Below are 57,671 nucleotides of genomic sequence, written 5' to 3'. Positions count from 1 at the left end.
CCAGGCGGCAGACCGTCAACCGGAAGAGACCTCGGCGCCGGATGCCAGCCGTAGGCCCGCCAAGGTAAGAAAGTCGGCCAGCTCGACGCGGCCACCATCGCTCCCGTCGTCCCAACGCGTCCAGAGCCTGGACCCCGCGCCGTACCACGTGTCGGGGTCTTCGCTCGGATGCTGCTCGACGCTCCCCTCACCGTGCCGGTAGCGCAGATACAGGTACTGGCCGCTGGTGGTCCACGCGTCCCACTGCGACGGGAAGCATCCGCTGGTCTGCACCACCCGGGCGAGATTCACGTCCTCGTGCAGGTGGGACTCGACAGGGCCCAGGTCCCGTTCATGGGCCAGGACGAGGTCGTCGTCCAGGGCGAGCAGCCGGATGCTGCCGGCGGGGAACTGGAGTGTCACGCCGGCCGTGAAGTCGACGCGGGCGTCGCGGTACCTGATGTCGCGGACCGAGCGGATCGGCTGGCCGACGAACCGGGTCACCGGGACATCCGGTGAGGCCTCGACGACCGTGACGCTGCCGTACTCATCCATGGAGTACGGCTGGTGAGGCTGGTCGATCCTCAGCGACAGGCCAGTGCCGGGCGTATGGAAGCGGACAGGGCCGAGTCCCTCCAGATCGAGCCACAAATGCAGCAGCGACGGCTCGACCCCAGGGTAGTGGTGCCAGGCCGTGGGCACCCGCAGCAGCCTTCTGCCGATCAGGTCGGCGGCGCACAGCTCCTCATCGTCGGTCACCAACCAATGCTCGCACCGCTTTCCCTGACCGGGCACCCGATTTCCCATGCCGCAGCCCTTGAGGCCCTGGCCGACGGAGTCCGGGTCCTGACGGTCGGCACCTGCTCGACCCGCTCATGCCGTGGTTCATCAAGGCCGGCCTCGGAGCAGGCAGGTGGACACTGTGGTTGATCCCGCCGCCCCCGGCCCAGCCCCCACCCCTCCCCTGCTCCCACAGCCTGCTCAAGGCTTGTCCCGTAGCGCTTGGCCGCAGTTGAGATTCTCGGCATTGCCTGCCCCCGCAACCTGTGCTCGAAGCTGAGATTCGGCAGGTGGCAGCGGCTGCGGTTGGGCAGAGGTCGGTGATGCGGATGCGGATCACCTCAAGGCTCGAACGACCTCGCGTAGCGTCCGTCGCACGCCGAGAGCTCGGTCCCGGTGGCGTCGAAGCAAGAGCCTCAGCCCCACGGCGCAGCCCGCCCGTATGGCCGCGCCCCGGGCGTGCACCCACTGCGACGTACAGGCCGCGCGACCAAACGGGACGGAAGACCGCTCCGGGCAAAGGAGTTGACGCATCGCAGCGACGCTGACTCGCGATGTGTCGCTTCCGCCTCGCCACTGGCCAAGGAACAGACCACGGCGGGCGTCGGCGACGCCCCGCCCGCCATTCATCTTGAAGAAGGTGTCGTCCGGGCGCCACGTGCCGCCCGGGGAGGCGACGTCGGCGGCGCGGCACTGTGGAGTAGGGCGGGGGCAAATTGCGCCTATCGCGTGGACATCGGGTGTGGCGGGGGGCGCGGCGCAGAGTCGTGCCGCCGGGCCCCATAGCCTCGAGGTCTTACGGAAGGCGTCTATCTCCCTTTCTGGCCCCCACGACTAGGAACCCGCCATGGCCGCACAGGACATCGCTCCGCCCCTGCTCACACGCGACCGACTCGACGAAGTCGAAGGGTGGTTCTTCGCCGCAGACGTGTTCCTCTTCGACTGGCTCCTGGCCCACCAGCGCGCCCAGGGCATCTGCGGCGACCTGCTGGAGCTCGGGGTCTACAAGGGCAAGAGCGCGATCCTCATCGGCTTTCACGCGGCGGACGGCGAACGGTTCACCGTCTGCGACCTGTTCGATGCGGGCGAGGCTCCCGACGACTCCACAGCCACCGAGATGCGGGTGTACTACCCGACCCTCACACGCCAGGTGTTCGAGGCCAACTACTTGCGCTTCCACCGTCGGCTGCCCACCGTGATCCAGTCGTCGTCCTCCGGCATCACCACCCATGTGCCCGAGCGCAGCTGCCGCTTCGTGCACATCGACGCCTCGCACTTGTACCACCACGTCCGCGTCGACATCGCCGCCGCCCGCCAGCTGCTGACCGAGGACGGGATCGTCTCCCTCGACGACTTCCGCAGCCCCCACACCCCAGGGGTTGCGGCGGCCACCTGGGAAGCGGTTCTGACGATCGGCCTCAAGCCAGTGGTACTCACTGAGAACAAGCTGTACGGCACCTGGGGCTCCCCGAACGACGTCCGAGACACCCTCGCCGACCGTCTGGCCACCCACCCCACCCTGTGGGGCGTGACGGAGGACGTGGCGGGCCACACCCTCCTGCGGGTCCACTCCCGCTAAGCAGTTCCGCGCGGTTGCGACCCGGTTCGACAAGCTCGCCGACCGCTACCGTGCCGAAGTCGTCCTGGCCTCCCTGATCCTCTGACTCCGCGAGCCCGCCGTGCCTGTAAATAGAACGGTGTAACTCCGATCATGGAGGATCACCTGTATGACCAGCGAGAACGTAGCCACAGCAGAGTCCCGGGCAGAGGTCGTGAAGAAGGCACCGCCAGCAGGACTGGACGAGCGATTCGTCGAGGAGCTCGTGTCCCGGGCCCAGGCTGACGGGCTGCAGCTGACCGGCGAGGGCGGGCTGCTGCAGCAGTTGACGAAGCGGCTGCTGGAGTCCGCGCTCGACGGTGAGATGACCGATCACCTCGGCTATGACAAGCACGACCCGGCGGGCAGGAACGGCGGCAACTCGCGCAACGGCAAGCGGTCCAAGACCGTCCTGACGGACGTCGGGCCGGTCGAGATCGAGGTGCCCCGGGACAGGGGCTGCGAGGCGGTGGAGGTGTGCGACAGCACTCCTTGATCCTCACAGCGCGCCCCTATGTCATGCCGGGGCCCAGTCGACACGGTTCACGAATGTGACGGGGCTCCGCCCCATGCCAGGGAGCGGGCGTGCGGGGCCGGAGCGGAGCCCGTGCCGGGCTGACCGCACACCCCCGGGAAGGACGGGGGTGGGGGCCCGGCACTGGATGCGATCATCACCAGCCGGGCCCCGTCCGCCCGACGACCACGGGCCCCTCCCCCGCGGTGCCCCCAGGTGTCGCACTACGGGGGCATCTGCTCAGCTCATCGGTGCACCTCACACCCGGCGCCAGTCGGCCGACCGCAGTCACCACTGGGGCTCTCCGATCTCAGGCTCCACTCGGCCGTGACGGACAGCGTCGCGGCTAGGGCCCGCGGCTGTCGACTTCACGCCCGAAAGGAAGGTGAGATGCCGCCTTCGGGTACCCAGGTCCAGGCGTCGCCGCCGAGCTCGTCGAACGGATCGCCGTCGCTGTCCGGCCAGCCGAGCGCGCCGCTGGCATGCAGGGCGGGCCGGTAGCCGAAGGCCGTGCCGCCGCTGTCGAGCGCGGCCGCGATCTGCTCGATGTAGTCGACAAGAGTGCCGTACTCGAACTCCACCACCCCTTCATCGCCCCATGCCCCGATCTGCCCATCGTGCGGGTCGAGGAAGAAGCCGGACATGGAGGAGTCGAGGGTGTCGGCGGCGAAGGGGATGAGCCGGTCGTACTCCTCCTCGATGCCCTGGTGCACCGGATGCTGCCTCATCACCTCGTCGAGGGGGAACCAGGCGAAGCCGGTGTGGATGCCGGGGCCGGGAAGGAAGAGAGCGGCAGCCCACCGCTCCTCCCAGGTGCGGGAAGCATCGTCGGCCGGTGCGGGCAGCGGCCCCGCGCTGTGCGGGTGGCGCCCGAACTGCTCCTGGTCGTAGCCCCGGCTGCCGTCGTGCAACAGGTAGAGCGCCCTGAGAGCCGCGGGAAGGGGGAAGCCCATCGTGGCCTCCCATCGCTCGATCCGGTCCGAAGTGGCGGGTGGGTTGAGCATGGCGCGCGAGGCGGGAGCGTAGCGGCCCATCCACCTCTCGATCCGCTGCCACGCCCGCTGCACGCGTATGAAATCGTCGCTGCTGGTCACATCCGGGAGCCTATCGCTCACGCCGACAACCGGACGGTAGGGAATCCCCCGCGCAGTGGCCGAGGGCACTGCGCGGGGGTGAGTCCCGCTCATACAGCCTTGAGGTACCAGCGCTGGTTCCTCTGTGCGTAGCCGAGGCACTCCCACTGCTGGAAGTTTGCCCTGTCCTGGGTCGAAACGCCCTCGACGTCAGACACTTGGCTTTGTCGACGAGAACCGGGTTCTCGTCGACAAAGCCACTGCGGCACAACACGGTGCAGGAGATGGCCGACGAGCTGTTCGGCCTCTCCCAGCCGACAGTCTCGCGGTACGCGGCGCTGCTGCGGCCAGTAGTGCGTGTCCATCCCCCGGAACAGAGCTTGGTCATGATCCGCGATCGTTCGGCGGAGAAGCCCCCCGGGGGCGCAAGTCGGTGGAGCCGATGGCCGGGCGGCTGGGAGTGGCCCGCCAGAATCTGGGCCACTTCGTAGCCCAGTCGCCGTGGGACTACCGGGAGGTCATGCGCCGGGTGGCTGCTCGCGCGGTTCGCGTCGTCCGTCCGGCAGCATGGATCATCGACGACCATCCCTTCGTCCGCTACGGGCACCACACCGCCGGGGTACCGCCTCCCCCGCAGGGCGACGACGGGCCTGCGGAGCAGGCGGCGTACTGGACGGCGCGCCGTTTCCGTCGCCAACTCGATGTTCAGCACGGCTTCGTCAACGCCCGTGGCTGCGGCGTGATCCTGAGATCGTGCGGCTGGTCGCAGGTTGGAGCAGGGCGGGCGGCTCCATGGCGTTCGCCCGCTTCCACAATGAGCCAGGCTCTCCGTATGAGCGGATCACCGGGTGGACTCAACTGCGGGCGCCAGAAGAACAGGCGTTCGTTCCTGAGCTCCTCCCCTACGTGACGGAAGCCGCCGGGGTCATCGACAAGAGACAGTCGAGCGGGTCCACCCCCGAAGCTGCGAAGCTAATCGGCGAAGCCAACTGGGCTGCCCCCTGTTCTGCGGCATCGACACAGACTCGCGCGTGTACGACTCCTACGACCTGCTCACCCTCGGCGATCACACCGGCAACGGCCACGTGGACCTGCTGGCCCACTCCAGGGCAGCGGTGTGAAAGACGGGCACCGAGGTGAAGGAGGGTACACGGCGCTTGGCTGAAGCCCGCGGACCACTACTGGCTGAGGGATGCCGGGAAGTGACCGCACCAGCCGATGGCGAGGACCGCCAACTGGCTCGGCCGGGAACTGCTGACCACGTGATGAGCGGAACCCGGAGCGACGCTCCCGCGGTCGCGTGCCTCATGCGGCAGAAGGAGCGAGGGAGACCTCCAGACGCGCCGGGCCACGCAGGGTGATATTGGGTTTGTAGTCGAGCACGTCCTCCTCCAACTGTGCGTCCGAGAGGCGCGGTGCGAGCGTCTGCAGGGCGATGGTGCCTTCCAGCCGGGCCAGACCGGCACCGAGGCAGAAGTGCGGGCCCGCGCTGAAGGCGAGGTGGTTGTCCGCGCCCCGGTCGATGTCGAAGCGGTCCGGTTCGGGGAAGACGGCGGGGTCGCGGTTGGCAGCGGCCAGCAGGAAGGACAGCTCGCCTCCGGCCGGCAGTTCGACCTCGCCGACCCGCATCGGTTCGCGGGCGAACCGGTTGGTGAGCTGGACGGGCGGGTCGTAGCGCAGGGTCTCCTCGACCGCCGCCGCGGCCTTCCCCGGCGACTTGCGTACGGCGTCGAGCTGTTCGGGGTGACGCAGCAGGGCGAGCACGGCGTTGGCGATGAGGATGGCGGTGGTCTCGTAACCGGCCGTCAGGAGCAGGATGCAGGTGGAGACGAGTTCTTCCTCGCTCAGCTGGTTCCCCTGCTCCCCAGCGAGGACTAGGCGGGAGAGCAGGTCGGTTCCGGGAGTGCGGCGTCGCTGGCGGATCAGGTCCTCGAAGTACCGGGTGAACTCGCCCAGGGTGGCCTGGATGGCCGACTTCATGCCCGGGTCGGGGTGATGGCGTACGGGCGGCGGGTCGAGCGCCACCTGGGTCAGCAGGTCCGACCAGTGCTGGATCTGCTGCCGGTCGGATGCCGGTATCGCCAGCAGCTCGCTGATCACGCGGACCGGCAGCGGGTAGGCGAACTGCGACACGACGTCGAAGCGGCTCTCGGGGCCGAGTTCGGCGGCCAGCTCGGCGGCGATCTGACGGATGCGCGGCTCCAGGCCCGACAGAGCCTGGCGCGAGAATGCCTTCACCACCAGCCGGCGCAGCCGGGTGTGGTCCGGCGGGTCCATGGACAGGAAGGACGGCACGACCGGCCGCCTGCTGATGACGTCTGCGCCATGGGTGATCCGGTCCGCGCTCATTCTGGGGTCGTGCAGCAGCCTGCTGCATTCGGCGTGGCTGCCGACGACGACGCCCAGGCCACCCGCGAAGGGGAAGGGGGACCTCTCCCGCAGGCGGTGCAGCACGGGGTACGGGTCCGCTCGGTTCACCGGGTCGTAGAGCCGCTCCAGGAGGTCTGTGGGGTTCGTCGTCTGCATCGGTTCACCTCTCGTTCGCGTGTCGGGTGCCAGTGGTCGGCGTGGATGACAGGGCAGGAAGGGTCAGAGGGGGTTTCCGTCGTCGCGGATCTCGCCTTCTCCCTGGTGTTCGGGCCCTTCGGGCCCGCGTCGCTCGCGTCGTTCGAGGGAGGCGTAGAAGGCCGCGAGGGCCTGGGTGACCGGTTCCGGTGAGGTGTACGGAAGGAAGTGCTCGCCGCCCGCGACGACTTGGAAGTCGCAGTGGTGGCCGATCAGTTCGGCCATGCGGCGGGCCTGAGCGACCGTGAGGAGGGCGTCGCGGTCTCCGCAGAGCGCGAGGACGGGCACCCTGATTTCGCCGGCGACCGGACGGTGTTCGACGATGTTGGGCAACACACTGTGGGTGAACAGCTCTGCGAACCGCGGGATGCTCCGGGCCTCCTCGCGGATCCAGCGTGCTTTCACCCGGTCTCCGCTGAGGTAGTGGCCCAGCAGGAGCCGCAGCAGGGGCGATGGGGAGAGCCACCGCGAGGGATGCCGGTGGACCAGCCGGATGATCAGGTGCAGGGGCAGGGGGAAGGTGTAGCGGTCGGCCAGGCCGAGCAGGCACAGCGAGCGGCAGCGGTCGGGGCGGCGCCTGGCGAAGTCGTACGCGGCGGAGCCGGTGTCGCTCCATGCGAAGACATGCGCGGCCGCGATGTCCAGGGCGTCGAGGAGGAGTTCGATCTCGGTGGCCCGGTCGCGCACGCTCACCCGCGTGGTGGCGCTCAGCCGCGGCTCATACACGAGGAACTCGTGCCGCTGGGCGAGAGCGCGGATCTGCGGGACGTACACATGGTTCGTCTCGGCGACCATGGGCAGGCACACGACCGGGCTGCCCCGGCCCAGGCGGGCGCACCGCAGGGTGGAGCCGTCGGCCAGGGCCACCGGCTGCATCCGGTGTCGCAGCCAGGCCCGGTCCTCTTGGCCCCGCGTCCGCAGGTTGTCGGGGGTGTCGCCGCGTGTCTGCATCACGGGCTCCTCACAGCTCAAGGGCGGCAGCGCCGGTGGAGAAGCCCAGGCCGAAGCTGCTGAGCAGGAGTTTGGTGCCGGGAGTCAGCCGTCCCTCACCTTTGGCGAGCGAGAGGTTGACCAAAATGCTGGCCGAGCCCATGTTGCCCAAATGGCTGACGGGTGTGGGCAGGATACCGAGAGGCATGCCCATGCGCCTGAGCACCATCTGCAGCAACCGGACGTTGGGTTGATGGGCGATCAGCAGATCGACGTCGTCGCGCTTCCATCCGGCTTCGTCCAGGACGGCGAAGATCAGCTCGGGCACGACGTGCGCGCCGACCCGGGCCAGCCGCTCGCCGTGCATCGTGTAGTAGCCGAGGTCGAGCACGAGTCCGGTCTCCCGCCGTTCGAGGCCGCGCACCGGCACGGAACCCAGCTCCCACAGGTCGGTGTGGCTCTCCCAGCGCAACGCGCGCAAGGTGAACGGGATGCCCTGCGCACGGGTCGCGGACATGACCGCGGCGCCCGCGCCGGAGCCGAACAGGCCCGCCGTGCCGACGTCATCGTGGTTCACCACAGGGAGGAAGTTCGAGGCCGCCGACAGGATGACGCGTCGGCACCGCCCGGCCGCGAGCATCAGCTGTGCGACCTCCAGGGCGGCGATCGGTTCCGCGCAGGCCCCGTCGATGCCCAGGGGGCGCACCTTGTGCAGTCCCATGTGGCCGCAGAGGACCGCGCCGGCCGGCGGGGTGACGTGGAGCAGTTCGTTCTGAATGTGGATGAGGACCGTCTCGGATCCCAGCTCGTCCGCGGCCAGCCCGGCGTCCTCCAGGGCCATGGTCACGGCCGCCGTGGCAAGGGTGAGCGCGTTCTCGCCCGCGGCGGCCGTGCGGCGCTCCACGATGCCGGTGCGGCGCTCCAGCCAGTCCGGCGGCAGGCCGAGCCCGACCGCGGTGTCGGCGTTGCGGACCACCGCCGACCCCACCGCGTGCCCCACCCCGGCCAACTCCATCTCCACCGTCATCGCGCGCCTCCGTTCCCGGTCCACGTCGGCCCCTCCCCTTCCGGCGCGGCTTTGCGTGCCGGGGCCCCGTGTCGTACGGGCATGCCTTCCCGTATCCAGCTCGGAGCCCACCAGTTGGCCGATCCGAGCAACCGCATCAAGGCAGGGACGAGGAGGGCACGCACGAGCGTGGCGTCGACGATCACCGCGGTCACGGCGCCGACAGCGAGTTCTTTGATGTAGACCAGCTGGGAGCCGGCGAAGGCCCCGACCGCGACGGCGAACAGCAGCGCGGCCGAGGTCACCAGGCGCCCGACGCGCTCCAGCCCGTGCGCGATGGCGGCGGTGTCGTCCAGTCCGGCCGCGTGTCCCTCGGCGATACGGCTGAGCAGCAGCACTCCGTAGTCCGTGGAGAGCCCGAAGGTGACCGCCAGCGTGAGGACCAGCGTGCTCGCCTCGACGGCGTGGACGGCTCCCGGGGGCTGTCCGAGGCCGATCCACTGGAAGACCACCACCAGCACGCCGGTCGCCGTCGCGAGGCTGAGCAGGCTCATCACCAGGCTCTTCAGCGGCAGCACCGCCGACCGGGTGAAGACCAGCAGCAGGAGCAGCGTGGTGGTCACGAGCAGAGCCGCCGCCCACGGCAGGCGCCGCTTCAGGCCGGCGAGTTCGTCCACGAAGTCCGCGGTGGTCCCGCCGACCCAGAACGGGGTGGCCGCACGCACCTCCCTGATGCGGGCCACAAGTTGTCTGGATTCCTCACTGAGATCCGGCGCGGTGGAGACGGCGTCGATGCGCCACACGCCGCCGCCCAGGTAGCGAGGATCCCCGACGCCCCGCGCCTCCGGCAGGCGGGCCACCTCGCGAGCGAGGGCGGCCAGTTGATGTTCCTGCTCCGGCCCCGCCCGCACGGCCAGGTACGGCTGGGCCGACCCCATGGCCGGGTCGGCACGGTCGACGGCGTCGAGCGCCTGCCGGGCGGGGGACGCGCCCGGCAACTGGTCGCCGGAGAACCCGGTGACCTCGAGCCCCAGCACGGGCAGCCCCCCGAGCAGCAGCGCCGCCGCGGCCAGGGCCGCGATCCGCACCGGCCGGCGCATCACGGCGTGGGCGAGGCGGAACCACGGGCCGCTGGACTCGGGGCGGGTGTCGCGGGCCGCCGCGCGCCCGAGCCACCGGGGTGCGAGCGCGTCGACCCGGGGGCCGAGCAGGACCAGCAGGGGCGGCAGGATCAGCAGGGTGCACACCACCGCGACCAGTGGGGCCACGATGCCGCCGATGCCCATCGAGTACAGGTACTGCTGCGGGAAGACCAGGAGCGAGGCCAGCGCCGCCGAGACCGTCAGCGCGCTGAAGACGATGGCCCGGCCGACGGTGTGCAGCGTGCGGGCGAGCGCGGGGCCGCTCGCACCGGTCCGGGCGAGTTCCTCGCGGAAGCGGTTCACCATGAGCAGCGCGAAGTCGATCGCCAGCCCCAGGGTGAGCGCGACGACCAGATTCGAGATGAACGCCGACAGGCCGATCCCGGTGTTGATCAAGCGGAGCGCGCCGAACGAGACGGCGATCGCCGCGCCACCGGCCAGCAGCGGAAGGGTTGCCGCGACCACCGAGCGGAACACCCACAGCGACAGGGCGAACAGCAGCGGGAAGGCCACCAGTTCCGCGGTGCGCAGATCACGTTGGATCTGGTCGAGCATCGTGGACTCGACGACGGACAGCCCGCTGACGCGCAGGCCCGGTTCCCGGCCGAGTTCCTGGGCCAGTCGCTCCGCCGAGTCGCGCACCTGGCGTTCCGGGCCGGTGCGGAAGGTGACGGTGAGCAGCGCCGACCACCCGTCCCGTCCGACGAGGTCGGTGCGGCGGGGGGTGAGCGGGCTGGCCGCGGAAGCCACCGCGGCGTGCCCGGCCACCTGCCGGGTCAGACGCTCCAGCCGCGTCCGCGAGGCAGCGGCCGTCACACCATCCGGAAGCGGGACCAGCACGACCAGGTCGGGAGTGGCCCGCGCCCGGGTGGCCTCTTCCACGAGGCCGCGCGCCTTGGCACCGGGCCCATGAGGATCCTCCAACGCGCGAATGCCGGCGGACAGCTTCTGGGAGGTGGGCGTACCGTAGTACGCCATCGCGCCGACCGCGCTCAGGACGACGAGGAGCAGCACGACGGGCCGCCTCGCCACCACGCCCGCCCAGTAAGACCCCACCCCGGATCGGGATGACTGCGCCATGCCACGCCTCCTCCCGGTCCTCAAGGGCTTACCGGATCAGCACCGGCCGGGCAACGCGGCTTCTACTCTCCTTTTACTCCCACCTGCCACGGTGGGAACCAGCCTGATTCTTGTTGTGTTGTGCCCTCCGTCCCGCCGAGAAGCTCGGTTCTGTGGTCTGTCTCTTTCTGGCAGGGCCGGGCGTGCACGCCGTGCGCCGGTCATCTGGCGTGCGGTCCGTCGTACGGCGGCGCCGCGCTGCCCTCGTAGAGGCGCTGGCCCTCCTCCCGGCGCCGCCGTGCGACCACCGGCTCGTCGACCGCGTCCAGCGCGTCGGCCAGAACGCGCAAGGACCGTGCCGTGCCGAGTCGGTGACCGATGCCGCGGTGGACCGTCAGCGCGCGTTCGGCCGCGTCCCGCGCAGCCCCCGGCTCCCCCAATGCGGCTTGCGTGGCGGCGAGTTCGGTCAGCGCCTCGCCTTCAAGGATCCGCAGGCCCCGCTCCCGTGTGATCCTCAGTGCGGTCTCGGCCTCCGTACGGGCCTCGGCGGCACGGCCCAGTCGGCGGTACGCACCCGCCTTGCCGATGCGCGCCGCGGCCTCGTCCCGCAGGACGCCCCACGTGGCGGCCAGATCCAGTGCACGCGCGTGATGCTCCAGCGCTCCGGGGAAGTCGCCGAGGCCGTACAGAACCGTGCCGAGGGTATTGAGCACCTCGGGCTCGAAGACGCGGCGCCTGGTCCGCCGGGCGACGGCGTGGGCCCGCTCCGCGTGCGCGCGTGCCTCGTGGACGTGACCCTGATAGAGGCGGACCGCGGCGAGTTCACACAGCGCGGTCTCCTGGAAGTAGGAGAACCGGGGCCGCGTGTCCGCCTCCTCCAACGCCTTCTCCAAGAGCCGCCGTGCGTCCTCCAGGTCGCCCCGGGTGCGCTGGAGGAGTCCGAGGCCGCGCAGCACCAGGGTACGGGCGAGGTAACTGTCCGTGGACTGGCTGATGGTCCAGGCGGAGCGGAAGCACTCCTCGGCCTCGCTCAAGCGCCCCCGGTCGACGTGCACATACCCCAACGAGGCCAGGGGCAGGGCGGTCGCTGCGTGGTTGCCGTCGGACCGGTAGCTGTCCAGGGCGCGCAGAAAGGCCTTCTGCGCCGGGGCGAGCCGACCCCGCTCGCGCTCGACGGCCCCGAGGACCACCAGGGCGTTGCCGCGGTCCGTGTCCCTGCCGAGTTCCTCGTACAGCGCCACGGCGCGGGTGCAGTGCTGGAAGGACTGCTCGTAGTCGGCGACCTCCCAGAAGACATTGCCGAGGTTTTCGTGCATGGCGGCCTGGCCATCGCGGCTGCCGCCGGTCACGGCGGCACGCAGCCCGGATCGCGCGGCCGACAGCCAGTCGGCGCGCTGGCCGGTGTTCAGCAGGTGGCCGTGGAACGCGTCCACGGTCTGCCAGGCGAAGGCGTATGGGCCGTGGCGGGCAGTGTGGGCGATGACAGACAGGAGATTGTTCCGCTCGGCGCTGAGCCAGGCGTAGGCCTCGTCGGCACTCGCCAGCTGCTGGGGGTGCACCGCGGGGTCGGCTGGTTCCTCGTCGCCGCGCGCGTAACCGGAGTAGTACGCTCCGTACAACCGGCGCGAAGCTCTGTCGCAGGTGGACAGGTACCACTGGAACACACGTCGCAGGGCAGCCTCGCACTCCGCTTCCCCGTCCTCCTCCCCGGCGCGCTCCTGGGCGTACTGGCGCAGCAGGTCGTGGAGGTGGTACCGGCCCGCCGTGTACATCTCGATGAGATGGCGGGAGACCAGTTCGTCCAGGGTCCGCTCGGCCTCGGAGTCGGGGGCACGGCAGAGAGCGGCAGCGGCCAGGGCGGTGACGTCGGAGCCCGGCGCCAGACCGACCAACCGGAAGAGCCGCTGGGCGGGGACCGACAGCGCACGGTAGGAGAGGTCGAAGGCGGCCCGCACCGCCGTCTGCGACTCTCCCCCGATCTTGAGCTTGGCCAGCCGATTGCCCTCGCGCAGATCGCGTGCCATGTCGGCGATGCGCCGGTACCGGCCGCCGATCAGGTTGGCCGCGCTGATCCGCAGCGCCAGCGGGAGCCGACTGCACAACTCGGCCAGCTCCCCGGCGGCCTCGCGCTCGGCCGCCACCCACTCCTCGCCGACGGTGCGGGCGAGCAGAGCGACGGCCTCCTCCTCCGTGAAGACGTCCAGGCCGATCCGCTGCGCGTCGTAGAAGGCCGTCAGCCCGCGCAGGTCGTTGCGGCTGGTGACGACCACGAGACAGGTCGAGGAGCCGGGCAGCAGCGGCCGCACCTGGTCGACCCCGGCGGCGTTGTCGAGCAGTACCAGCATCCGCTTGCCGGCGAGCAGGGAGCGATAGAGCGTCTCCTTCTCCTCCTGACTGTCCGGTATCCGGATGGGCGGCACACCGAGGGAACGCAGCATGTGGGCCAGCGCCTCGTCGGCGGTGACGGGCGATGCCGGGGCGTAGCCGCGCAGATTGAGATAGAGCTGGCCGTCGGGGAAGCGGTCCGCCACCCGGTGCATCCAGTGCACCGCCAGCGTGGTCTTCCCCACCCCGGCCAGGCCGGTCACCGAGAAGATCACCAAAGTGTCCGCGGGACTGGGGTCCTTCAGCGGCAACAGCGCGTCCAATTCCCGCACATGGCGCGAGCGACCGGTGAAACTCCCGGAATCCGGGGGGAGTTGACGGGGCACCGGGACAGCCACGCTCTGCGGCGCGGATCGCTCCAAAGAAGGGTCGGCCCGCAACACCCGCTGGTGAAGCCGCTGCAAGGAGCGGCCCGGCGCGACCCCCAGTTCGCTGTCGAGCAGGTGATAGAACCGGCGGTAGGCGGCCAGCGCGTCCGCCGTCCTGCCGGACCGGTACAGCGCGAGGACGAGCTGCGACCACAGCCGCTCCCGCAGTTGATGCTCATCGATCAGCCGGTTCGCCTCGCCGATCGCCTCCGCCTCCCGGCCCAGGCTCAACAGCGCGTCGATACGGTCCTCACGCGCCACCAGCCGCAGCTCTTCCAGGCGGCTCGCCTCGGTCACCGCGAAACCGCGGTCGCTGACCCCGCCGAGGGCCGGCCCCGACCACAGATCCAGCGCCCGGTCCAGCAGCCGGATCGCCGACTCCGCCTCTTCCTCCGCCAGCGCACACCGCCCGGCCTGCGCCAGCTGTACGAACTCCAAGGCGTCGACCTGCCGGTCGCTCACCCGCAGCGCATAGCCCGCATCCTGCCACCCTCCGGCGCTGACCAGTACCTCATAACCGCGCTGGGCACGCCGGTCGGGCTCCAGCACCCTGCGCAGATGCAGAATGTGGGTACGCAACGTGGCGACCGCTCCCGCTGGAGCGCCCTCCTCCCACAGCAGGTCGATCAGCCGTGCCTTGCTGACCGCCTGGCCCCGGGCGAGCACCAGCGCCGCGAGCAGGAGCCGCTGCTGCGGGCCGAGCCCGCCCTTGCGGCCTTCGGCCTCGACCCTCACGGGCCCCAGGATGCGGATGCGCAACGCACCCTCCGGGTCCGGACTCACCGCGAGCGCCACCGGTCCTCCCCGTCCGCCTCACCCATCCAGCATCCTCGCTCTGGGTGCGGCGCCGTCGGGCCCGGCCGCCCCTGTCTCAATCTACTGGCACGCCTATCTTTCGGACCTTCACGCGCACGGCTTTCGGTCGCGTGCGCCGCGGCCCCGATCGGACCTCCAGCGGGGACTGTCCTGAAGTTGGGTCTGGTCCGAAAGCAGAAGATGAGGCCAGGTCGGCGGGGTGACCGGCGGGATGGGTTTCAGGGGGCCTCGATGGGGTCGAAACGGATGGTGAAGCCGAGGGCGTTGGCCTGACGGGTGATGCGGCGCATGGCCCGCTCGGGGTCGTACTTGGCGTAGTAGTCGCCGCCGAGGTCGGCGTATTCGGCGTCGTGGGTGAGCATGTGCCAGATGGCGGTCAGGATGGAGTGTTCGAGGGCGACCACGGCCTTGTTCTTGCCGAGGCGGGGCATGAGCCGGTGGTAGCGGGCTCCGAGGTAGGTGGTCTGGTGGGTGCGGGAGGCGGCCATGGCCGCGGTGCCCAGTGCGGCGCCGAGCCACCGGTTGCCGTGCCGGCGTCGGCCGGACTTGTGCTTGCCGGCGGACTCGTGGTGGCCGGGGCAGACCCCGGCCCACGAGGCGAGGTGGCCAGCGGTCGCGAAGCGGGCCATGTCGGCGCCGGTCTCCGCGACGAGGGCTTCGGCAACTCCACGGCCGACGCCGGGAACGGTCTGCAGCAGCTCAAGCTGACGGGCGAAAGGGCCCGTCTCCTCCTCGATCCGCGCGGACAGCTCGCCGATCGCCGCGGTGAGGTGGTCAATACGCTCCAGGTGGAGCCGGCACAAGAACGCGTGATGCTCACCGAAGTTCCCGGTCAGCGCCTCGACCAAGGTGGAGATCTTCGGTCGCATACGGGCCTTGGCCATCCCCGCCCGGGCATGGACGTCGCGTTCGCCCTCGATCAGGGCGGTGAGCATGGCCCGTCCGGAGACGCCCATGATGTCGGTGGCCACGCTGGAGAGCTTGATGCCCGCGTCCTCCAGCTCCTTCTCCAGCCGCTGGACTTCGCGGGTCCGCTCCGCGGTGAGGCTCGTGCGGTAGCGGGTGAGGTCACGCAGGTGCCGGACGGGTTCCGGCGGTACGAACGATGCTTTGAGCAGGCCGCATTCGCCGAGCTGGCACAGCCAGGCCGCATCGGCGACGTCGGTCTTGCGGCCGGGCAGGCCCCTGGCGTGGGCGGCGTTGACCAGGATCACGTTCAGGCAGTCCTCCAGCAGGTAGAACGCCGGCCGCCAGTAATCGCCCGTCGCCTCCATCACCACCAGCGTGACCTTCTCCGCGACCAGCCAGTCCCGCAGCCCAAGCAGCGCGTTGGTCATGGTCGGATACGTGCGGATCTCCTGCCGCCGCGAGCGCCGCCGGCCTGGATTCGGGGTGCGGACGCACGCCTTGAGGTCCTTCTTGCCGATGTCGAGCGCGGCGCACCGCTCGTGCAGTACCTCCATGAACCCCACCTCCGGGACCGGCAGTTGTGCACAGGTGCCGTCCGGAGGAGCCACAGGGCTGATAGGAGTCTGGTCCGCGTGCTGCCGCAACAATCAACGGTCCCTGTCAGCGGCCCCCGACGCCATACTGACACGCGAGCTCACATGGCATCACAGATCCACCGGCGTCCCGGACGGACACGAGCCCATTCTCCCGCCACCACGGCGGCCAGCGCAGCGGCCCCAACTACTGACACGAAAATAGGTGCGGCTCTCGTGGAGTGGGTTCGGCTTTCGGGCCAGGAGGTCGTTGTCGTGCCGGTCAGGCCGGGGATAGAGGCGTTGGCGTTCTTTCTGGATGTGAAAGTGCCAGTACGCGTCGAAGTCGCCGTTGCTGATGAGCGCGCGGAGGATAAGGACGGCTTCGGCGCCCGGGACGCTCCACCTGGAGCCGGTGATGTCGAGGCGGTCGGCCACCAGGTGCCTGGCTGCTCCCTCGACGATTCCGCTGGCGATCGGCCAGCCGGCCTTGAGGGCGTGGTCGTAGCGGACGAAGTCGGCGTTGTTGGTCAGGTAGCGGCAGGCGGCCTCCACCGCGGTCCGCTGCTGGTCGGACAGTCGGTTCCGGTCGGCCTCGGCGTGGATGTCGGCCACGGCGCCGAAGGTGTCACCGGCCAGGATCCGGACGGTCTTGAAGCCGACCCAGGTCTCCGTGTCCGGGTCAGTGGCGGGGTGGAAGCAGCGGGCAGCGGCCCACAACTTCTCGACCACGTGGACGACGTCGAGCACGATATGGATCTCGACGCCGCAGCGGGCGGCCTCGGCCTGGATCAGATCGAGTTGGTGGGTGGAGTCCTCGGCGCTGTCGATCAGCCACACGTCCAGCGGGCCGGACGGGGCTTCCGTAGCGTACTGATGCCATGACGACGCGGCCACTCGCTCAAGGCGCCGCCCGACCAGGTAATCAGGACGCACGCCAGCCCCATGCAACGGGCACTCGTTCAACCGCTTCGACTCCACCCAGCGACCGTACCGTCAGGCAACACCCCACCCATGAGGGCTGGGGCCATCAAGGGCATGGCATCCCCTCCGGGCGGGCGGGATGCTTTCGCCCGGCTACCGGTAGTCCGTTAGATCAAGGTGGAGTGTAGAGGTCCCTGGCCTGTGGTGACGGCGTTGATGAGTTCTTGCAGTCCCGGGGTTGGTCCCTCCCTGCCGAAAGGTTTGTATGGCGGCCACGGGCATCACGCCGCCCACGGCCCGCGACAACCCCCGCCGCCTGCTGCACGCCCGACCGCCGTGGGCCTGTCTGTCCAAAGCCGAGACAGCATGGCCCCAAAGCTGGACCGGCTCACACGACGCCGGTGGCCAGGAGGGCGAGCAGGGCGTCGAAGCGCTGGCCGGCCTACTCGTGAGCGCAGGCCGCTGTCAGTGGCGGATGGCAGCATCGGGCATATGACGAAGACGACAGCGTTCGACTGGCGGCCGTTCCTGCTCAGATGGAGCGGGGAGTGGTCGGATTCCCTGCCCGATGATGCGGCCAGGAGTGAGAAGGATGAAACCGCGCGGCGGGTGCGGTGGTTGGGGTTCCCGCCCGCCTCTGAGGAGCGGATCGCCACGATGGAGGAGCGCTTGGGCCGGCGGATACCGCCGTCGTATCGGGAGTTCCTCAAAGTCAGCAACGGTTGGCAGCATGCCGGGGGGTTCATCTTTCTGCTGGCGGGGACCGCGGACGCTCGCTGGCACGACAACGAGTCCGGGCTCGCGGACATGTTCGAGGAGTATCTGGACGACGACGCCGGACCTGAGGAGAGGCGGGAGGCGGACCTGTGGCGGCGCGGGCTCCAGCTCGACGTCGAGTCCGATATCACCCATGTCCTGTTGGATCCCGAGGACGTGGACGAGGAGGGCGAGTGGGCCGTGTACGTGTGGTCGAGTTGGCGGGCCGCGCCGCCCGAGCGGTACGCGAACTTCGGCGAGTTCATGCGGGGCATGTACCGGGAGTTCCACAGCCTGCGGGCACGCCCGGCCGACGGGTGGCCGGAGTTCGTCAACGACACCACGCGCGAGCTGGATGCCCGGGTGGAGCAGGCCCGGCTGGAGGCGCTGCGCGGTGACTGGGAGCGTGCTGGAGACGTGCTGGACGAGGCGAAGGCGTACGGCAGGCCGCGGGCGGTGGGGCTGGGTGACCAGATACGCCGTCTGCTCGGGCGGACCTACATGGTGTACTTCGAGGACGTGGTGAGCGACCCGCGGTACGCCCCCGATCTGCTGCCGGCTCTGGTCGCCGAGCACGCGGCGCACTCGCACCGGGACGACTCCACGCTTCTGTTCCATCTGCGGGGGGCCGGTGACGTGGTGTCGCTGGCCTACGCGACGCTGGAGCAGGTACGCAACGGCACCTACCGGTACACGGCGGCCGGACCGTTCGGGAAAGCGGTCGAGCGGGCACGGGAGCTGGCGCGCTGGGGCGACACCGACGGGGCGTGGCGGACGCTGATGGACGCGCTGCCGCTGTGGCAGCCGCTGGGGCCCGACCACCTGGCCCCGCTGGGGTGGGTGGCCGACCCCCTGCTCGGCCCCCTGCTGACCCCGGAGCGGGGCCGCGAATTGCTGTCCACCCCCCGGGGCAGACAGACGGGCGAGGCACCGAGCCGGCCGGCTCGCCTCGACCCGGACAACCTGGCGTGGCTCGCGGACCCCGAGCCCCACCGCCACCTGTCGTCCTACCGGTTCGTCCTGGTCGAAGGAGTGGGGCCGCAGGACCTGCCCGGGCGCCTCGCGGACGGCAACGACGCAGCCCTGAGCAATCCCCTGACCTTCAACGAAGCGCGCTTCGGGTTGCTGGGCGGGCAAAGGGAGTTCTCGTCCTACGACGACAAAGCCCTCATGATGGTCGGCCGGGCCGGGACCCGTTGGAGTTTCGCCTTCGACGGCGACCCCGCGCATCTCGACCCGCAGCGGTTCGTCTCCCCGGCCGCGGCCGCCAGCGCGGGCACCCGCGTGGTGGTCGTGTGGAGCGGCCTGAGGGCCCGGCACGGGGAACCGTTCTTCCACCTCTCCGTCGCACACGACGGTGCCGAGCAGTACGCCTTCACCTACACGGACGGAGCCATACGCCGAAACGGGAAGACACCAGCGGCACTGGACCCGGACCGGTTCTTCGGCTCCCGGGAGGAGGGCACCGAGGCGGAACGGTTGCTGCTGGAAGCCGTGGCCGACGAGTTCGATGTCCACCTGCCGCGCCACGCGATCACGGCCGGACGGCTGCACACGTTCACCACCCGCTCCTGGACACGGCCGCCGGGGGACGGGGAGACGTACACCGTGATCAGCTTGAGCTGAGGTGCCGCGCGCGGAGGGACAAGGCAACGCAACGGGGAGAACCCCGCTTGGCCCACTGCCGGCGAGGTACGACCGAGCCGACGCCGATGACGATTCACGAGCGCCGCATGCAGCGGCCTCCTGCGACAACGGCCGCCTTGCCACGGCGATCGCCCGCGGCGCAGGCCGCCGCCGCGCCGGATCCGGCGATCTCACCATGCCACGACGGCGTCCACCATGGCGGAACCCACAGTTCCAGGACGTGCCACAGTGCCTTGCCATGGAGACCACCCTGGAGCTTTATGCGGAGCGCCGTGCGGGTTCTCGGCGTCGGGCAGAGCGGCACCACTCCTCCACCTCCCGGCGCGCACCCCGGGATGCACCCGTAATCCGCGCAGGATTGTTCTCCGTGTGGGCCGGCGGCTGCGGCTGACGGTCCGGGAGGCTGCAGGGCCAAGCCGACTCCCCCGGCTCAGGACACATTCCGACCCCTGCCGGGGCCCGTCGGCGGATGCTCAGCCGGTGTGTTGCTACGCGGGGAGCGGCGGTGCCACGTCCGTGGATCTGACGGCCCGTTCTCGCCGGGTGGCAGGTTCGCGCGGATCAAGGCAGCAATGGCGCGGTCGGGCACAGCCGCACCCGAAGGGCTCCGACAGCCCGACAACACGCACATGTCAGCCGACGACAACGTCGGCAAGGGTCGCACTCCAGTAGCGGAGGGCGACCCTTGCCTCAACGACTGCCGGTCACAGCCGCGTTCCGATCAGAACAGGAGGCGGTAGGTGTTCCAGCCGCCGCCGATCTTGACGCGCTGCTTGTACGGTGTGGCGGCATTGCCGGTGCCCTTGTAGAGCCACAGGACGCCGGAGCCGTCGCGGGCGAGCAGGTCGGTTTTGCCGTCGACGTCGACGTCGCCGATGGAGAGCAGGGTGTTGTAGGCGTTCCAGCCACCGCCGATCTTCGTGCGCTGCGCGAAGGGGGCCTTGTGGTTGCCGGTGCCCTTGTACAGCCACAGGGTGCCGGCCTTGTCGCGGGCAACGATGTCGGCCTTGCTGTCGCCGGTCAGGTCGCCGTTCCCGGCGATCTGCGTGTACTGGCCCCAGCCGCCGCCGACCTTGTAACGCGAGGTCAGCTTGCCGTCGCCGTACCCCAGGTACAGGTAGAGCGTGCCGGAGGAGTCACGGGCGAGCAGGTCACCGCCCTTGGCGCCGCCGAGATTGCCCGGGGACAGAACCTTGTCATAAATGTTCCAGCCGCCGCCGACCCGGAAGCTGCCGTCCTCGCCGCCGTACTGGAGGCTGCCGCGGGTGTCCCACAGCCACATGCCGTCGGGGGCACTGTCGCCGTCCTGGTCCACGAAGGCGCCGTCCTTCAGACCCCGGGCGTCGAGGCCATCGAGGGACAGGCGGCCGGCGAGACCGCCGTTGCCGTCCCGCAGATACATCCAGGCCCGGTCGGAGCGGTCCACGGCGAACAGCGGGCGAATGCGGGACTTCTCCTCCTCGTCCTGCTGTGCCGCCGCCAGACCTGCCTTCCCCTTGACGGCCTGGGCCAGCGTGAAGGGCGAGGGGGTGCTCGGGGTGTCGGCGGCGAACGCCGGTACGGCGGTGCCGGCAAGGACGGCGGCGACCGCCGCGGCAGCGAGGCGCGCGGCTATCCGCCTGCGCGTACGGCCAGTGGTTGTGGCCACGTAACTCTCTCCATGGGTTGCAAACGAACGTGACGTGCCGTCGGCGACCGCCGGAACAGGGGTCAAGCCGGGAGCCGACACGTGATCATTGAGATCCTTGCACACGGTGTTCGCCTGTCAACGGGTTAAAAATCACACGGGAAAGGAAGCCGGAACTCCTCAATCTCAAGGGAGGGCAGCCTTTATGAAGCACCGTTGAGTAATAGCGAATCCGCATTCCAGCCGTCAGGCATCCCCCTTCCCCGGGGAATTTCACGGGGCGCAGCCGGGGCTGGGGCGGCGCGGGCCGAGGCCGCACTGAAGTCCCTCCGGCCGTCCAGCCGCACAACGGCCTCCCCCGTTAATGCGGGCTATCGCACCTGTCTCATCGACAGCCCTCTCCGAGGCGGTGTGCAAGGTGGAGCAGGTCTGTCAGGTGCAGCACTCGTTGGCCGAATCCCGGGAGGGGGACATGGAGTGGCTGGGTCCAGTGGGTGGGGATGGCGTCCAGTCCGTAGTACGCGCCCGCGAGGCCTCCGGTCACCGCGGCGACGGTGTCCGTGTCACCGCCGAGGTCGATCGCCGCGCGTATCGCGTCTTCGAAGCTGGTGGTGGTGCGCAGGGCCCAGACGGCGGAGCCCAGGCAGGGCCAGACGGCACCGTTGAACTCGGTGGCCTGGTCGGGGTGCCAGTCGGGTGCGAGGACGGTGGCGTAGCGGCCGCGGTGGTCGGGGTGGACAAGAGCCAGGATGTCTGGGAGAGCGGTGAGGGGGTCGGTGTCCTCGAACGTGACGCGGATGAGTTCGTGGTAGATCGCGGTGCCTTCCCAGGCCGCGCGGTCCCCGTGGGTGAGGGCGGCGATGCGGCGGGCCGCGTCCATGGTGGCTTCCTGGCCGGCTGCCGCGAAGTGGACCGCGGAGGTCGATGCCCGCATCAGGGAGCCGTTTCCGGCTGCTCGTTGGTTGCCCTGGAAATGGATCGCGGCGGCGAGGTCCCAGGGCATGCCGTTGGTCAGGACGTCTTCGGTCTGCAGGCCGATGTCCTTCGGTTCTGATGCTGCCCACCGCTGGAAGCGGGCGAAGATGTCCGGCAGATCGAGTCCGCCCCGCTCCAGCAGGGACTCCGCGACCAGGACGGCCATCTGCGTGTCGTCGGTGGCCTCGCCGGGGTCCCAGCCACCGCCTCCGCACATCTCGTCGCCGGCACCAGGCGCGGGAAACCGCGCGGAGAACGCTCCTTGGGGACCGAACTCGAAGGGGCCGCCCAGGGCGTCACCCACCGCTGAGCCGACGACCGCACCAGCGGCTCGCTGAACCCGCTTCATTCGCGCAGATTATCTGCCTCGCACCGACGGCCGCGCGTGCCTATTCCTTCTTCGGTTCCCCGAACCATCCGCGGCGAACGCGCCTCGTGGAACGGTGCGGCGGGCCGGGGCGAGCACGCGGTCGCTCCAGCCGGCCCGCCGGGGTGGCCGCGCCTGACCTCACCGTGGCGGATCACTGCCTCAGAGAAGGTAGTTGTAGGTGTTCCAGCCGCCGCCGATGCGAGTGCGGGCAGCGAAAGGAGCGCCAGCGTTGCCGGTGCCCCGGTACAGCCACAACACCCCGGACCCGTCGCGGGCCACCAGGTCCGCCTTGCGGTCCCCGGTCACGTCGCCGGTGCCCAGCAGGGTGGTGTAGGCGTTCCAGCCGTATCCGATCTTGGACCGCGCGGCCAGGGGGTCGGTGGCGCTGTCGGTGCCGGCACACAGCCACAGGTCGGCGTTGCGGTCCCGGGCAATCAGGTCGGGCCGGCCGTCGCCGGTGATGTCCTGGACTCCCGTGAGCTGGATGTAGGTGTTCCAGCCGCTGCCGACCTTGGTCCGGGAGTAGAAGGGGTCGCAGATGGTGTCGGCGTAGTGCCCGGCCCGGGTGCGGTAGTGCCACAGGACCCCGTCCCGGTCACGCGCCACCACACCGCCGCCAGCCTGCAGGGTGTTCACCGGCGAGAGCGCCGCAAGGGCGGTGTAGACCTGCCAGCCTCGCCCCACCGGCTGAGGGGTCTCGTAGAAAAGGTCGGAGGTGCTGCCAGTGCCCCAGTACTCGTGCAGCGCCCCGCCCGTGTCCCGGGCGAAGAGCAGGTGATGGTCCGGCACCGGGTGCGGACTGTCGACCGCGAACCCCGACTCGGTGGGCCCGTCACCGGTCTCGACCCGGCCGTCGACATTGATGATGTACCCGGCGTAGGCGACGATCCGCCAGGCGAACGCCGACGACGGGGCCTTCAGCATGTAGGTGACGGTGGTGTCGCCTGCCGGAAGGTTGCAGTCGAGGCCACCGCCGGGGCCGATGCCGGTGCTGTGGCTGCACTTCGCCTTGGGGCTGCTGGTGACGGACGTCAGCTCGATCCCGGGCTCCTCCCCGTCCCACTGCCGCATCCCCGCCGCGGGAGAGAACCCAACGAGCGCCACGCCCGGGTGCTCCATATGAGCAGTCAGGTCTGGGTTGCGCTCCCGCCCGCCCTGGGCCCCGGCGTGTTCAGCGAAAGAGTTGTTTTGGACGCGCCGGGCGAGGCCGCGGCCTGTCCCGCCCCGTCTGGACCACCGGGTGCTGCCGCAGTGACCGCGAGTACCGTCGCCGCGGCCCCGACGGCGGCGGCCAGGCGACGGGCCGGGTGAATAGAGATCCGGAACTTGCTCATGCGCACGCACCCCACCAAACCGAGCGGCACTGTGCTGCCGCGGCAACGCCTGGCTCCCCCCACGACGCCCTGGGAACCTATCGCACAGGCGCTGCACAGCCTCAGTCTGGTCTGACATCAGGCGCTGTGCCTTCGCCGACCGGTGGGCGGACGGCTCGCACACCGCCGACACCGTCTACGACCGGCTTTCCACGGACTCGGCAAGCGCGACCCGCTCGCCGCGGTTCCGCTGTACGGCGGCCCCGCCCATGCCACCGTCGCCCACACCGCTACCGCGCCCCCGTCATGACCGCCCTGCCGGGCACGGCTGCGCTTCGTCAACGACGGCCTCGCGGATCGGCGATCGGAGGGGCTTGGCGAGAATCGGCTCCCTCAGTCCTCCGGGGCGTCGATGATCTTCCCGTCCTTGTCGACGGTATGGCTCTGCCAGTAGATGTCCCACCTGTCGTCCACATGCTCGGGCACCTTGCCCGCCGGGTAACGGGTGTAGCCCGTGGGCGGCTCCTGGCCGTTGGGGACGCAGGCACCGCCGGTGGACCCCACCGCCAGGACCGGGTACTCACCACCACCGCAGCTCGCCTCCCGCAGTGAACAACCGGTGACCGACAGGGCCGCCGTGGCGGCCAGCACCAGCACAAGTCGGCAGCGGCGGGCGCCGGACAACACTGCGCCGGGACGGATGGTCGTACGCATGATCAAATCCTTGCTCCAGGGACCGCTGCGCCGGCGCCGACGCGGTGCCCGTGCGCAGCACCTCCGGGGAGGGTGGCTCGGACGTCGCGCCGGGCACGTCGGGCTCTGGTCAGTTGTCCTTGCCGGCCTGCATGTCCTTGAGGGTCTGGGTCATGTCGGGCCGTGTCGGTGTTCTTCGGGGCGGTGAGGGTCTTGGCGGTGCCGAAGGAGCGGAACTCGGTGGTGGTCTTGGCCGCGCCCATGGTCTGTTCCATCCGTACGGGCAGGTTGGGGTAGACGTGCACGCAATCCGCCATTACTTCCGCCTCAGCGCGAAGGTGAAGGAGAGCGGTGCTCCTTCTTCCCGACGGCGTCCCTCACGTCATCGGCCGGCGGCTTTCGGCGGGCCCTCAGTGGAGGAAGAAGTCCGGGTCGCGTACGGCCAACGTCGATGCCAGGGCGCGCAGGTCGGCGTCGGTGACGTGCTTTCCGTATGTGGAGAGCACGATCACGAAACCCTCCCGCCGCACGAAGTAGAAGAGGCTGTATGGATTGACGGTGCGCCAGGTGTCGGTGGCCACCTGCTCGCATGATGTGCCGCGCACTGTGCTGCCCAGGTCGATCGTGTCGCAGGTCGGCGGCTGGAAGCTGGGCTGTACGGGTGCCACGGTCACGTGGACGGTCCAGCCGTTGGGGTCGTTGGTGTCGACGCCGTCCCGTTTCGGCCACAGGCGGAAGCCGAACCACGGGCCGTACGTGTCGGTGATGGGATGCTCGATGCGGTAGCCGGCGACATCGGGGGCGAACAGCGGAACGCCCACGGCGGCGAGTTCGCTCCGTCTGCTCGCATCCGCGCGGTGGTCGCCCACGAGTGCCGAGAGCGGCCAGAGCAGGGCGCCGGCGGCCAGGAGCGCGATCCGGGGCCGCCAGGAGAGCGGCCTGGGCGCGGTGAGGACGGCCGCCAGCGCGAACAGCGCGGCTGAGGTCAGCGGGAGCCACGCGGTCGGAGCGCTCCAGGCGTAGGCACGGTCGCTCAGTTCACCCCAGAGCCAGGAGAGCAGGCCGACCACTGCGGCCACCTGCCAGGCCGGTCGGATACCCGCCAGCCGCAGCATCAGCCAACTCGCCAGGAGGGCAACCACGGCCGCCACCGCGAGCAGCACAAGCCCCGCCCCGAGGCAGCCCCACCCCGGCTGCCGATCGCACGGGATGAGATCGGCCAACGGCAAAGCGGTGAGCACGAGCCCTACGGTCCCAAGTCCGGCCCCCACCATCGCCGACCTGGCCGCCCGGGATCCCCGGATCACATGCCACTGGGCCGCCCGCCAGTCCCCTACGACTCTCCTCTCGGGCGCACTCATGGTTCCCGCTGTCCTCTCCCCGTGCTTGATCAGGCGGTCAATCCTTTCGCGCGGGTGGGTTCATCACATGAGTACGCATACTCAGCTACGCCGCCCAGCTGGATCTCCAGCCCGCCCTTTCCGCGTCGTCGGACTCGACGCGGCCTACTGCCTCATGGCCGCGTCGACTGGCGTGTCGGAGGCGTCCGAGTCGCATGCGTGACCGGATCAGGACCCGCACAAGGGTCCACACGAACACGGCCGCCGCGGAGTGGGTCGGCGCGGAGGCCAAGAGATCGTCTCAACTAGCTTGATCACTAGGCTGACGGCCGCGATGGCGATGGTGGAGCGGCCGGTGCCGGACGGATTGTGGGAGTTGTTCCAGCGGGTGGTTCCGGCTGCTCCGGTACGACCCCAAGGTGGTGGTCGGCGCAGGTATGGGGATCGGCAGGTGCTGACGGCCCCCATCCGGGAGAGCCGTGTCAGTGCCGGGCCGCATACTGGCGCCCATGCAGATCACGGAGCACACACTCAAACGAGCCTGGCACCAGATAGCCACGGGCTCTGACCTGCTCGACGACGCGATGCTCCCACCCATCGCCACCTCACCCGGCCCGTACGCACAGCGCTCCGGTGACCGGGGTGGGCTCTTCCTCGTCCTGGAAGAAGACGGCACGGCGCGCGGCTACCACGGCTACCACGGCTACCGGGAGATGTTCGCCACCCGGGACCTCGACCAGGTGCTGTACATGGTTGCCGAGGAAGCGGTCGGCCAGCTCGCCGAGCACATCGTGGCCCGCTCCCCGGGGCGCGGGCCGGCCACCAACCTCGTCACCGGGCAGGCGCAGATGCTGGAGCAGATCAACCCCGCCTGGGCCAGGAGATTTAGCAGCGGCGGTCTGGAGGACACGCCCCCGGCGCAGCCCTGCGGGCGCGACCCTCTGGAGCGTCTGGCCTGGATCGCCGGTTCCTGGCGCGACCAGGACCCCTACACCCACCTTGCCTTCTTTCGCGGCGAGAACATCAGTGCCGAGCAGATCGCCCTGCTCCACGGCGCCGATCCCGAACAGATTGCCGCCGGGATCTGCCTGTCGGACCTGCGCAGCATGGACGGCACCGGCCACGACTACGGGGAACTCGCCTGGGAGACCTTCTGCTTCGGGCAGTCAGGCGACTGGGTGTTCCTGATGTACCACGAGATGCCGCCCGGTGTCCGGGGCGACAGCGAGGCGCTGTCCCGGCTCGGAGTCACCGAGACCGTGCACCTGAGCGCCACCGCCGCGAAGGCCATCTACACCCTCGACTACACACGCGACGGCCGTCGCGTCGACGACGACTGGGGGGTCCTGGAACTCATCTGGTACCGGCGGGGCCGCGCCCCCTACTACCGGGGCGGCCAGCTCGACTTCCTCAACCAGGCCATCCGCCGCGCCGAACTGGACCACCCCGAACTGACCAGCGAGTTCGAACTCTACTTCCACGCACTGGATCACGCACTCGGCCTGCACCTGCCCCAGCAGGACATCCAGGAAGGCACGGTCCGGGCCGCACAATGGACACGCGGCACCCCGAGGCAAGACTGACAGTCAAGACCAGGGCTGCCCTCTTCAAGATCCGCCCGCACGAGTCAGCAGCCCAAGTGATGTTCCCGGCAGTGCAGTACCGGCTTCAGGCGGTGCCACCGCCGGCCCCCGGCTGGTTTCTGCGTTCGGCGCGAGCAGCCTCCCGTCTGGATTGCTCAATGCTCTGTGAGCGCAGTCCGGGTGAGATCGGTGCGAGCCCCCCGGCCGGGTCTGCGGAAGCGGCAATGATCTGGCGGGCGTTGTAGAGGGACTCGCCGGTGCGGCCGGGCTCACGGCCGACTGGCAGCACCCCCAACTCCATCGCCACATCCTGCCCGAGCAGGCCCGAGCGTGAGTGCCCCGGCACCGGGTGACGTGAGGTCACCCGGTGCCGGGGCACTTGTGCGTGACGGCAGGGGTCTTGGGGTCTGCCCCCCCGGGGGGTTAGTGCAAGTCGCGGTAGGTGTTCCAGCCGTCGCCGAGCTTGGCGCGGGTCTGGAAGCCGCCGTATCCGTTGGAGGTGTAGCGGAACAGCTCGCCGCGGGAGTTGGTGGCGAGGAGGTCGGCGCGGCCGTCGCCGTTGAGGTCGCCGGGGGCGGCGAGGTTCTTGAACTGCTGCCAGCCGCCGCCGACGTAGATACGGGACTTGAACGGCGGGGTGGACACACCCGTGCCCGGGTACAGGTAGAGCTTGTCATCACCGGTGCGGGCCACGATGTCCGCGAGGCCGTCCCCGGTGAGGTCACCGGCGCCGACGATCTCGTCGTAGGCGTTCCAGCCGCCGACCTTCAGTCGGGAGGCGAAGCCGGTGCCCGCCCCGTTGCGTCGCGCTGGCCCGCTGAGCGGCGGCGGGCGGCTGTCTCGCACACGATCCACAAGATCCTGGCGGGTATCCCCGATGAGCAGGAGCGGTGCGAGGTGGTCGGCAACCCCCCGTCCAGCCCGGTTGGAGGGGAGCCGCGGTGGACGCGCGACAGCGCGAAGCGGGTGGTGGGCTGGAAGGTCGACTCCTCACCCACCGGCAAATCGGGGCGCGCACCGGCTCCCGCCCCGTGTCCGGCGGGGAATTCTCCAGGGGCCGTCCGGAGCCTGCCCCGCCACTCCTGCCCGCAAGCCAGCGGCGACCCCTCACCGGTGCCCGGCGAGGCTGTCGTCAGTACCCGCCTCCCAGGCACCCCCGAGGTCCCCAACTCGCCGACCGGCGGGCTTCGGCGACGTCGGCCGAAAACGTCCACCGTCAGCGGATCGTCTCTCCAGGTCTGCCCGGGCTCCTCATCCAGCTCATCGCCCTGCCTGCCGGAGGCCCGGATCCACATCCTGCGGTCCTGGCCTCCAGCCGAGGTGGGATCGGCGACCCATCCCCACCGGTCTGGCCAGGACGTCCTTCTTCCGGCTCCACAGGTGTGGCTTCAACCACCCCAATTTTATGGATGGTTGGGATACTCAAGTTTCGCTGAATCTGTAGGTCATCCGGGGGTGTCGGCGCTGGCTGTGGCCCATGCGTGCTGGACGGCGCGGATTTCGTCGGGGGTGGGCTGAGCTGGGTCGGCGGCGGAAATCCGGGCGGCGATCACGGTGCGGCGGAGCTTGGCGGCCATGTCCGCGAAGGACGGCTCGGTCTTCGTCACGTACCAGGGCGAGCGGCGGCGGTCTGCCGCGTCGTTGGGATGGTGGCCGTGGAGCGCGTACCAGATGACGGTGATCGTGTAGCAGTAGAGCGCGAAAGGGACGGTGCGTTCGACTCCGTGGCGGGTGCGGGACTGGGCCTGGCCCGCGCCGAGGTGTTCGCGTGCTTCCGCGAAGGTGCACTCGACCTGCCACCGGTCGGCATAGCGGGCCACCAACTGCCCGGCTGGAGTGGTCAGGTCGGTGGTGACCAGCGCGAGGAGTGGCTTGCCGGCGTTCTTGCCCGTCTCGCGCACCAGCAGGACGCGGACCGTCTGGGTGTGCAGCGAGCCGTACCAAAGACAGCGGAGCTCGGCGAGGAGCACCGTCTCATGGCGGCGGTAGCGGTCCGCCTCGGCCGGGCGGAAGGTGAGCTGGCCGGCGAGGCCGGCTGCAGTGCCCAGACGGTCGCCCTTCAGGCGGGGCCGGCCGGGACGGCCCGTCTTCGGCGGAGCGAGGCCGTAGAGCACGGCGGAGGCGGGCAGCCGGGTGGTGAAGGTGACGTTCGCCGGCAGATGGCGCAGGGCGCGGCCGTGGTAAGCGGCGTCCGCGACGACGTGCAGCTTCCGATGACCGTGGCAGGCCGAGAGCATCCGGATCATCGACGCGGCCAGCTCCACCTTGCTCTTCTCCCCGCCCGGCCGCCACAAGCGGGCCATCACCGGCAGGCACACCGAACGGGCGAGAAAGGGCAGGCGCACGCGCAGGCCCAGGACGACGAAGCAGCATCCCCGGCCGATGGGCCGCGGGCCCCGGGCCGCGCCGTCGTGCTGCCAGAAGGCGCCGAACACCTTCTTCCCGCACCGCTTGAACAAGGTGTCGTCCACCACCGCGACCAGCGGCGCGCCGTCGTCGAGCAGCACACGTGCGATCACGTGTGACAGGACAATGCCAAGGATCTCCGGGTCCCAGGCGGCGCGGGAGAAGAACGAGTGCGCGCGGTCGTGCGGCCACCACCGCTCCAGACCGGCGCCGGTGAGCATGCCGGTGACCGTCCGGCGGCCGGTCTGCGCGATCATGCCGGTGACCAGCGCGGTGAACGTGGTGAACGTCGGCGTGGTGAAGCAGCCTTTCAGCTTCTCCAGCACGGCGAGCAGCGAACCGGGTACGGTCGAAGCCGGAAGCATCGGCGGAACCCCTCCCAGGAGCGGGCTTACAGCACCGCCGATGCTTCTCCCATCTCCCCACCGCCACAGCCGACTTCGCCAACTCCGACCTGGCCTGCGGCCACAACGGAAGGTCTGCGGAAACAGCAAAAGTCGAGAGGATAGGTCAGGCGATGCAATGCGGATGCACAGGAGGTCGAGTTGGTCCCGCCATCCAGCAGGAACCCGGTGGGCCAGTAGTCGGCTGGTGATCCATAATCTGGACGTGGACCTATCTGATGACGGCCCGAATCTGGATGACAGGTGGGCCGAGAGCGACAACAACCTGTGTGGTGGGTTGCCGGACAGCCGTGACGCCTCGCGGGTGGCCGAGCGTTTCGTGCAGGCGGGGTGGCGGTCCCGTTCGTCCTCCTGGGAAGGCTACGAACTCGAGACCAGCTGGTGCCGGGTCGAAGCCGATCCAGTCGACGGTTGCGGCACCTTGCTGAACGGTGTCATCGCCCCGGACCGGCTTAACGATCTTGCGGCGCTGCTCACGCGGTTCGGGCTGCGTTTTGCTCTGGAGCTCTATGACGATGAGGGTGGTCTGGTTCAGGAGATCAAGGGCTGACCGACGACACGTCCGGCCCAGGATCTACGGTTGCAACGATCAGTAACGTGCAGGCCCAGGCCTTGCCTGGCGCTCAGCAGGAATGAACACCATGACGTAGTCCTCGAACCCCTCGTGGATACCCCACTCCTCACGCCCCATGGCCGCCTCGTACCGGGCTCGGGAATCCTGGCGCCCCTTGGCGTAGACGTGGACGGTGTAAACCGTGGCGGGATCGAGGTCCAGCGACCGGTCATCGCCCTGACCGCCGGAAATCCAGCCCATGGCGGGCCGTGCTGGGCCTGCGGTAGGGCCGAAGATGCCCATCCGCCCTCCGTACACCGGCCGGTAGGGCCACATACCGAGCAACTGCCACTGCTTCGACTGCTGGACAGGCTCGGCATCCGACAGCATGAGCGTCACCCAGGCGTCATGGGACTGCACACAACTGACAATCGTGAGCTGGCCGGGCGTGAAGATCACCGGGTCGTCCGTGCGGAAGTCCGGTATCTGCGTGGTGCGATCGAAGCCGCGCTCGACATGCTCGCTGACGTAAAAGTGCGAATAGGCGATGCTCACGACGCCGCTGACTACGTCCATGACCCGACTCTACGTGGCGATCACACCCGCGATCGCCAGTCGGGTGCGGTTCGCCACGGCCTTCCGGGGGCGGCACGACGGCGGGGTGTCGATGGACCGTATACCAGGTGGCAGGTTCAGACCACACGATTCCGTGCCGGATCAACTTTCCGACGAAGGGCCACTGGCGCGACCGGTCTTCCATCGAGGGCATCGAAGCGGGGCTGACGGACCTCGTCGCCACCGTTCAGCGGCTCGGGACCGATTCCCCGGCCGTCCCCGCCGGGTCACCGGTCGAGGCCGGTGCGGCTGTAGCGTCCCGGGGTCCCTGCCTGCCACGCGCGGACCTCCTCGGCCAGGTAGACAGCGCACCACCCTCCACGGCGACCGCTCCTTCGCCAACCTGAAGAAACACCAGCACGAGCTGCTCGCCACCCGCGACAAGATCAACATGTGGATGCAGGGCCACCCCGACGACTACCGCTGAAAGTGAGGATTGGCCGTGGCATCGACCGGGGGTCTGACTCGACCGCTGACTGACGCTTCGGTTGTCCTTCAGGGGAATCGTCGGCCTGCCGGTCGGTGCCTTTCGGCGCGTGGCCGGTCGGGCTTCCGTGACTTCATAGCGCCTCTGTGTGTCAAGAGGCTTGAGCAAGGTGGTTCTGTTGGTCGCGTTTCATGATCCGGTAGACCACGTTGGACAGGCGGCGTTTGAGTGCCCGACGGGCCTCGGCGGGTGTCTTCCCCTCCGCGATCTTGCGGAGATAGTAGTCCTGCCCGCGGCCGCCGTCGCGGATCTGGCAGACGGCGATGGTGTGCAGTACCGAGTTCAGCGCGCGGTTGCCGCCGGTGTTGAGCCGGTGGCGGACGTTGTTGCCGCTGGAGGCGTCCAGGGGTGCGCTGCCGGTGTAGCTGGCGAAATGGTGCTCGGTGGGGAAGCGGCTGATGTTCCCGACGTGGCCGATGGCCTTCGCGGCCAGCACGGTGCCCAGGCCCGGCAAGGTGGTCAGCATAGTGCGGGTCGCGGCGACGGCTTCGCGCATTTCGACCTCGTTGTCCTTGACCTGCCGATCCAGTCGGCGCAGGTCGGCCAGCAGATCGCGGGCTATGTCACGACGGCAGTTGTCGGTGGCCGTCACTGGTCGGATGCCCTTCATCAAGGTGGCAGCCTTGTCGGCGGAGAGGCCGGTGGGGGCGCCGCCGGGCAGAAGGTCACGCAGGACGGCATGCAGCCGGTTGAGTACGCGCGTTCGTTCGTGGACCAGGTCGTCGCGCCGTTCGGTCAGCATCCGCAGGATGGTGGTCTGGTCTTCCTGCACGACGGGCCGCAGGTCGTGGCGGAAGAGGGCGACCTGGGCGACGTGGAGGGCGTCTTTGGCGTCGGTTTTCCGGTCGCCGCCGGTGGCCAGGAGGCGGGCACGGGCCGACAAGGTGGAGGGGACGTCGACCACGTTCTCGCCCGCGGCTGCCAGCTGCTGGGCGAGAGAGCGGCCGAGCCCGCCGGCGCCTTCGACGGCGAAGCGGCGTTCGGGCCACTGTTCGCACCAGCGCAACAGCTGGCGGAAGGTACCGGCGTTGACGACGAACCGGCGCTGGGCCACCTGGTGGCTTACTGCATCGACGGCGACGGCGGTGTGGGAGGACTTGTGGGGACCACACCAATCAGGATCACAGGACGCTGGCCTCGCGCTCGATAAGAGAGGGAACGGAGTGCGGCGGGCACCCTGACTTGAAGTCACTGCGTCACCTTCACGCCTCTGTCGAGCCACACCGCGTGGGTGTCGGCCGGCGGCGGCACGCTATGAGTGAGCCAGCCCGTGGGCGGCAAGGAGCACTGCGGGCCCGTGCCGACCGACACCCTGGACGCTACGGCTGCAGACCGAGCGTCTGGGGTCGATTCAACAAGTCAGAAGCCTGGCCAGAGGTCCCATCACTGTCTTGTCCGTCTGCCCGGCCGGCTCGCGCCCTCCCACCGGTGAGCGTTGGAAGGGCAGCACACAACAGCATGGCAGACGAGATAGCGGTGGTCGGCGGGATCGACACGCACACCGACCTGCACCAGGCCGCGGTCATCGACACCATCGGCCGGCACCTGGCCACCGCGCAGTTCGAGACCACCCCGCAGGGCTACCAGCGGCTGCTGGACTGGCTGCAGTCCCATGGCGAGGTTCTCGCGGTCGGGGTCGAGGGAACCGGGGCCTACGGCGCCGAGATCGCCCGCTTCCTCACCGCGAACGACGTCACGGTGGTCGAGGTGGACCGGCCAGACCGCAAGGCGAGGCGGGACAACGGCAAGTCCGATCCCATCGACGCCTACGGGGCCGCGACCGCGGTTCTGTCCGGCCGAGCGGGCGGAACACCCAAGACCCGTAACGGGATCGTGGAGGCGATCCGGGCATTGCGGGTGGTCCGCAAGAGCGCGGTCAAGGCACGCACCCAGACCATCAACCAGATCCGAACCCTCATCGTCACCGCGCCGTCCACGGTCCGCGACAGCCTGCGCGGCCTGCCCACACGGGGGCTGGTCGACACCCTGGCCCGCTCCCGTCCCACCGGCGAACTCGACGACCCCGCCCGCGCGGTGAAGACCTCACTGCGACGGCTCGCCCGCCGCTACCAGGCCCTCGACGAGGAGATCAAGGACGCGGACAAGGAGATCGGGCCACTGGTCACCCAGGCAGCCCCGAGACTCATCGCCCTGCCCGGGGTCGGTCCTGAAGCGGCCGGCAGCTGCTGACCAGCGCGGGCGACAACCCCGACCGGCTCCACTCCGAAGCCGCCTTCGCCCACCTCTGCGGGGCCGCCCCGGTCCCGGCCTCTTCCGGCCGCACCAACCGCCACCGCCTCAACCGCGGTGGTGACCGCGCGGCCAACAACGCGCTCCACACCATCGTGCTGGTCCGCATGAAATACGACCAGCGAACCCAGGAGTACGTCGCCCGACGCACTACCGAAGGCATGGCCAAGAAGGACATCATCCGGTGCCTGAAACGGTTCGTCGCCCGCGAGATCTACCGAGATCTACCCCATGTGACCCACCCCGCCAAACCGCTCCCACAGACCGCTTGACGATCTATAGGAGTCGACCGTTCACCTGCTGTGACGCCCCGCAGGCGTGAAAATCGGTACAGGGGCTGTCCGCCGACGCCGCTTGACGTTTGGGCTGTGAGCCCGCATAGGAGTCTGGTGAGGGAGCCGTCAGAGGGGGCCGCACACTGTCGCCTTGAGCACGCCGATCAGCTTCTCCGTTACCCCCTTGGCTTCCCCGGCAGCCCCGTCCACACGAGCACAACAGGGGTATGCCATGGAGGAGTTGAGGGAGGACCACGACGACGGAACGGTCGCCAGGGTCGCGGCGATCGACATCGGCAAGGCGTCCGGGATGGTCTGCCTGCGCGTCCCGCACGACACCATCGAGGGCCGACGTGTCCAGAAGGTCTGGACGGTCGCCTCGATGACCAACGCGATCCTCGAGCTCGGCGACACGCTGGTCTGCCAGGGGGTCGAGCGGGTGGTCATGGAAGCGACGGGCTCGTACTGGCGCCCGTTCTTCTACCTGCTGGAAGCCCGCGGCCTGGACTGCTGGCTCGTCAACGCACGCGACGTGAAGAACGTCCCCGGCCGGCCCAAGACCGACAAGCTGGACGCGGTCTGGCTGGCCAAGCTCGCCGAACGCGGCATGGTCCGGGCCTCCTTCGTCCCACCGAAACCGGTGCGGCAGCTGCGGGACTTCACCCGCACCCGCACCGTGTTCGTCCAGGAACGCACCCGCCACAAGCACCGCGTCGACAAAGCCCTGCAGGACGCGCAGATCAAACTGCCCGGTGTCGTCTCGGACCTGTTCGGCAGGTCCGGACGGGCCATGCTCGACGCAATGGTCGCCGGCGAACGCAACCCGCGCACCCTCGCCGACCTCGCAAGGGGCAACCTGGTGAAGAAGAAGCCGGCGCTCGTCGAGGCCCTCACCGGCCAGTTCGAGGACCACCACGCCCGGCTGCTGCAGGTGCTGCTGGGCACCGTCGACCACCTCACCGCGCAGATCCAGGAACTCGACCGGCTCATCGCCCGCACCCTGGAGGAGATCACCACCCCGCACGGCGGTTCGGGCACCGGTGACGAGCCGACAGCCACCACAGTGAGCGCGCGCGTCCTGGCCGAACGGCTGGACGCTGTTCCCGGCATCGGACCCGCCACCGCGCAGATCATCCTCGCCGAGATCGGCGCGGACATGCGCCGCTTCCCCACGCCCGAACACCTCGTCCCGTGGGCCAAGTTGTGCCCGCGCACCATCCAGTCCGGGGCGAAGAACACGTCGGGGCCGGCCGGGCAGGGCAACCCCTGGCTCAAGGGCGCTCTCGGTGAGGCCGCCAACGCTGCCGCCCGCACCGACACCTTCCTCGGCGCCCGCTACCGCCGCATCGTCAAACGCCGCGGCCACGCCAAAGCCCTGGTCGCCGCCCGCTCGATACTCGTCATCACCTGGCACCTGATCAACGACCCGGACGCCTCCTACCAGGAACTCGGCACAGACTGGCACCGCCGTCACCTCGACCCCGCCCGCAAGACCCGCGACCTCGTCCGCCAGCTCCAGGCCCTCGGCCACCAGGTCGCGCTCAGCCCGGCATCAGCCTGACCGCCCCATCTCACCGCCATCCGGTCCGCAAGCGGCCCGGATGCTGCCCCTGCCCTCCCGCACCTCGATTTTCCGATCAGTGTCAACGCGCTCATGGAGTAGACGATCGCCCGTTCAAGACCGAAGTCATCAAACCGCAGCGGCCGTGGAAGACGCTCTCGCACGTCGAGCTCGCCACCGCCGAGTGGGTCACGGTTCAACCGCCGCCGACAGTGCGGGCCCGAGTGGCCCGCACCCGCCCGATTCCCTTGGCGCAGACCGCGTCGAGGTCAGCGGGCGACACTCTCGGCCAGGTATTCCTCCCAGGTCCGCTTGCCCACCGCCCGGTCGGGTGTGGTCAGGGCGCCGGAACGGAAGCCTGCCCCGATCTTCCCCGGGATGAAAACCGGCAGGACGCGACGGCGCTTGCCTGCCGCTCGCAGCCAGTCCTTGGCCAGCCGGTCGGCCGTGTACACCGTGGGCCCGGCAAGGTCCGGCACCCTCCCCCAGCCGCCGGCCGGGGGTGCCCCCTTGCCCGGCTCACCCAGGGCCAACTCGACCAGCCGGTCCGCTACATCGCCCTGGTGCACAGGCTGGCAATCGGTGCCGGTCGGCACGATGACCACGGGCAGCTTCGACAAGACCCCGAAAGCCATGTTCAGCAGCTCGGGAAACTGAGTGGCGCGCAGATTGGTCCAGCCGATCCCCGAGGCCGCCAGCAGCCGCTCGCACTCCAGCTTGATCCGGTAATAGGGGTACGGGATGCGGTCGATGCCGACGATCGAGATGTTGACGATGTGCTCGACCCCGGAGCGCCTCGCAGCCTCCAGCAAGTGATTGAAGGCCGGGATGTCGTTCTTGAAGTGCCGGATATCGGTCGCGCAGTGGATGACCGTGCGGACCCCGGCGAACGCCTCGTCCAGCCCGGTGCCGGTCACCAGATCACCGGTGAACCAGGCCACCCCCGGGTCGTCCGGCAGCGTGACCCCGCGGGTGAGGGCCCGCAGCGGCAGCCCGGTGCGGCGCGCCCGGTCCAGCACCTCGCGGCCGAGCACACCTGTCGCACCGGTCACCATGATCGCTTCGTTCTTCATCAGCCACAGCCCTTCTCGTATTGCCGTCACCGATGAAGAACCGACGACTCACGGGTTCTGTGACAGCCCCGGCAGCTGATTCGCCAGAAAGACTAGTTTGTCCGGGTTCCGTACGAGCCGGATACCGGTGATCCCGGCCTCGCCGACCTCCAGCGCACCGAACGAGGTCAGCTCGCCGTCCTCCCAGCCGAGCACCACCGGACTGCCGTTCGCCTCGACGATCTCGATCCGCACCCCGTTCGCCCACCGGGCGAACAGACCCGCCAGGAACCGGGCCACCATCTCCCGGCCGACGACCGGCCGCCGCGCCGCACCCACCTTGCCGCCGCCGTCCGACCACGCGACCACCTGGTCGGCGAGCAACGCCTCCAACTGCGGCATCGCCCCCTCGGCCGCCGCCTCCAGGAACCGGGCCAGCAGTTCGTCACCCAGCGTCTGCGAGGAGGAGAACCTCGGCCGGTCGTCCGTCAGATGCTGCTTGGCCCTGCGGTACAGCTGCCGCGCGTTCGCCTCCGAGCAGTCGAGCACACCCGCGATGTCCCGATGGCTGTAGTCGAAGGCGTCGCGAAGCACCACAGCCGCCCGCTCCGGCGGTGTCAACCGCTCCATCATCACCAGCACCGCCAGCGATACCGTGTCCCGCTGCTCCGCCGTCTCCATGGGCCCGAGCGCCCCGCCGTCGGTCCGCACAGGCTCCGGCAGCCACGGCCCGACGTACTCCTCGCGCTGGGCCCGCGCCGAGGTCAGCCGGTTCAGACACAGATTGGTCAGCACCTTTGCCAGCCACGGCCCCGGCGCTACGACTTGGCCCGGCTCGGCCCCGTGCCACCGCAGGTAGGCATCCTGCACGGCGTCCTCTGCCTCCGTCGCCGACCCGAGCATCCGGTACGCCAACGAGAACAGCCGGGGCCGGTGCGCCTCAAACTCCTGTGCCTTGTACATGGGTCACACGCTAGACGAGCCGTAGCGAGCTCGAACCTGCCCCATCGGGAAACGATCATTCCGCGGTCGGGAAGCGGTCTTCGGGCTGTTCTGGATCGAGGCAGCGGCGCGGTGGGTTCAGGAGAACCCGCAGGTGGCGCTGAAGGTTCCGTTCGGCTTCGTGGCACCGGACCACTGGCCGCACGCCGGCTTCCCGCTGGGGGTGTGGCTGGCGGACCAGCGCAAGTACTACAACGCCGGGGAGCTGTCGAAGCACCGCATCCAGCAGCTGGACGCGCTGGGGATGGTGTGGAACCACCAGGACCTGGCGTTCGAGGAAGGCCTGACCGTGGCGCGCGCCTGGGACTGGGAGCACGGGCACTTCCTGCCGCCGGCCACCGCGGTGTGGAACGGGCACCCGATCGGGACATGGGCGAAGAACATGCGTGGCAGAGCCTGGCGCGAGCGACACGCCATGCGGGCCGGCTGCGAGGCTACGGTCTCCGAGACCGTCCATGCCCATGGCCTGCGCAGCTGTCGCTACCGGGGAATCGCCAAGACACATGTCCAACACGTCTTGACCGCCGCCGGAACCGACATCGTCAGGCTGAGCGACTGCTTCCCACCCAGCACCGCGCCCTCACGACCGTCTCGGCCCGCCAGCCCCTTCCAACTTCTCTGCCGAAAGCTGAAGTTCAGCACCTCACGAGACCGGTGAAGATCACCAACAGCGTCCATGTGCCAGAACCGAGTTTTCGACAGCGCCGGGTTGTGCCAGCAGGCCGATCGTGTTCACCGTCCGTGCGGCCGCCGGTCGGTGTGTAAGAAGCTGGGAGTTGGGCTTGAAGCTGCCGCAGCGGAAGCCTCTACCGTCCTTTGCAGGGCCGGAGATTCCGGCCCGGTGAAGCACGTGTGGGAGGCGGCGATGGCCTGGCCGATCGCGGAGGTCGCCCGGATGTCGGGGGTGACGGCCCGGACCCTACGGCACTACGACGATATCGGCCTGCTGGTGCCGGCCTGGACCGGGGCAGGCGGCCACCGCTACTACGAGGAGCGCCAGCTGCTGCGGCTGCAGCAGGTTCTCGTGCTGCGGGCGCTGGGTGTGGGACTGCCGGAGATCGGGCGGATCCTGGCCGCGCAGGTCGACGAACTGGCAGCCTTGCGGGGCCACCATGGTCGGCTGCTCGCCGAGCGCGACCGCCTCGATGCCCTGGCCGCGACCGTCGCCCGCACGATCACCGAACTGGAGCAGTCCAGGAAGGACGGCACAGACATGATCAGCATCAGCCGGCCGGAGAACCTGTTCGAGGGCATCCGGCCCGCCCAGTGCATGAAGGCCCTGCACGGCTTCCCGGAACTGGTCGGGGCCGTCGAACGGCACACCGCGGCGTTGAGCCGGGCCGAGACCGAGGCCGACGAGCGCGCACGCACCGCACAGATGATCCGGCTCGCCGAGCTGATGGCCACCGGCCTGCCCGCGGACGCCGACACCGTGCAGGACGAGATCGACACCCAGTACCGCACACTCGCCCAGAGCCGGGCAGCCACCGCCGCAGAATACCGCGCCATCGGACGCTGCTGCGTGGACAACGAACACTGGCGCGCGGCCTACGAGTCGATCACACCGGGCCTGGCCACCTACCAGCGGGACGCCATCGAAGCCTACGCCGCAACCCGGCTGCGCTGAACCGGAACCGGGCCGCCGCCCACGGGGGGGGAGCGGCGGCCCTGCCGGGCCGGGCCACGTGCCAGTCCCACCGACAAAGGACCCGCCGCCGAGGAACGCCCGCCTGGGGGAAGCGGCTCACGCCGATCCGAGGCTGCGGCAGCTCTACGTGTACTCCAGCCACTGGACGCTTGGCTTCAGCCTCTGCACCGGATTCCCCTTCCGGGATGAGGTGGCCATACCCTGTCACACAACGGCAGCCCCTGCTGACCGACGCGTTCGGCATTCCGGACAGCCTTCTCGACGTCCCTGCGGCCACCCCCTCGTTCGTACGCCGCTACCTTGACCCCGAGTACGCCGGGACGCCTCATGGCTGACTGCACGCAGACTCCGCCCGAGCCGTCCCGGGCACTGATCACCGGGGCCGGCGGGGGGGGTCGGCCGGGCCGTGGCCGAGTGCTTCGTCCGCGCGGATCTGCGGGTCGCCCTCAACGGACGGAACCCCGAACGGCTCTCCGAGGCCTCCGCCCACCTGCGTGACCTGGGCGGCCAGGTGCTGGAGCTACCGGGCGACGCGGGCGACGAACCGCCCGTACGCGGTGCGCTGGACCGTGTCGCCGACCTCTGGGGCGGCGTGGACGTCGTCGTGGACAACGCCGGTGTCGGCGGCTGCACGGCCCCCCCCTGTGGAGCACGCCGTTGGACCAGTGGTGGGACGGGTTCGGCATCAACGTCCGCACCACCGTGACGACCCTGGCCGCCGCCGTCCCGGCACTGCGCGGCTCGGGTGGGGACGCCTGATCCACATCAGCAGCGCGGCGGGCGTAGAGGGCTGGCCGTACGCCTCCGCCTACGCCGCCGCCAAGGCCGCCGGCATCAGCCTCTGCCGGGACCTGGCACGCGAACTGGCATGTGAACCCGTCAAGATGTTTGCCTGCCACCCCGGAATCCTGGAGACCGGCCTCACCGAAGCGGTCCTGCGAGAGCCCCAGGGCGGCGATCGCTGGCGCAGGCTCCACGCCGCCTGGTTCGCCCGGCAGATCAGGGACGGCCGCACGGTGCCCGTACCTGTGGCCGCCCGAGTGGTGCTCGCCCTGGCGTGCGGCGCTTACGACGACTTCAGCGGCCGCTATCTCACCACGGGCGGCCTGAGCGGTCTCGATGTCCCGGAGTAGCCGGGGAGCAGCCGGTGCCACCGGACGCCGTTCGGGCCGATGTTCATGAAGTTGCTCCGCGAGTCCGCGTTCGAGCCCGCGCCGTCGTTCCAGGGGCCGCACCAGGTGAGGTTGCCCCTGAATCCCTTGGTGTCGTTGTCGGTGCAGCTCACGCCGTGTGCGTACACGCGTTTGCCCACACCATCTCGAGGCCTGGATGTCGGCGTCGTCCAGACGGTCGTCGAAGACTTCGGCCAGGGCCGCCCTGCGAGTGGCGTCGGCCGCGGCGAACGCTTCGCGGCCCGCGTCGGTGAGCGCTATCCGCACGGAGCGCGCGTCGTTCGGCGCGGACGCGCAGGCCATCAGGCCGCGGGCCTGCAGCGCGTCGGCCACGCGGGACACCTGGCTGCGAGGAGGGTCTTGGCGCCCAGATCGGACGCGGCCACCGGCTCCTGCTGCCCGTACAGCCAGAGCATGACCTCGAACCAGGACAGGGAGAGGTCGTGCGCCCGGGGCAGCGCCTGGTCAATGCGGGGCCGAGTGTGGCGCCGGCCCAAACCAACCGTAGAAGCATCGGTCACGTGGGGGCAGGTCGCCCGAGGTGAGGTCGGGTCGTGTGCGGGCCATGCAGCCGTACCTGTTTGCGTGTACGTACACATAAGTTGTAGTGCGTGCACACATAGATACCGGTGTGAGCCGCCTGGCCGTAAGGCGGGACTTGATGGGAACTCCGAACATCGTCCTAATCACCGGGCCCTCCTCGGGCATCGGGCTCGCCACCGCGGTCGGCGCGGCCCGGACCGCCTGCGTGTCGTCGCCACGATGCGGGACGCCGGACGGGCCGACGCGCTCCTCAAGGCCGTCGCCGAGGCGGGCGTGGGCGATCTCGTACAGGTCAAGCGTCTGGACGTGACCGATGCGACGTCCGTCACCATCTCTCAACCCGTACAGGAAGGGTCACACCCGACACCGAGCAAGATCAGTCTCTATCGGAACTCGCTCGGAATTGTCCTGCGGTTTCGCGCTTGACGTCCAGTCACCCCGTAATCATCAGCACCACGGAAACCCCATCTCCGCACCTCACCGGCACACAACAAGACACTCCCACACGAACTCGCGGACACATCGACGCAAGTCAGCACGCGTGTCGGACCGGGCCACGCAGTGCTCTGCCGGTGATGACCGTACATAGCGAGCCCCCCGCCCCTGCCCCTTGCCAGGGGCGCGCGACAGGCCCGCCAACTCCGCCGCACTGAGGTTTTCTGCTCGGGGTGGCGTACCAGGAGGGCGCCAGTCCAACGGCTATGGGATACAGCTGGCGGGCCTTGCGGGCGGCGACGGACCGTGTCATGCTCGCCGACATGATCAAGAGAATCGAGTCGTCCGTCCGCCGATGAGCGAGACGGCCGGGATGCAACTGCCCGGATCACAGACGACCCTGTTCGAACACGCGCTACGACTGCACCGGCTGGCCCCGGACGAGCCGCTACCGCGGGAGGGGGAGCCCTACCCCGACGATGCATTCCACACTCACCGGCCTTGGCCGACACGTGAGGGCCGACGCTCAGCCGGCAGGGACGTGGCGCTCATCCTGGACGCGCATTTCGCGCAGGCCTCCGCCCTGCCCAGCGAATTGGCCGATGCCTTCCGTGACGTTCACGTCCCCCTTCACCACAACGAGCACATCGCCGCTGCGGCTGAGCGGGCGGACAGGGAACGCGTTCGCCGAACGGGCCGCTGGCTGGTCCGCCACGGGACCGATCGATGCGCGGTCACCGTCGGGCTTGCTCTGATCGCTGCCGTGGGGACCGCTGACGACGCCTCGCTGACGCAAACGATCGGTCTGCTCTCCAACCGCTTCGGGCCACTGGCGGCACTCGCCCTCGAGCGTCGGACGGGAGGAGCCGAGGCCCTGCTCTGGCTTGCCGAGCGGGTCACCGGCTGGGGACGCGTCCATGTCGTTGAGGCTCTCTGCAGACTCGACGACCCGGCTGCCCGACGATGGCTGCTTCGCAGAGCCTGCGACGGCGACGTCCTCAACGGGTACTTCGCCGACAAGGTCGCCACGGCTGCGAACCTCCATGAGACGCTCGGAGAATTCGGCACGGACAGCGAGCTGGTCGACCACACCGGTCGGCTCCTCTGCTCGATGAGTGACTGCGGGGGGATGGGGCTCACCCTCGCTCGCTACCCCCATTCGGGAGTGGTCCTGGAAGCTCATGCTCGCCATGTGGGCTCGCTCGACCCGACCACCGAGCGGTACCTCACGATCGCCCTGCTTGCTCAACACCTGACCACGAAGTCTCCCGAGGCTGCCGGGTGCACCGTGGAACAGCGGGAAGCGCTCCGGGAAACGTACATCTCGGTGCTCGACCGCGAGGAGTGGACCCAGACGGCACGCGCGGGCCTGGCGGCAGAGGACGACCAGACGCGGTGGCTCACCGACCACCGGGCTCCGCAGCCGAGATTGCGTGCGTTCCCCGATCGACGACCGGACACCGAGGAGTAGCGCAGGGCAGGAACAATTGCGGTTTCGGCCGGGGGTGACGGTGATCTCGGGTGCGGGCGTTTCCCGGTGGCATGCGGGCGTCCATGTCGAGGGTTCACCTCGCCGCAGGGGCGAACGTGGGACCAGAACAGCCGGGTCGGGCCCCACCGGTCGGCAGACGTGAGCAGGCCGTCCCGCTCCGGCTCGCCGAGGACGTCCAGGGCCCGGGCCGCCGCCGGGCCCTTGCGGTAGCTCGCCCGCTCCCCCACGGTCAGATCCCCGGCGGATCGCGTGCAGGAACGTCGACAACGACGGCACCGGATCCTGCACCGGCAGGGCGGCTGGGAGCGGCATGCCGCTCGGTGGTACGGACGTGGCTGCCGGCCAGTTCACTCCGAGGGCACAGGCCCGGGAGACTCCGTACGGCTGGCCCACGTAGCGCCGTCATTGACAAGCGAGGCGCGGCAGACACGGGCAAGGCCCCGCCACCGAAAGGGACGGGGCCCCGCGATGGGTCTACGTGAGCGCTACTTCCACCAGTAGCGGACGCCCCGGTGGTGCGAGCACGTCCCGCTGGAGTGCCGCGAGTCCGAGTAGCCGCCGTCGCGGCACGTGGCGCTCTGGTACTTGTCGCGCGGCTTCTTGCCGGCCTTCCAGCCGCAGACGCCCGTGGTGTGGCGGACGCACTTGTGAGCGGTGTTGGTCTTCGGAAGCGTCGTCGCGGCGTCCGCCGTGGTGGCGCCTCCGAGAGCCACGGTCAAGGCGACAGCGGCAGTCGCCGCGACGGAGGCAAGACGGGTCTTCAAAGATCCCTCCCTGTTTGAACAACGGTCAAGTGAGCCTACATAGCCATTGACCTGGCAAGAACATGCCATCAGGCCATGAAGGGACCACGGACCAGCCACCCACTCCGCACGGGCCTTCAGCAGCACGGGCAGGCCAGGGGGGCCGGTCTCGCATTCCTGCCGACCCCACCCACCCCGCAGCCGAACTCGACCTCCTCCCCCACAGCACGACCCGGCCCCAGCTCCTCACCTCCGCCCGCCTCAAAGACCCACGGGTGCCGGGCCAATGGCTGCCGGCGTCGGCCGGCTGGCGCACGGCATGGCAGGCGCGTACCGCCGAGGTGATCGCCCGCACCCGTGCCCACGCACCCGAGCGGACACTGGAGCTCTGGCGAACGCAGTCCAGCGCGCTGCTGGCGTCCCCGGCGGCCCGCGACCAGGCGGCGGCCCGCCCCATGACTTTGATGGGCCTGAGCCTGCCGCTGTCCGATCACTTCCTCATCCGAGGCTTCGAGACATGGATCCACACGGTCGACATCGCAAGCGCACTGGACATGCGAGTGCCGCCACCGGTGGAGCGGCACCTGACACCGCTGGTGCACCTCGCGGTGCGCATCCTGCGCCTCGCCGTCGGTGGCCGCATGCCCTCGGTCCTGTTGAGGGTGGGGACCGGAGCGGGTGACCAGTGGGTGCTGGGCCGTCCGGCAGCGAATCCTCCAACAGCCGAACTTTCCCTGGACCCGGTGGACTTCTTCCTCCTCATCGGCGGCCGGTACACCCCACAGGACGTGCCCCGCAGGACGACGGGAGAGACGGCCCCGGCGTGGGCAGTGCTGCAGTGGGCAGCGGAACTGGCGTGGCCGTGAGCACGGTCATCGCACGGGGCCGCATCCGTCCAGTGATTCCTCGGGATCGCTGGTGGTCGCGCATCCGTTTCACCCGCTGACGGCCAGCGTCCCACAGTGTTGTTCACCAAGCGGCGGGTGGGACAGGTGGTGTCATCAAGTGGGAGGCTTCCATCGACTCGACAGGCTGCCGGGCCCACCGGCATGCCGCCGGGGCCCGGAAAAGGGGGATCACGATCCAGGCCTGACGTCCCCGGACGGGCTGGCGGCCGAGCCGGGACCGCGCGATCGGCCGACCGCGCGGCGGCCTGACGACCAGGGTTCATCTCGCGGTCGACCTGATCGGCGGGGAGGGGCGGCCCTTGAGGATGAGAGCTTCGTCGGCTTTTGCCGCGGGGCCGGTCGCGGACGGGATCGGTGAAGGGCCGGCGGGCCGGGGTACATCCCCGGCCGAGGGCCCAAGTCGCGCTCACGCGGCGGATTCCTGAGCGGTGGCCCGGCGGGGATGCTCCGCGCCGGGCCGCCGGGTAGTGCCGGTATGTGCCTCAGGAACTCTGCGCCTTGTTGTACAGGGCTTGGACCTCACTGCCGAAGTACGGCCCGAACATCCGGTTCGGCAAGAAGACATAGCCGAAGCTGTTCACCGAGACCTGCAGGCCCGTGCCCGCCGACTCGCTGAAGCCGGTGAACCAGGGTCCGCCGCTGGAGCCGCCGGTCATGTTGCAGCTGAGACCGTGATCGTTGGAGAAGAGGAAGTCCTTGGAGGAGTTCCCGCTGCAGTAGATCAGCTTCGTACCGTCGTACGGAGAGGCGGCGGGGAAGCCGAAGGCGTACATGGGCTTGTTGTAGCCGCCGTTGAACTGGATGCCCTGCGCGCCGACGACCGAGGTCAGCTTCTGGCCGTTCAGCGGGGCGACGACGGCCGCCCCGACGTCGTAGTTGATGTCCTCGCCGGCCTCCCACTGCGGGGTGGTCAGGGTCTTGGCCGCGGTCCACTGGCCGTATGGGGCGTTGCCGTTGTTGTACGCGGGGACGAACACCCAGTTGGTGTGCCAGCTGCCCTGGTACTTCACGCAGTGCCCGGCCGTGATCACGGTGCTGGCGTTCTGGCTGGTGACGGCGTTGCCCGAACACGAGGCGGTGCGGCCCTGGAAGGTGAAGAACACCCGTCCCGAGGTCTTCACCACAGCCCCGCCGCCGGTCCATGCGCCGCCCGGCTGCGGGAAGGCGGTCGGAGCGACGGTCGCCGTCCGGCCGGTCGGCTTCGGTGTCCTGAGGCTCTTGAGGGCCTCGGAAGTGAGGGCCAGATCGAGGGGGGTGGCGCTGCGCATCCGCTCGGCGGTCCAGAAGCCGCCTGCCACGCGCTGGTCGGCCGCTGATACGGTACGGGCCGCCGCCTTGGGGGTGTGCGTGGCGGCTGTGGCGTTGCCGGAGGCCGCGAGGCCCCCGGTGAGCAGGGCGCCGACGGCCAACAGAATGCCCGCGGCAGTGCGATGGCGTCTCACGCATGTCTCCTTCTGCCGTGCCCGGGCCTGACGGCCCGGCAGGTGGGGGATGAACGGTGCGGATCGGCGTGCGGGAAGCAGAGTGCCACGACGGGCTGTCCGTGTCAGTAGCGCTGGAAGAGCAGATCTCCTCGGGGGCCGGCGCGAACCACCGGATGCCTGCTGAGGGAACGGGGTGACAAGGTCACCCCCGCGCACCCGGTCGGCCGCAGCCGCAGGATGGCGTAACGGGGCGTTGGGGTCCCCCTTAAATAGCCTGCGGGGAACCCCTGGGCACGTGCTGACGACGCGCCGCATCAGGCCGACGGGCGCTTGTCCTCCAGCTTGTCGATGAAACCCTTCGCCTTCTCGACACCGGCGTCGATCTTGTCGCTGTACTTGCCGTCCGTCTTCCCGTCGACGACATCAGCGATCTTCTCCAGCCCCTTGCCCACGACCCCGCTGTGCTCCGCCGCCAGCTCGGTCGCCTTCTCCTTCAACGCCTTCAGGGTGTCGAACACGCTTCGGTTCCATCCTCTCCCCGGCGACCCACCCCGGCAGGGTGACCGCCTTCGCCCAGTGATCAGTCCTACTCTCCCATGATCCACACGCATGATGACAACCGGCCCATCCCGGGACACACCCGGCACCCTCGGCCGACAAGCCACTGGCCGACGCGCGCGGAGACCCGACGCTCAACCACACGCCCCCACCTCGTTGTTCGGCGCCCCGTCGCCGACCGGCGGCAGCTCGCCGCGCTCGACGGGCTGTCCGGCATCGCCCTGCCGGAAAGGCAGTACGGCGTCGAGTTCCGCGTCGCTCGCCGCATGCGCGGCCTCGGCCGCCCTGCGCAAGGCGGCGCGGTCAACGGCCTGGGTATCGGCGTCGACCCGCACGAGACGCCCGCCCACCGGGGTCGCGTACTCGTGTTGTGCACCGGCGTTCCGCAGCCGACCAGGGCAATGGGCACTATGGCCGTCACAAGCAAGAGGGGGCGCGGCAGACTTCCTGCGGTCATGGCGCCGTACAGGTGTCACCCTGCGGCGGGAGCGTAGACCCGGCCCGCACACAGGCATCGCCCAGGTCGGACCGCTCGGCGCGGGACGGTCCGCCGTCGCGCCCCGACGCACGGCTGAGCGCACCGTCCGGCTAGGGGTTCGTCCAAGCCTCCGGGGCCTCGGCAAGGTCCAGGACCTCAGCGGGCAGCTTGGCCGCGGCCACGTCTGCCAGGGTCACCTCGTCCAGGATCTTGCGCACGTTGGCACGTACCGCGACCCACAGCGGCAGCAGCGGCTCCGCGGGACCGGTGTAGGAGAGCTCGGGTGGGCGCACCCCCCGTACCGACACGAGAGGGCCGTCCGCCACGCGGATCACGTCGGCGATGGCGATGGAGTCCGCCGGGCGGGCCAGCCGGTAGCCGCCGTTCCCGCCGCGCTGGCTGACCACGAGGCCGCCCCGGCGCAAGTCGCCCAGGATGCCCTCCAGGAACTTGTGCGGAATGCCCTGCGCCGCGGCGATCACCTCCGCCTTGAGTGACGTGTCGTCACCCGCCGCGGCCAGTTCCAGCGCAGCCCGCACCGCATAGTCCGCCTTGGCCGAGATCCGCATGTGCTGATTATCTCCCACTGCCAAGTCCACCCGTCACCGACCGCGCACGCCGTCAGGCGGGGAGGGCGAACGGGGGGTGCGTGCCGTTGAGGTAGTAGTCCCCGACCTCGCGAAGCCTCGGCGCGACGGGCTCGCGCAGGGTGTGCGTACGGGCGTTGCGCCAGAAGCGGTCGAATCCGTGCCGCGAGGAAGCGGCGTCGGCGCCGATCACGTCCAGGGCGTGTGTGGTGATCTCCTGTGCCGCCCGGGAGGCGGCGGCCTCGGCCGCACTCGCGAGCACGGTGATCTCCGCGCACTCGTCGTCGTCGATGTCCTCGCCACGGGCGAGGCCGCGGGTCAGGGCCTCCACCGCCTGGTCGGCGAGGGCGGACGCGGAGCGTGCGGCGACGGTGAGCTCGCCGTAGGCCGTCAGCGCGTAGGGGTCCTGCGGCGGAGTGCCCGGCCAGGGCCGTTGCGGGGACGGCTGCCGGCGTGAGTGCGCGGCCCTGCGGTACTCACGGGCTTCGGCCACCAGCCCCTCGGCGACACCGAGACAGAACTGGACGGAGAACAGCCGCGCGGTCGGTACGGCCAGTGCGGCGAACGGCGACAGGACACCCTCGTCCGAGGAGAGGGAGCCGAGCACCTGGTCGGCCGGGACCGGCACCGAGTCGAACCGCACGCTGCCGCCGGCCAGCCGCTGGCCGAAGGCATCCCCGTCGCTGCCGCACACCACGCCGGGGTGCGCGGAGTCGACGAAGACGGCCAGGGGTTCCCCGGTGTCGAGCCGTGCGGCACAGACCGCCAGCCGGTCGGCGACCATCGCCGCGGAGGCGTAGATCCGGCTGCCGTCGAGCACATAGCCGTTCGCGGTGGAGGTCAGCGTGAGCGGCGGCTCATGGGAGGCGAACCCGCCTCCCCAGCACCACCGCCCCACCGCTGACTCCTGCTCGACGCGCGCGGCAAGGGCGGGCGCGGCGAAGAACCGGGCGCCGACGGACAGGAAGTAGTGCCGTCCGAGCAGATGGCCGATCGCCCCGTCGGCCGCGGATATCGTCCGTACGACAGCGTAGGCCGTACGCCAGTCAGCGCCTCCGCCGCCGTGTCCCGCCGGTGCCAGCAGCGTCAGCAAGCCCGCCTCGCGCAGCCGGGAGACCTCGTCCAGCGGCGCCTCGCCGACCTGCTCGCGCAGGGCCGCGTCCGTGGCCAGGTCGTCCGCCATCTCACGGGCTATGTGCAGCCAGTACGCGTGCCCCCGCTCCGCGTGGATGAGGTCGTCTTCCGGTAGTGCGATGGTCATGGGCTCTTCTTTCAGGTGCCGAAGAGAAAGCGATGCCGCAGGACCCGGTCGGCTCTGAGGTCCGGCGCGGGCACGGCAGCGGCTCCGGCAGACCCGCCGCGGGTGGGGCCCGGCGAGGTGACATGGGAGGAGAGGAGCGGCACGCGGTGACGCGTCAGCCGTTGCCTCGCGCGCAACAGCACACGGCGCTGGCCACGCGACAGAAGTCGACATGCCTGCGGCGAACGAGCGGCTGCTGCTTGCGGGACATGCACCCGATCCTGAGTCACCCCGTCGACCGGCGTCAAGCATTCCCTAGTAATCCAATAGGGAAACTGGGGAAAGGGTCGCGCTGTGACTGATTACCGTTCTTGGGTGGCGAGTTCACGACGGCGGGCGAGACGTGCCACCGTGCGGGCACGCAAGCCCGACCGGGTCGTCGCTCGGCGCGGGAGAGAGGCCGGGGCACCCACCACTGTCGTGCCGGGGTTGTCACCGGAGCCGCCGGCGGTCAGTGCCGGCAGAGGCAGCAGAGCGACGGCGGCGATGCGCGGACAGGTTCTGGTCGCGCGGCGGTTCACACGTCCATCGCCCAAGAAGTCGTAGCGCGGGCGGAGAGGATGCTGGCGCCGAGGCCGTAGGAGTCGAGCAGCGCCTGGGCGACCGTCTCCGGGATGCCGACCAGGGCGTTGGAATTTCCCGCGCCACCCGTGGCGGCGGCCGTCGGGGTCCACAAGGCGCGGTCGTAGCGCTCCCCACCCCGGCGACGGCGAGCACCCGCTGCGAGCCAGTGCCCTCGGGGGTGCCGGTCCGGCGGTACCGTCTCACGCCGTTTCCTGATGGCACCGACCGTGCGGTGGCCCTTCTCCCAGGCCAGTTCCTCGACCGGAGCGATGATCGGGCGGAACGCCACCCGGATGCGCGGAACGCCGGTGCGGCCCGCGGCCTTCGCGGCCTCTTCACCGCCTCGATCTGCTCGGCGGTCTTGTCCAGGGGCTCGCCCCACAGGCAGTAGATGTCGGCCTCGGCGCCCCCGGCGGCGTACCCGACGAGCCGCCCAACGAGACGTTCGGGTGGGGCTGGTCAAGTTGACCCCTGCGCGACAAAAGCCGCTCACGGCACACGCGGAAGGCATCGCCCGGCCGTGCGACGCCCCGGCGCACGCCGTCACTCCGGGGGCGATGCCAGCTCGCCGCGCAGCCGCCGGGCTCTGAGTACCAGTTCCAGCTCGAAGCGGCGGTCGGGGTCGGCGACCTCGTCGCCCCACAACTCTCTGATCTGGCGCAGCCGGTAGCGTACGGTCTGCGGATGCACCCCGAGCCGGGCCGCGATCTCCATAGTGCCGCCCCGGGTTTCGAGCCAGGCGAGCAGTGTCTCGGCGAGGTGGCGGGCCTGGGCGGGGCCGCAGGTGAGCAGTGGGGCCAGTCGGCGCCGGTCGAGGTCGCCGAGGAGCTCCTCGGCCGGAAGCAGGACCAGCGCCTCGGTGTAGTCCGTGCACTGGACCACCGCGCCGCCGGGCAGGAGGCCGCGCTCGATGAGCTGTACGGCGGCGGCCGCCCATCGCAGCGACTTCGGCGCCTGGACCAGCGGTACGGAGGGACCCAGCGCCCCGGACCAGCCGGCGGTGGCGCGCCGCAGCAGTTCGGGCCGCCCGGCCGCGTCCGGCTCGGGGACGACCATGCGGGGCTGCTCGCGCTCCATGTCGAGCAGGACGTCCTGGCCGACGGCCGGGGCCACGGCCTCACGGGCGGGCCTCAGGAGTACGGCGACGGCGACCCGGTGGGGCAGGGCCCAGCCGATCCGGGCGGCGCGTTCGGCGAGCATGCCCGACCGGTCCGCGCGCGGCCATTCCGTCAGCAGCTGGTCCAGCAACTGGCGCTGCAGCCTCATACGTTCGTTGGCCTGCAGTGCCACGGCCTCGGCGTAGCCGCGCATGGTCTCGGCGACCATGCCGTCTAGGTATTCGAAGCCGGACTCGGCCACCTCGTACATGGCGGGGGCGGGAATGCCCACCTTGTCGCCGAGCTCGGCGAGGCGCCGCCAGGCGAGTTTGACGCCGAGCCGGTAGATGGCCTGGAGCGAGTTGAGGCTGCGGCCGGAGAGGACCTGGTCACGGCCGAACTCCTGGAACACATAGGGGGGTTCGCGGGGCAGACCGAAACCGTCGGCCATGCTCCCGACGAACTGCTCAAGGGCGCGCCGGATGCCGACGAGTGCCAGCGGCTCGCCCGATTCGTCGAGGGTGAGCGGCAGCCCCGGATACTCCCGGCGGATCTGGCGCAGGATCGACTGGGCGAGGTCGGGGACCTCGTCGAGCGCGAGCTCCGCGAACCTGCGCACCTGCGGCCGGGGCACCTTGCGCCAGGCGGAGTCGGTCGAGGTGGTGGGCACTAGGGGGTTCCCGAAGCGGGAGTGGCCACCGGAAAGGTGACCAGCGGATCGTTCGGCTGATCCGGGGGGATGCCGAGCAGGGCGACGATGCCGAAGGACACCGCGATCGCGAGCGCGGCAGCGAGTACTGCGGTCAGGGCGACGGTGAGAAGTCTGGGCATGGCGCGGGAAGCCCCTTCCATCTGGCGACGCACCGGCCCGGGTTCGACAACAGGCAAGCATGGGAGTGGCATTGACACTCCGTCAAGCCCGGTCCTACGGTTCCCGGCTCATAAGTCGCCGATACGGCGACGCCCCCCACGCACCGACACCTGGGATACCCGAACTCTCCCCCGGAGGCACACATATGAGCCGCACTGTGTCACGCCTGGCACTCGTCTCACTCGGGCTCGGCGTCTTTCTGCTGACCCTCGCGCCCCTGCTCGCCTGGTACGTCACACCGCACGCGAAGCGCACCCCCATCGATGTGGACATCACCACCGTCTCCACCGGCAACGGCAGCTACTTCGACACCACTTCGCTCTCCGTGCTCCACGACCAGACGCTCACCATCACTCGACGGGTCCTCGGGAACGTCGCCGAGAGCAAGCACAGCGGCCACGCCGTGTGGGACGTCTCGACGACCATCGACACCCCGCGCACCCTGCCCCTGGCCGACCCGCGCAAGTCGCTCCAGTGGACCACCGAGCGCTGGGTCACCGACCGGCGCACCAACGCCCCGGTCCACTGCTGCCAGGAGGCCCCGGTTCCGCACCAAGGGGACGCGTACCTCAAGTTCCCCTTCGACCTGCGCAAACGCACCTACCAGTGGTGGGACGCCACGCTGAACGGGACCGTACCGCTGCACTACGCCGGCACCGGCAAGGTCCTCGGGCACCAGGGCTACCGGTACACCGGGACCGTACCGCCCACCCGCGTCGGCACCCGACAGGTCCCCGGCATCCTCGTCGGTCTGCCGAGGCGCCCGCAGGTCCAGGCCGAGGAGTGGTACGCGAACCCGGCGATCGACCTGGTGGTCGACCGGCGCACCGGCCGTGTGCTCGACGCCGCGATCTCACCTGTGAAGAGCCTGCGCGCTCCGGGCGGGGCGAAGGACGCGGTGACCCTGCTCCAGGGCGACCGGCTGGAATTCGACCGCCAGACCCAGCACCGCCAGGTGGACCTCGCGGCGAAGGACAACCGCAAACTGCTCCTTATCGGCACCGTCGCGCCGCTGGCCGGGGCCGGAACGGGCACCCTGCTCACAGCGGCAAGCGCGGGCTTGATGGTGTTCAAGCTGCGGAAATCGCCACGGCTAGCACGAAGGGGCGAAACATTGCAGTCACCGAAGTCCTGAATTGTCATCCCGGTGAGTAGCCGATCGGAAGGCGACGGCGAAAACTGACCATCCCACACACCAACCCAGTACGCACACCCCGGACGACATCCCCACACGCTCCGGCCTGAGCCGCGTTGGAGCATCCATGGCCCAGTACGTGCAACCGCACGCCGTCCCGACGGCCCCGGCGTCAAGCCCGCCGGGGCCCCCACCCCATAAACCTCCGGCACTCCCCCACCGCATCGTCTACCTCGCCCGGCGCGATCCCGGCAACCCGGCCGCCGGCGGTTCCGAACTCCTCGTGGACCGCCTGGCCCGAGGGCTGACCGCGCAGGGCCATCAAGTCACCCTGCTGTGCGGCGACCTCGACGCCTACCGCGACTACCGGGTCGTCTCCGCGGGCGGCAACACCGGCCACCATCTGCGCGCTCGTGCCCCGTCGGCCCGCCAGGTCGGCGACTGCGACCTCCTGGTCGAGGTCTGCGACGGCATGCCCCATGTGGCTCTCCTATGGCGCGAGGGCAAGCGCGCCGTCACCACGCGGGACCGCTGGCAGCAGATCCATGACCGCTCTCGCTCGCCAGCAGCCCGGCACCGGTCGACGGGCCTGCACCGGGAGTGCGCCCGTGCTGGCCGGCCGTCGCACCGCGATGCGTGTGCGCACACAATGCGACGCCGGATGATGTGCCGCGCCCCGCGGACTCTCGGTGATCTCTCGTTCGTGGCAGCGGAGTGCGGGATTGTTGTAGTCGTAGCCCCTGCCGCGCTCGGCGATCGCCCGAGGGGCGCCGGCCTGCAACTCCAGTTTGCGTTCCTTGAAGGCGACCAGGCTGGGCCGGGCGAAGGCGTAGTCCTGCTCCTTGGTGACCAGGCGCCAGCACAGGGGTCATCTTCCGGACGGTGGCCACCACCGCGATCCGGAACCCGCGCCGGGCCTCGATCCGCTGAGAGAAGGCGCGCAGCGGCCCCGGATGCGGACCAGGCGGCCTCCACCAGCATGCCGGTCTGCGGGGCGACGGCATGCGGCCAGGCCCGGGGGATCAGGTTCGGGACGCCGTTCGAGGCCGGAAGAAAAAGAACAGGCTGAGCGGGGTGGGGGTGTGCTGCGTGGTGCAGCACACCCCCACCGACCGCTGTCTCTGGTGGTGTTATTTGCTGGTGAGGGTGAAGGCGGCGGTCATGTCCGCGCCGTTGCCGTCGTTGTTGAGGGCGGCGGTGGCGTGGTAGCGACCGCCGACGTCGGCGTTGCGGGTGCGGTGCTCACCGTCACCGACGTAGGCGTCGTGGTTGAGCCATCCGGGGCGGGGATTGACCCATCCGATGGTGGTGCTCGTGTCGCCCACGAGGATGCGGGCGCGGCCTTCGGTGCCGTACAGGCCGGACCGGGAGACGGTCTTCCATTCGACCGCCTCGAACGGCCGGACCTGCTGCGGAGGGTAGGAGTCGAAGTATCCGCTCTCCGCCTGTGCGTTGCTGATCGATACGGTCTGGCCGGTGTTGTTCACGAAGCTGACGCACGCGTACATCTCGTACGGCCAGCCGCGGGACGACGTCGCGCAGGAGTTGGACGGGATCGTCTTGTCCTGGGGGGCGATGTCGGCGAACACCACATCCTGCGCGGTCCGCTGGGCGGTCAGCTGGTGCCACTGGCTGTTGTCTGCGGCCACGCGTTCACGTGTGTTGCCGCCGACGAGCTGGGTGGACAGGGCCGCGTCCTGGGTGACCTGGTAGCGGTGCTGACCGTCGTCGGTCGTCTCCCAGCGCAGGGTGAACTTCTGCGTGCCGCCGGTGCCGTAGGTCACCGAGCCGCGCAGCGGTCCCTTGCCGCTGAGCGTGCTGTGCGCCAGCGTCAGCCACTGGTCCTTGTCCTTGGGCAGGCGCTCGGGCAGCGGCGCCACCAGCCTGCCGGTGCCTTCCACTTCGGTCTTCATCAGCTCCAGGTCCTGGCCGCTGGAGTTGCGCAGCCCGACGCGCAGCGACTGATCGGCCACGGACGGCGGGACCGTGCCGAACCACCGCTGGAAGTCCGTCTCCTGGATCGGCTGGACGGGAAGCTCCTTGATGATGGTGAACGCCCGGGCCCACTGCTTCTGTGCCATGCAGTCGATACCGAAGCCGACGGTGCTGTTGTCGCACGTGCCGAACTCGTCGCGCACCGCGTCCATGAACTTGCGGTTGAAATCGGCGACCAGACTGGTGTCGCCCTCGAGCTTGCGGACGTTGGCTTCCATGACCTTCGCCATGGAAGCCTCGAACTGCCCGGCGCTGTCGGCCAGGAGCCGGGCCGCCCTGTCCTTGATCTTCGGCAGCGTGTCCGCGATGGCCTGGGCCATGCCGGGCTCACCCGCCCGACTCTGGAAGGTCGCCTCGATCTGGGCGACCGAGGCGTACACGTTCTGCTCCAGCCTCCCGTACATGGCCTTGACCGCGATCTCAACCTGCGGTCGGATCTTCTCCTGCGCAACGCTGGTCAGCATCTGGTGGAACGCCGCGTCCCGCCGACTGCCCAGCTCCTTCTTGACCACCTCCGGATCGACAAAGCTGGTCGCGCCCGCGCCCAGTCCCCCGCCGGCCCAGTGGTGCATCTTCTGGCTGTCCGCGATCGCCTTGCCGATCTCGTCCACGACCGCCTTGCCGAAGACGTAGAGGGCCGCCCCCGCATCGACGATCTCACCGATCGCGGGGACATACTGGCTGGCCAGCCAGCCGGCCAGCATCGCGCCGCTGAGGGCGGCTTCTTCGGTGTTGCCGTGGGCCAGCCCGTCGACCAACCCCACCGCAGGCCCGAGAACCGGTGTGAAAGCCGTCAGCGCCGCCGCCTTCGTCAGGCCGTCCGCATCACTGTCCAGCGTCTTGACCGCGTCGATGACCATCTGCGGTGTCATCGCGGCCCCCAATGCGGAGTTCAGGTGCTTCGCCGTCTCCGGGAACACGTTGAAGGCCCGCTCCGAGGTCAGTGAATCGCGCAACGACGACGTGAACACCTCTCCGCCGACCTCGGTCTGGCCCTTGCGGGCCCTGTCGACCATCTGCTGCGCGGTCTTCTTCCACTCCTCATACGACCGCGGCTCCAAGGGGACCACCTTCGGCAGCTTGGCCTGCTTGGCGAGCACCTCTGCCAGAGCGGTCCCCGGTTTGCCCACCTCACCGAGCGCTGCGGCCAGTTCGGTCAGCGCCGCACTCGCCTCCGCCAGTTTGGTGCTGTCGGCCTTTCCTCCCGCGACGGCGGCCTCCAGCTTCTCCCGGACCGCCTTGGCCTTCTCCCGGATCTGCGCCGGAGCATCCGCGGCATTCTCCAGTGCGCCTGCCGCCTCGGCCAGGGCCTGGGCCGCGGCAGCCGTCTTTCCCTCACGCCGCAGCGCATCGAGCGCCTCTGCCAGCTGCTGCACGAACCCGATCTCCGTGCACCCGCTCACCGAGCCCTTGGCGCGCGCGGCGCCCGCCGAACGCTTCAGACGCGCCGGGCCGACCGGGCAGCCGTGCATCATCGCCTCGGCATCGGCGAAGCCGCGGGTTCCCTTTTTGAACCGCTCGACGAGTTCCGGCTTGTTCCCCTGCACCATCTCCCAGGGAACGATGAGCTCGTACCGTTCCGCTCCGTTCCGGTCCGTGGTGCCGTCCTTCATCTTCAGGACGGTCTTCTTCTCGGCGAGGGAGTCCATCAGCGGAGCATCGCCAGGAACACCGAGTTCGTCCTTGACGCGCTTGAGCCGCCTCTCCGCGAACTGGCCGTCGGTTTCCCCCTGCTCCTTCGCGATGTTCACGGTGGCCACGGTGAGGGGTCCCTCCACGGTCACCTTCACCACCCCGCCGGCAGACATCCGCATCCCCTCCTGGGCGACGCTGTACCCGGCGGCATGACTCTCGGACTCCGCCAGGTAGAACGCCTTCCAGTTCGCATCGTCGTTCCCGGCGCTGCCCTGCCGCTCGATCCCGGCCAGGACGCTGTCCACGTCTCCGGGCTTGACGCCGTGGAAGCCCTCCAGCTTCTCCCGCACCACCTCCCGGGTGATGCCACCCGCAGCGGGATCCGCCTCCGCGACGGGCAACCGCAGCGGCGCATCCGGATGCTCCCGCAGCACACCGCGGACTTCTTCGATACGGCTCCGCGTCTCCTGCGTCACCTCCTCGGGCCGGCCGTCCGCATGGCACACCACCGGCTGACGGCCGAAGAAACGCGAGCACGCCCGCACCACCCTGGACAGGGGCTTCTTCCCTGCCTTCTCCAGCCGCGCCTCGAACGCGTCGGGGTCCTTCAGGTCCGCGTCGGTGACCTTCTCCCCGGGCGGCAGGGTGACGAACTTGCCCTTCAGCTGCTCCTCGGGGATACCCGATTCCTTCGCGAGCGGTGCCGTGGGCAGCGAGTAGTGCTCCCGTGCCTGCCACCCGCGCTCGCGGGCCAGGCTGGTCTCCGTGAGAGGGAAGGTGTCGATACGGGCCGCCTGCGTCTGCAGCAGCGGCTCCAGGTCCATCTCCTTGCCCGCGGCCTTCTCCTTCAGCTTCTCCTTGGCCTTGTCCGCCGAGGCCTCGAAGTGCTTCATCCCGAGCGTGGGCTCATCGCGCCTGGCCTTCACATAGGGCAGGAGAGTCTCCGCGTCCTTCCCGCCGTTCGTGGCGACCTCTTCACCCGAGATCTGCACCTCCGCGGTCTTGACCGAGCCGTCGGCGGCCGGGTAGTCCACCGGTACCGGGATCTTCGTATCCGGGTACAAAGCCCCCTGCAGATAGTGCGCGACGTGCACCAGCTCATGCGCCAGCATCTGCACCCAGCCCACCAGGATGCGCTTCTTGTTCGCCTCGTAGCCGAGGAAAGCCGCCCTCTTGTCGGGTACGTTGACGATGCCCTGGGTGCCGATGCCGTCCCGGGTGTGCGCCGGATTGTAAGGCTCCGCACGGGGTTCGGTGGCGCTCACGTCCATGTGCATGATGGCGGCCATCCCCAGCTCCCCGTCCGGGACCTTGGCCTCGCGATCGGCCGCCTTGTACGCGTCGTACTTCTTCTTCAGCCCCTCGGGCCACCGCTCGGGGTCATCCGGCATCCCCCGCGTGAAGACGGCACTCGCGTCCTTGAGCCCGGCCGCCGCCTCCGCTTCACCCGCCGCCACATCAAGCGGGCGCATGCGGCTGATCCCCTCCAGCAGCCTCCTGCCCTGAGGGGCACTGGCGAGTTCCTCGACGAACTCGGCCATCTCGCGAACGAAGGCCT

General features: G+C 69.8%; 42 protein-coding genes and 10 pseudogenes (1 of these 52 only partly in view). 21 read left to right on the top strand and 31 right to left on the bottom strand.

From position 1 onward, the window contains the following. Positions 1-15: 15 nt before the first annotated feature. The gene (locus QIY60_RS32330; RefSeq protein ID WP_283145702.1) at positions 16-738 is read right to left on the bottom strand and encodes a hypothetical protein; all 723 of its coding nucleotides are present in this window, start codon (positions 736-738) and stop codon (positions 16-18) included. Between the two features lie 868 nt (positions 739-1,606). On the opposite strand from QIY60_RS32330, the gene QIY60_RS32325 reads away from it, so the two are divergent. The 3 genes and pseudogenes from QIY60_RS32325 to QIY60_RS32315 all read left to right on the top strand — a co-directional run. Further along, complete coding sequence (locus tag QIY60_RS32325; protein WP_283145701.1) at positions 1,607-2,338, top strand: class I SAM-dependent methyltransferase; 732 nt, start codon at positions 1,607-1,609, stop codon at positions 2,336-2,338. Continuing rightward, positions 2,337-2,423: pseudogene (locus QIY60_RS32320) on the top strand (IS5/IS1182 family transposase); the annotation flags it as partial. The gene QIY60_RS32325 and the pseudogene QIY60_RS32320, both read left to right, overlap by 2 nt. Positions 2,424-2,486: 63 nt before the next feature. Then, positions 2,487-2,813, top strand: a pseudogene (locus tag QIY60_RS32315) (transposase); the annotation flags it as partial. A gap of 425 nt (positions 2,814-3,238) precedes the next feature. On the opposite strand, the gene QIY60_RS32310 reads toward QIY60_RS32315, so the two are convergent. The 8 genes from QIY60_RS32310 to QIY60_RS32275 form a co-directional block, all read right to left on the bottom strand. Beyond that, the gene (locus tag QIY60_RS32310; protein ID WP_283145700.1) at positions 3,239-3,964 is read right to left on the bottom strand and encodes an SMI1/KNR4 family protein; all 726 of its coding nucleotides are present in this window, start codon (positions 3,962-3,964) and stop codon (positions 3,239-3,241) included. A gap of 1,284 nt (positions 3,965-5,248) precedes the next feature. Next, positions 5,249-6,469: a cytochrome P450 gene (locus QIY60_RS32305; RefSeq protein ID WP_283145699.1), complete on the bottom strand. Its 1,221-nt coding sequence runs from the start codon at positions 6,467-6,469 to the stop codon at positions 5,249-5,251. A gap of 63 nt (positions 6,470-6,532) precedes the next feature. After that, positions 6,533-7,459: an alpha/beta hydrolase gene (locus QIY60_RS32300; RefSeq protein WP_283145698.1), complete on the bottom strand. Its 927-nt coding sequence runs from the start codon at positions 7,457-7,459 to the stop codon at positions 6,533-6,535. 10 nt (positions 7,460-7,469) lie between these two features. Beyond that, a complete protein-coding gene (locus QIY60_RS32295) occupies positions 7,470-8,465 on the bottom strand; it encodes a 3-oxoacyl-[acyl-carrier-protein] synthase III C-terminal domain-containing protein (protein WP_283145697.1) in 996 nt (331 codons plus the stop codon). Further along, entirely contained in the window at positions 8,462-10,666 is a 2,205-nt protein-coding gene (locus QIY60_RS32290; RefSeq protein WP_283145696.1) for an MMPL family transporter, read from the bottom strand. The genes QIY60_RS32295 and QIY60_RS32290 overlap by 4 nt, the downstream gene beginning before the upstream one ends. Positions 10,667-10,866: 200 nt before the next feature. Further along, the gene (locus tag QIY60_RS32285) at positions 10,867-14,133 is read right to left on the bottom strand and encodes a BTAD domain-containing putative transcriptional regulator (RefSeq protein ID WP_283145695.1); all 3,267 of its coding nucleotides are present in this window, start codon (positions 14,131-14,133) and stop codon (positions 10,867-10,869) included. A gap of 299 nt (positions 14,134-14,432) precedes the next feature. Next, a complete protein-coding gene (locus QIY60_RS32280) occupies positions 14,433-15,677 on the bottom strand; it encodes an IS110 family transposase (protein WP_283145694.1) in 1,245 nt (414 codons plus the stop codon). Positions 15,678-15,827: 150 nt separating this feature from the next. After that, a complete protein-coding gene (locus tag QIY60_RS32275; protein WP_283145693.1) occupies positions 15,828-16,676 on the bottom strand; it encodes a hypothetical protein in 849 nt (282 codons plus the stop codon). 435 nt (positions 16,677-17,111) lie between these two features. Here QIY60_RS32275 and QIY60_RS32270 point away from each other — a divergent pair, with 435 nt between their 5' ends. Next, positions 17,112-19,001, top strand: a complete 1,890-nt coding sequence (locus QIY60_RS32270; RefSeq protein WP_283145692.1) for an SMI1/KNR4 family protein — start codon at positions 17,112-17,114, stop codon at positions 18,999-19,001. Between the two features lie 742 nt (positions 19,002-19,743). Here the strand turns inward: QIY60_RS32270 and QIY60_RS32265 are convergent. The 5 genes from QIY60_RS32265 to QIY60_RS32245 all read right to left on the bottom strand — a co-directional run bounded on the left by QIY60_RS32265 (position 19,744) and on the right by QIY60_RS32245 (position 25,223). Then, positions 19,744-20,670 (bottom strand): VCBS repeat-containing protein, encoded by a 927-nt coding sequence (locus QIY60_RS32265; RefSeq protein WP_283145691.1) that lies wholly within the window; start codon positions 20,668-20,670, stop codon positions 19,744-19,746. A 364-nt stretch (positions 20,671-21,034) separates the two neighbouring features. Then, positions 21,035-21,973 carry an ADP-ribosylglycohydrolase family protein gene (locus QIY60_RS32260; protein WP_283145690.1) on the bottom strand — a complete coding sequence of 313 codons (939 nt, stop codon included), beginning with the start codon at positions 21,971-21,973 and terminating at the stop codon, positions 21,035-21,037. A 180-nt stretch (positions 21,974-22,153) separates the two neighbouring features. After that, a complete protein-coding gene (locus tag QIY60_RS32255; protein ID WP_283145689.1) occupies positions 22,154-23,098 on the bottom strand; it encodes a hypothetical protein in 945 nt (314 codons plus the stop codon). A gap of 602 nt (positions 23,099-23,700) precedes the next feature. After that, a complete protein-coding gene (locus QIY60_RS32250; protein WP_283145688.1) occupies positions 23,701-24,021 on the bottom strand; it encodes a hypothetical protein in 321 nt (106 codons plus the stop codon). A 389-nt stretch (positions 24,022-24,410) separates the two neighbouring features. Next, entirely contained in the window at positions 24,411-25,223 is an 813-nt protein-coding gene (locus QIY60_RS32245) for a hypothetical protein (protein WP_283145687.1), read from the bottom strand. A gap of 439 nt (positions 25,224-25,662) precedes the next feature. Between QIY60_RS32245 and QIY60_RS32240 the strand changes: the two are divergent. Next, positions 25,663-25,809 (top strand): annotated as a pseudogene (locus QIY60_RS32240) (IS5/IS1182 family transposase); the annotation flags it as partial. A 40-nt stretch (positions 25,810-25,849) separates the two neighbouring features. After that, on the top strand, positions 25,850-26,923 hold the full coding sequence (locus QIY60_RS32235) for a hypothetical protein (protein ID WP_283145686.1): 1,074 nt from the start codon (positions 25,850-25,852) through the stop codon (positions 26,921-26,923). Between the two features lie 423 nt (positions 26,924-27,346). Here QIY60_RS32235 and QIY60_RS32230 read toward each other — a convergent pair whose 3' ends face one another. Continuing rightward, positions 27,347-27,769: a VCBS repeat-containing protein gene (locus QIY60_RS32230; RefSeq protein WP_283145685.1), complete on the bottom strand. Its 423-nt coding sequence runs from the start codon at positions 27,767-27,769 to the stop codon at positions 27,347-27,349. Between the two features lie 3 nt (positions 27,770-27,772). On the opposite strand from QIY60_RS32230, the gene QIY60_RS32225 reads away from it, so the two are divergent. Beyond that, positions 27,773-28,441, top strand: a complete 669-nt coding sequence (locus QIY60_RS32225) for a DUF6192 family protein (protein WP_283146139.1) — start codon at positions 27,773-27,775, stop codon at positions 28,439-28,441. Here the strand turns inward: QIY60_RS32225 and QIY60_RS32220 are convergent. Further along, complete coding sequence (locus QIY60_RS32220) at positions 28,369-29,694, bottom strand: transposase (RefSeq protein ID WP_283145684.1); 1,326 nt, start codon at positions 29,692-29,694, stop codon at positions 28,369-28,371. The genes QIY60_RS32225 and QIY60_RS32220 overlap by 73 nt on opposite strands. A 244-nt stretch (positions 29,695-29,938) precedes the next feature. Here QIY60_RS32220 and QIY60_RS32215 point away from each other — a divergent pair, with 244 nt between their 5' ends. After that, a complete protein-coding gene (locus QIY60_RS32215) occupies positions 29,939-30,283 on the top strand; it encodes a hypothetical protein (protein WP_283145683.1) in 345 nt (114 codons plus the stop codon). Between the two features lie 39 nt (positions 30,284-30,322). Here QIY60_RS32215 and QIY60_RS32210 read toward each other — a convergent pair whose 3' ends face one another. Beyond that, entirely contained in the window at positions 30,323-30,862 is a 540-nt protein-coding gene (locus QIY60_RS32210; RefSeq protein WP_283145682.1) for a hypothetical protein, read from the bottom strand. Between the two features lie 617 nt (positions 30,863-31,479). Continuing rightward, positions 31,480-32,442 (bottom strand): IS110 family transposase, encoded by a 963-nt coding sequence (locus QIY60_RS32205; protein WP_283145681.1) that lies wholly within the window; start codon positions 32,440-32,442, stop codon positions 31,480-31,482. A 404-nt stretch (positions 32,443-32,846) separates the two neighbouring features. Here QIY60_RS32205 and QIY60_RS32200 point away from each other — a divergent pair. After that, positions 32,847-33,910, top strand: a pseudogene (locus QIY60_RS32200) (IS110 family transposase). 235 nt (positions 33,911-34,145) lie between these two features. Continuing rightward, positions 34,146-35,474 carry an IS110 family transposase gene (locus tag QIY60_RS32195; RefSeq protein ID WP_283145680.1) on the top strand — a complete coding sequence of 443 codons (1,329 nt, stop codon included), beginning with the start codon at positions 34,146-34,148 and terminating at the stop codon, positions 35,472-35,474. Positions 35,475-35,743: 269 nt separating this feature from the next. On the opposite strand, the gene QIY60_RS32190 is transcribed toward QIY60_RS32195, so the two are convergent. Beyond that, entirely contained in the window at positions 35,744-36,547 is an 804-nt protein-coding gene (locus QIY60_RS32190; protein WP_283145679.1) for an NAD(P)H-binding protein, read from the bottom strand. Positions 36,548-36,595: 48 nt separating this feature from the next. Continuing rightward, positions 36,596-37,489, bottom strand: a complete 894-nt coding sequence (locus QIY60_RS32185; protein WP_283145678.1) for an RNA polymerase sigma-70 factor — start codon at positions 37,487-37,489, stop codon at positions 36,596-36,598. A gap of 43 nt (positions 37,490-37,532) precedes the next feature. Here QIY60_RS32185 and QIY60_RS32180 point away from each other — a divergent pair, with 43 nt between their 5' ends. The 7 genes and pseudogenes from QIY60_RS32180 to QIY60_RS32150 all read left to right on the top strand — a co-directional run bounded on the left by QIY60_RS32180 (position 37,533) and on the right by QIY60_RS32150 (position 42,797). After that, on the top strand, positions 37,533-38,186 hold the full coding sequence (locus QIY60_RS32180; RefSeq protein WP_349253991.1) for a Helicase associated domain protein: 654 nt from the start codon (positions 37,533-37,535) through the stop codon (positions 38,184-38,186). A gap of 207 nt (positions 38,187-38,393) precedes the next feature. Then, positions 38,394-39,155 (top strand): MerR family transcriptional regulator, encoded by a 762-nt coding sequence (locus QIY60_RS32175; protein WP_283145677.1) that lies wholly within the window; start codon positions 38,394-38,396, stop codon positions 39,153-39,155. Positions 39,156-39,213: 58 nt separating this feature from the next. Beyond that, positions 39,214-39,480, top strand: a complete 267-nt coding sequence (locus tag QIY60_RS32170) for a DUF6193 family natural product biosynthesis protein (RefSeq protein ID WP_283145676.1) — start codon at positions 39,214-39,216, stop codon at positions 39,478-39,480. Positions 39,481-39,582: 102 nt separating this feature from the next. Further along, entirely contained in the window at positions 39,583-39,882 is a 300-nt protein-coding gene (locus tag QIY60_RS32165) for an SDR family NAD(P)-dependent oxidoreductase (protein WP_283145675.1), read from the top strand. Positions 39,883-39,931: 49 nt separating this feature from the next. Continuing rightward, a complete protein-coding gene (locus tag QIY60_RS32160; RefSeq protein WP_283146137.1) occupies positions 39,932-40,309 on the top strand; it encodes an SDR family NAD(P)-dependent oxidoreductase in 378 nt (125 codons plus the stop codon). Between the two features lie 700 nt (positions 40,310-41,009). Beyond that, a pseudogene (locus QIY60_RS32155) lies at positions 41,010-41,218 on the top strand (SDR family NAD(P)-dependent oxidoreductase); the annotation flags it as partial. 649 nt (positions 41,219-41,867) lie between these two features. Further along, complete coding sequence (locus QIY60_RS32150) at positions 41,868-42,797, top strand: hypothetical protein (protein WP_283145674.1); 930 nt, start codon at positions 41,868-41,870, stop codon at positions 42,795-42,797. A 506-nt stretch (positions 42,798-43,303) separates the two neighbouring features. Here QIY60_RS32150 and QIY60_RS32145 read toward each other — a convergent pair. Continuing rightward, positions 43,304-43,582 (bottom strand): DUF3761 domain-containing protein, encoded by a 279-nt coding sequence (locus QIY60_RS32145; protein ID WP_283145673.1) that lies wholly within the window; start codon positions 43,580-43,582, stop codon positions 43,304-43,306. Between the two features lie 254 nt (positions 43,583-43,836). Between QIY60_RS32145 and QIY60_RS32140 the strand changes: the two genes are divergently transcribed. Together QIY60_RS32140 and QIY60_RS32135 are read left to right on the top strand one after the other, a co-directional pair. Beyond that, the gene (locus QIY60_RS32140; RefSeq protein WP_283145672.1) at positions 43,837-44,427 is read left to right on the top strand and encodes a maleylpyruvate isomerase N-terminal domain-containing protein; all 591 of its coding nucleotides are present in this window, start codon (positions 43,837-43,839) and stop codon (positions 44,425-44,427) included. A gap of 152 nt (positions 44,428-44,579) precedes the next feature. After that, positions 44,580-44,771 (top strand): annotated as a pseudogene (locus QIY60_RS32135) (IS5/IS1182 family transposase); the annotation flags it as partial. Between the two features lie 180 nt (positions 44,772-44,951). Here QIY60_RS32135 and QIY60_RS32130 read toward each other — a convergent pair. The 8 genes and pseudogenes from QIY60_RS32130 to QIY60_RS32095 all read right to left on the bottom strand — a co-directional run bounded on the left by QIY60_RS32130 (position 44,952) and on the right by QIY60_RS32095 (position 51,308). Beyond that, positions 44,952-45,911, bottom strand: a complete 960-nt coding sequence (locus QIY60_RS32130) for a peptidase (protein ID WP_283145671.1) — start codon at positions 45,909-45,911, stop codon at positions 44,952-44,954. A 296-nt stretch (positions 45,912-46,207) separates the two neighbouring features. Next, a complete protein-coding gene (locus tag QIY60_RS32125; RefSeq protein ID WP_283145670.1) occupies positions 46,208-46,411 on the bottom strand; it encodes an antitoxin in 204 nt (67 codons plus the stop codon). 174 nt (positions 46,412-46,585) lie between these two features. Then, positions 46,586-46,765: pseudogene (locus QIY60_RS32120) on the bottom strand (hypothetical protein); the annotation flags it as partial. A gap of 274 nt (positions 46,766-47,039) precedes the next feature. Further along, positions 47,040-47,498, bottom strand: a complete 459-nt coding sequence (locus QIY60_RS32115; protein WP_283145669.1) for an Rrf2 family transcriptional regulator — start codon at positions 47,496-47,498, stop codon at positions 47,040-47,042. Between the two features lie 52 nt (positions 47,499-47,550). After that, a complete protein-coding gene (locus tag QIY60_RS32110; RefSeq protein WP_283145668.1) occupies positions 47,551-48,777 on the bottom strand; it encodes an acyl-CoA dehydrogenase family protein in 1,227 nt (408 codons plus the stop codon). 566 nt (positions 48,778-49,343) lie between these two features. After that, a pseudogene (locus tag QIY60_RS32105) lies at positions 49,344-49,844 on the bottom strand (LLM class flavin-dependent oxidoreductase); the annotation flags it as partial. Between the two features lie 79 nt (positions 49,845-49,923). After that, positions 49,924-51,147 carry a helix-turn-helix domain-containing protein gene (locus QIY60_RS32100; RefSeq protein ID WP_283145667.1) on the bottom strand — a complete coding sequence of 408 codons (1,224 nt, stop codon included), beginning with the start codon at positions 51,145-51,147 and terminating at the stop codon, positions 49,924-49,926. Beyond that, complete coding sequence (locus tag QIY60_RS32095; RefSeq protein ID WP_283145666.1) at positions 51,147-51,308, bottom strand: hypothetical protein; 162 nt, start codon at positions 51,306-51,308, stop codon at positions 51,147-51,149. Before QIY60_RS32095 ends, QIY60_RS32100 begins: the two co-directional genes overlap by 1 nt. A 185-nt stretch (positions 51,309-51,493) precedes the next feature. Here QIY60_RS32095 and QIY60_RS32090 point away from each other — a divergent pair, with 185 nt between their 5' ends. Both QIY60_RS32090 and QIY60_RS32085 read left to right on the top strand, forming a co-directional pair. Continuing rightward, on the top strand, positions 51,494-52,483 hold the full coding sequence (locus QIY60_RS32090; RefSeq protein WP_283145665.1) for a DUF3068 domain-containing protein: 990 nt from the start codon (positions 51,494-51,496) through the stop codon (positions 52,481-52,483). Between the two features lie 127 nt (positions 52,484-52,610). Then, positions 52,611-52,979 (top strand): annotated as a pseudogene (locus QIY60_RS32085) (glycosyltransferase family 1 protein); the annotation flags it as partial. Positions 52,980-53,240: 261 nt separating this feature from the next. Here QIY60_RS32085 and QIY60_RS32080 read toward each other — a convergent pair. Together QIY60_RS32080 and QIY60_RS32075 are read right to left on the bottom strand one after the other, a co-directional pair. Continuing rightward, positions 53,241-53,464, bottom strand: a pseudogene (locus QIY60_RS32080) (IS110 family transposase); the annotation flags it as partial. A gap of 149 nt (positions 53,465-53,613) precedes the next feature. Further along, positions 53,614-57,671, bottom strand: partial view of a hypothetical protein gene (locus tag QIY60_RS32075; RefSeq protein ID WP_283145664.1) — the 3' portion only. It continues 364 nt past the right edge of the window; the window shows 4,058 of its 4,422 coding nt (coding positions 365-4,422); its start codon lies off the right edge, out of view — the gene reads right to left on this strand; its stop codon occupies positions 53,614-53,616.

The organism is Streptomyces sp. BPTC-684 (assembly GCF_030028635.1).
Taxonomy (GTDB): Bacteria; Actinomycetota; Actinomycetes; order Streptomycetales; family Streptomycetaceae; genus Streptomyces; species Streptomyces noboritoensis.
This window is presented reverse-complemented; position numbering and strand designations above follow the sequence as displayed.

Excerpts from the sequence above, each read along its gene's own strand:
- QIY60_RS32325 (WP_283145701.1), top strand. The coding sequence starts at position 1,607 with ATGGCCGCACAGGACATCGCTCCGCCCCTGCTCACACGCGACCGACTC.
- QIY60_RS32305 (WP_283145699.1), bottom strand. The coding sequence starts at position 6,469 with ATGCAGACGACGAACCCCACAGACCTCCTGGAGCGGCTCTACGACCCG.
- QIY60_RS32300 (WP_283145698.1), bottom strand. The coding sequence starts at position 7,459 with ATGCAGACACGCGGCGACACCCCCGACAACCTGCGGACGCGGGGCCAA.
- QIY60_RS32295 (WP_283145697.1), bottom strand. The coding sequence starts at position 8,465 with ATGACGGTGGAGATGGAGTTGGCCGGGGTGGGGCACGCGGTGGGGTCG.
- QIY60_RS32290 (WP_283145696.1), bottom strand. The coding sequence starts at position 10,666 with ATGGCGCAGTCATCCCGATCCGGGGTGGGGTCTTACTGGGCGGGCGTG.
- QIY60_RS32280 (WP_283145694.1), bottom strand. The coding sequence starts at position 15,677 with ATGGAGGTACTGCACGAGCGGTGCGCCGCGCTCGACATCGGCAAGAAG.
- QIY60_RS32270 (WP_283145692.1), top strand. The coding sequence starts at position 17,112 with ATGACGAAGACGACAGCGTTCGACTGGCGGCCGTTCCTGCTCAGATGG.
- QIY60_RS32260 (WP_283145690.1), bottom strand. The coding sequence starts at position 21,973 with ATGAAGCGGGTTCAGCGAGCCGCTGGTGCGGTCGTCGGCTCAGCGGTG.
- QIY60_RS32250 (WP_283145688.1), bottom strand. The coding sequence starts at position 24,021 with ATGCGTACGACCATCCGTCCCGGCGCAGTGTTGTCCGGCGCCCGCCGC.
- QIY60_RS32235 (WP_283145686.1), top strand. The coding sequence starts at position 25,850 with ATGCAGATCACGGAGCACACACTCAAACGAGCCTGGCACCAGATAGCC.
- QIY60_RS32220 (WP_283145684.1), bottom strand. The coding sequence starts at position 29,694 with ATGCTTCCGGCTTCGACCGTACCCGGTTCGCTGCTCGCCGTGCTGGAG.
- QIY60_RS32210 (WP_283145682.1), bottom strand. The coding sequence starts at position 30,862 with ATGGACGTAGTCAGCGGCGTCGTGAGCATCGCCTATTCGCACTTTTAC.
- QIY60_RS32195 (WP_283145680.1), top strand. The coding sequence starts at position 34,146 with ATGGAGGAGTTGAGGGAGGACCACGACGACGGAACGGTCGCCAGGGTC.
- QIY60_RS32190 (WP_283145679.1), bottom strand. The coding sequence starts at position 36,547 with ATGAAGAACGAAGCGATCATGGTGACCGGTGCGACAGGTGTGCTCGGC.
- QIY60_RS32185 (WP_283145678.1), bottom strand. The coding sequence starts at position 37,489 with ATGTACAAGGCACAGGAGTTTGAGGCGCACCGGCCCCGGCTGTTCTCG.
- QIY60_RS32175 (WP_283145677.1), top strand. The coding sequence starts at position 38,394 with ATGGCCTGGCCGATCGCGGAGGTCGCCCGGATGTCGGGGGTGACGGCC.
- QIY60_RS32115 (WP_283145669.1), bottom strand. The coding sequence starts at position 47,498 with ATGCGGATCTCGGCCAAGGCGGACTATGCGGTGCGGGCTGCGCTGGAA.
- QIY60_RS32110 (WP_283145668.1), bottom strand. The coding sequence starts at position 48,777 with ATGACCATCGCACTACCGGAAGACGACCTCATCCACGCGGAGCGGGGG.
- QIY60_RS32095 (WP_283145666.1), bottom strand. The coding sequence starts at position 51,308 with ATGCCCAGACTTCTCACCGTCGCCCTGACCGCAGTACTCGCTGCCGCG.
- QIY60_RS32090 (WP_283145665.1), top strand. The coding sequence starts at position 51,494 with ATGAGCCGCACTGTGTCACGCCTGGCACTCGTCTCACTCGGGCTCGGC.